At 40.9% G+C, this 44,483-nt stretch carries 37 protein-coding genes and 1 pseudogene; 23 read left to right on the top strand and 15 right to left on the bottom strand.

Translation table 11 applies throughout. The annotated features are described in order from the left end of the window. Positions 1–128: 128 nt before the first annotated feature. The 9 genes and pseudogenes from tcpF to DX933_RS07230 all read left to right on the top strand — a co-directional run. A pseudogene (gene tcpF, locus DX933_RS07270) lies at positions 129–2,189 on the top strand (conjugal transfer ATPase TcpF); the annotation flags it as partial. Between the two features lie 4 nt (positions 2,190–2,193). Then, positions 2,194–4,368 carry a CD3337/EF1877 family mobilome membrane protein gene (locus DX933_RS07265; protein WP_123315809.1) on the top strand — a complete coding sequence of 725 codons (2,175 nt, stop codon included), beginning with the start codon at positions 2,194–2,196 and terminating at the stop codon, positions 4,366–4,368. 8 nt (positions 4,369–4,376) lie between these two features. Continuing rightward, the gene (locus DX933_RS07260; RefSeq protein WP_190279444.1) at positions 4,377–5,387 is read left to right on the top strand and encodes a bifunctional lytic transglycosylase/C40 family peptidase; all 1,011 of its coding nucleotides are present in this window, start codon (positions 4,377–4,379) and stop codon (positions 5,385–5,387) included. 15 nt (positions 5,388–5,402) lie between these two features. Beyond that, entirely contained in the window at positions 5,403–6,320 is a 918-nt protein-coding gene (locus DX933_RS07255) for a conjugal transfer protein (protein WP_123315807.1), read from the top strand. Between the two features lie 127 nt (positions 6,321–6,447). Beyond that, entirely contained in the window at positions 6,448–7,056 is a 609-nt protein-coding gene (locus DX933_RS07250; RefSeq protein WP_123315806.1) for a TetR/AcrR family transcriptional regulator, read from the top strand. A gap of 36 nt (positions 7,057–7,092) precedes the next feature. After that, a complete protein-coding gene (locus DX933_RS07245) occupies positions 7,093–7,974 on the top strand; it encodes an ABC transporter ATP-binding protein (protein ID WP_123315805.1) in 882 nt (293 codons plus the stop codon). Between the two features lie 12 nt (positions 7,975–7,986). Beyond that, complete coding sequence (locus DX933_RS07240; protein WP_123315804.1) at positions 7,987–8,778, top strand: ABC transporter permease; 792 nt, start codon at positions 7,987–7,989, stop codon at positions 8,776–8,778. A 12-nt stretch (positions 8,779–8,790) separates the two neighbouring features. Continuing rightward, complete coding sequence (locus DX933_RS07235; RefSeq protein WP_123315803.1) at positions 8,791–9,588, top strand: ABC transporter permease subunit; 798 nt, start codon at positions 8,791–8,793, stop codon at positions 9,586–9,588. Between the two features lie 301 nt (positions 9,589–9,889). Continuing rightward, complete coding sequence (locus DX933_RS07230) at positions 9,890–10,045, top strand: cysteine-rich KTR domain-containing protein (protein WP_123315812.1); 156 nt, start codon at positions 9,890–9,892, stop codon at positions 10,043–10,045. A gap of 69 nt (positions 10,046–10,114) precedes the next feature. Here the strand turns inward: DX933_RS07230 and DX933_RS07225 are convergent, their stop codons facing one another. Beyond that, the gene (locus DX933_RS07225) at positions 10,115–10,471 is read right to left on the bottom strand and encodes a helix-turn-helix domain-containing protein (RefSeq protein WP_123315802.1); all 357 of its coding nucleotides are present in this window, start codon (positions 10,469–10,471) and stop codon (positions 10,115–10,117) included. A 591-nt stretch (positions 10,472–11,062) separates the two neighbouring features. Between DX933_RS07225 and DX933_RS07220 the strand changes: the two genes are divergently transcribed. The 4 genes from DX933_RS07220 (at position 11,063) to DX933_RS07200 (ending at position 13,680) form a co-directional block, all read left to right on the top strand. Next, positions 11,063–11,485, top strand: a complete 423-nt coding sequence (locus DX933_RS07220; protein ID WP_072741226.1) for an RNA polymerase sigma factor — start codon at positions 11,063–11,065, stop codon at positions 11,483–11,485. Next, the gene (locus tag DX933_RS07215) at positions 11,482–11,712 is read left to right on the top strand and encodes a helix-turn-helix domain-containing protein (RefSeq protein ID WP_072741227.1); all 231 of its coding nucleotides are present in this window, start codon (positions 11,482–11,484) and stop codon (positions 11,710–11,712) included. Before DX933_RS07220 ends, DX933_RS07215 begins: the two co-directional genes overlap by 4 nt. Positions 11,713–12,262: 550 nt before the next feature. After that, positions 12,263–12,463: a DUF3173 domain-containing protein gene (locus tag DX933_RS07205; RefSeq protein WP_123315801.1), complete on the top strand. Its 201-nt coding sequence runs from the start codon at positions 12,263–12,265 to the stop codon at positions 12,461–12,463. A 26-nt stretch (positions 12,464–12,489) separates the two neighbouring features. After that, on the top strand, positions 12,490–13,680 hold the full coding sequence (locus DX933_RS07200) for a site-specific integrase (RefSeq protein ID WP_123315800.1): 1,191 nt from the start codon (positions 12,490–12,492) through the stop codon (positions 13,678–13,680). A gap of 67 nt (positions 13,681–13,747) precedes the next feature. On the opposite strand, the gene guaA is transcribed toward DX933_RS07200, so the two are convergent. The 5 genes from guaA to DX933_RS07175 all read right to left on the bottom strand — a co-directional run bounded on the left by guaA (position 13,748) and on the right by DX933_RS07175 (position 22,005). Then, on the bottom strand, positions 13,748–15,283 hold the full coding sequence (gene guaA / locus DX933_RS07195; protein ID WP_123315799.1) for a glutamine-hydrolyzing GMP synthase: 1,536 nt from the start codon (positions 15,281–15,283) through the stop codon (positions 13,748–13,750). Positions 15,284–15,436: 153 nt separating this feature from the next. Continuing rightward, a complete protein-coding gene (locus DX933_RS07190) occupies positions 15,437–17,623 on the bottom strand; it encodes a transglutaminase-like domain-containing protein (RefSeq protein WP_223805905.1) in 2,187 nt (728 codons plus the stop codon). Further along, positions 17,620–18,888 (bottom strand): DUF58 domain-containing protein, encoded by a 1,269-nt coding sequence (locus DX933_RS07185; protein WP_123315798.1) that lies wholly within the window; start codon positions 18,886–18,888, stop codon positions 17,620–17,622. The genes DX933_RS07190 and DX933_RS07185 overlap by 4 nt, the downstream gene beginning before the upstream one ends. Next, entirely contained in the window at positions 18,888–19,850 is a 963-nt protein-coding gene (locus DX933_RS07180) for an AAA family ATPase (RefSeq protein ID WP_123315810.1), read from the bottom strand. The genes DX933_RS07185 and DX933_RS07180 overlap by 1 nt, the downstream gene beginning before the upstream one ends. Before the next feature lie 646 nt (positions 19,851–20,496). Beyond that, positions 20,497–22,005 (bottom strand): amidase, encoded by a 1,509-nt coding sequence (locus DX933_RS07175; RefSeq protein WP_123315797.1) that lies wholly within the window; start codon positions 22,003–22,005, stop codon positions 20,497–20,499. 214 nt (positions 22,006–22,219) lie between these two features. On the opposite strand from DX933_RS07175, the gene DX933_RS07170 reads away from it, so the two are divergent. The 5 genes from DX933_RS07170 (at position 22,220) to opp4C (ending at position 28,153) form a co-directional block, all read left to right on the top strand. Further along, positions 22,220–23,209 (top strand): ABC transporter ATP-binding protein, encoded by a 990-nt coding sequence (locus DX933_RS07170; protein WP_123315796.1) that lies wholly within the window; start codon positions 22,220–22,222, stop codon positions 23,207–23,209. Continuing rightward, entirely contained in the window at positions 23,206–24,234 is a 1,029-nt protein-coding gene (locus tag DX933_RS07165) for an ABC transporter ATP-binding protein (RefSeq protein WP_123315795.1), read from the top strand. Before DX933_RS07170 ends, DX933_RS07165 begins: the two co-directional genes overlap by 4 nt. Before the next feature lie 189 nt (positions 24,235–24,423). Then, positions 24,424–26,238, top strand: a complete 1,815-nt coding sequence (locus DX933_RS07160; RefSeq protein ID WP_123315794.1) for a peptide-binding protein — start codon at positions 24,424–24,426, stop codon at positions 26,236–26,238. A 62-nt stretch (positions 26,239–26,300) separates the two neighbouring features. Beyond that, a complete protein-coding gene (locus DX933_RS07155) occupies positions 26,301–27,266 on the top strand; it encodes an ABC transporter permease (protein ID WP_123315793.1) in 966 nt (321 codons plus the stop codon). A gap of 11 nt (positions 27,267–27,277) precedes the next feature. After that, complete coding sequence (gene opp4C / locus DX933_RS07150; protein WP_123315792.1) at positions 27,278–28,153, top strand: oligopeptide ABC transporter permease; 876 nt, start codon at positions 27,278–27,280, stop codon at positions 28,151–28,153. Positions 28,154–28,270: 117 nt separating this feature from the next. On the opposite strand, the gene DX933_RS07145 is transcribed toward opp4C, so the two are convergent. Beyond that, positions 28,271–28,639 carry a PepSY domain-containing protein gene (locus DX933_RS07145; RefSeq protein WP_123315791.1) on the bottom strand — a complete coding sequence of 123 codons (369 nt, stop codon included), beginning with the start codon at positions 28,637–28,639 and terminating at the stop codon, positions 28,271–28,273. A 160-nt stretch (positions 28,640–28,799) separates the two neighbouring features. Between DX933_RS07145 and DX933_RS07140 the strand changes: the two genes are divergently transcribed. Further along, complete coding sequence (locus DX933_RS07140; protein WP_190279442.1) at positions 28,800–29,279, top strand: DinB family protein; 480 nt, start codon at positions 28,800–28,802, stop codon at positions 29,277–29,279. A 20-nt stretch (positions 29,280–29,299) separates the two neighbouring features. Here DX933_RS07140 and DX933_RS07135 read toward each other — a convergent pair whose 3' ends face one another. Beyond that, entirely contained in the window at positions 29,300–30,076 is a 777-nt protein-coding gene (locus DX933_RS07135; protein WP_123315789.1) for an aspartate dehydrogenase, read from the bottom strand. Between the two features lie 112 nt (positions 30,077–30,188). Between DX933_RS07135 and DX933_RS07130 the strand changes: the two genes are divergently transcribed. After that, positions 30,189–30,371 (top strand): hypothetical protein, encoded by a 183-nt coding sequence (locus DX933_RS07130; RefSeq protein WP_123315788.1) that lies wholly within the window; start codon positions 30,189–30,191, stop codon positions 30,369–30,371. 985 nt (positions 30,372–31,356) lie between these two features. Here the strand turns inward: DX933_RS07130 and DX933_RS07120 are convergent. Next, entirely contained in the window at positions 31,357–32,907 is a 1,551-nt protein-coding gene (locus tag DX933_RS07120; protein ID WP_123315786.1) for a DHA2 family efflux MFS transporter permease subunit, read from the bottom strand. 177 nt (positions 32,908–33,084) lie between these two features. On the opposite strand from DX933_RS07120, the gene DX933_RS07115 reads away from it, so the two are divergent. Then, on the top strand, positions 33,085–33,984 hold the full coding sequence (locus DX933_RS07115; protein WP_123315785.1) for a TetR/AcrR family transcriptional regulator: 900 nt from the start codon (positions 33,085–33,087) through the stop codon (positions 33,982–33,984). Between the two features lie 56 nt (positions 33,985–34,040). Here DX933_RS07115 and DX933_RS07110 read toward each other — a convergent pair whose 3' ends face one another. Continuing rightward, positions 34,041–34,619 (bottom strand): hypothetical protein, encoded by a 579-nt coding sequence (locus DX933_RS07110; RefSeq protein ID WP_123315784.1) that lies wholly within the window; start codon positions 34,617–34,619, stop codon positions 34,041–34,043. Positions 34,620–34,723: 104 nt separating this feature from the next. Beyond that, on the bottom strand, positions 34,724–35,512 hold the full coding sequence (locus tag DX933_RS07105) for an MBL fold metallo-hydrolase (RefSeq protein ID WP_123315783.1): 789 nt from the start codon (positions 35,510–35,512) through the stop codon (positions 34,724–34,726). 111 nt (positions 35,513–35,623) lie between these two features. Here DX933_RS07105 and DX933_RS07100 point away from each other — a divergent pair, with 111 nt between their 5' ends. Continuing rightward, positions 35,624–36,289: an HAD family hydrolase gene (locus DX933_RS07100; protein WP_123315782.1), complete on the top strand. Its 666-nt coding sequence runs from the start codon at positions 35,624–35,626 to the stop codon at positions 36,287–36,289. A 332-nt stretch (positions 36,290–36,621) separates the two neighbouring features. On the opposite strand, the gene DX933_RS07095 is transcribed toward DX933_RS07100, so the two are convergent. The 4 genes from DX933_RS07095 to DX933_RS07080 form a co-directional block, all read right to left on the bottom strand. Next, the gene (locus DX933_RS07095) at positions 36,622–39,927 is read right to left on the bottom strand and encodes an ATP-binding protein (protein WP_123315781.1); all 3,306 of its coding nucleotides are present in this window, start codon (positions 39,925–39,927) and stop codon (positions 36,622–36,624) included. A 179-nt stretch (positions 39,928–40,106) separates the two neighbouring features. Further along, positions 40,107–42,002 (bottom strand): PTS fructose transporter subunit IIABC, encoded by a 1,896-nt coding sequence (locus DX933_RS07090; RefSeq protein ID WP_123315780.1) that lies wholly within the window; start codon positions 42,000–42,002, stop codon positions 40,107–40,109. Next, positions 41,999–42,925 (bottom strand): 1-phosphofructokinase, encoded by a 927-nt coding sequence (gene pfkB / locus DX933_RS07085; protein ID WP_123315779.1) that lies wholly within the window; start codon positions 42,923–42,925, stop codon positions 41,999–42,001. The genes DX933_RS07090 and pfkB overlap by 4 nt, the downstream gene beginning before the upstream one ends. Next, the gene (locus tag DX933_RS07080; protein ID WP_123315778.1) at positions 42,922–43,671 is read right to left on the bottom strand and encodes a DeoR/GlpR family DNA-binding transcription regulator; all 750 of its coding nucleotides are present in this window, start codon (positions 43,669–43,671) and stop codon (positions 42,922–42,924) included. Before DX933_RS07080 ends, pfkB begins: the two co-directional genes overlap by 4 nt. 224 nt (positions 43,672–43,895) lie before the next feature. Between DX933_RS07080 and DX933_RS07075 the strand changes: the two genes are divergently transcribed. Beyond that, positions 43,896–44,282 (top strand): SLAP domain-containing protein, encoded by a 387-nt coding sequence (locus tag DX933_RS07075; protein ID WP_190279441.1) that lies wholly within the window; start codon positions 43,896–43,898, stop codon positions 44,280–44,282. Positions 44,283–44,483 lie beyond the last annotated feature (201 nt).

Here is a 44,483-nt window from a genome sequence, read left to right as displayed (position 1 = left end):
TCTTGCTTCATCTTCAAAGTGATCACTCCAGCTTCCCCCTTAGCGACAGTTGTGCTAAGGATATTTTCTACTGAAGTGGTTCAGTTTTCAAGTGCGATGGTGGTTCAATTTTAGAGTACCATATACAAAGGTCAGTAACTACTTCTCTATCTTCTTTTATTCGTGATGCGAACCATCATCTTATGGGAGATTTTGTTTCTATGCCTCATGAAGAAATGAGACGGTTCTCTAAAATGGAATCTTTATTACAAAACAAAATAGCTAGACGTTTTAAGATCCGCCCTTTAAATAAAAATGATTTTGGCTATCTAATTGAACATCTTCATGGACAATCAGACATTGCTTATGAGGAATATGATTATGCCCTCCCTCTAAAGAAGTTAAAAAAGGAAACGTTAGTGAAGCGTTATGACTTGATTAAACCGACTCGTTGTTTGATTGAGGAAAACCAGCGTTATTTAAAAATTGAACAAGAAGAACAGACTACTTATGTTGCTTATTTTACGATTAATTCGATTGTCGGTGATCTTGAATTTCCATCGAATGAAATCTTTTATTACCAGCAACAACAATTCACCTTCCCGATTGATACGTCCATGAATGTGGAAATTGTAACGAATAAAAAAGCGTTATCGACTGTGCGGAATAAGAAAAAGGAACTCAAAGACTTAGATAATCATGCTTGGGAATCTGATAACGAAACAGGCAGTAACGTGATCGACGCATTGGAACAGGTGAACGAATTAGAAGACGTGCTCGACCAAACGAAAGAATCAATGTATAAATTAAGCTATGTCATTCGAGTATCCGCCCCTAATTTAGACGAACTTAAACAGCGTTGTAATGAAGTTAAAGATTTTTACGACGATTTGAACGTAAAACTTGTTCGTCCGTTTGGAGATATGATCGGATTACACAGTGAATTTATCCCAGCCAGTAAACGCTATATGAATGATTATATTCAGTATGTTACATCTGACTTTTTGGCAGGACTTGGGTTTGGCGCTACACAGATGCTCGGAGAAACGGAAGGGATTTATTTTGGTTACAACTTGGATACGGGAAGAAATGTCTATCTTAACCCGAGCTTAGCTAGTCAAGGGGTTAAAGGTTCGGTCACCAATGCGTTAGCTTCTGCTTTCTTAGGCTCACTGGGTGGTGGAAAATCGTTTAGTAATAACCTACTTGTCTATTATGCGGTTCTCTTCGGTGGACAAGCACTCATTGTTGATCCTAAGGCAGAACGAGGAAGATGGAAGGAAACGTTACCCGAAATCGCACATGAAATAAATATTGTCAATTTAACAAGTGATGATTCCAACAAAGGACTACTTGATCCTTTTGTCATTATGAAGAAGAAAAAGGATTCAGAAAGTCTTGCGATTGATATTTTGACTTTCCTTACGGGTATATCGAGTCGAGATGGAGATAAATTTCCTGTATTACGACGAGCGATTCGGGCAGTCGGTCAACAAGAAGAACGTGGCTTGCTTCTTGTGATTCATGAATTAAGAAGTGATCCCAACCCTATAGCAGGCCCTATTGCTGACCATATCGAAAGTTTTACCGATTATGACTTTGCCCACCTACTCTTTTCAGATGGAACGGTGAAAAATTCGATTAGTTTAGAAAAACAATTAAATATCATTCAAGTAGCCGATTTGGTCTTGCCTGATGCAGAAACAACTTTTGAAGAATATACAACAATGGAACTGCTTAGTGTCGCCATGCTGATTGTCATTTCCACCTTTGCATTAGACTTTATCCATTCTGATAGAAGTATTTTTAAAATCGTCGATTTGGATGAAGCCTGGTCCTTCCTGCAAGTCGCACAAGGAAAAACACTTTCCAATAAATTGGTTCGTGCAGGGCGTGCCATGAATGCCGGTGTCTACTTTGTTACCCAGAATGCGGCAGATTTAACGGATGAAAAATTAAAAAATAATATAGGTGTGAAATTTGCCTTTCGATCCAGAGATATCAATGAAATTAAAAAGACACTTGAATTCTTTGGAGTGGATAAAGAAGATGAAGAAAATCAAAGGCGACTACGGGAACTCGAAAATGGACAATGTTTGATGCAAGATTTATATGGGCGTGTCGGGATTATTCAAGTCCATCCTGTATTTGAAGATTTATTTGATGCTTTCGATACTCGACCACCTGTAAGGGAAAAGGAAACGAGGTGACAATATGAACAAACAAAAATTGATAAAAATAGTTCTGACGGTGGTACTTATTGGTGCCGCCGTTTTTCTATGTCTTCTTTTACTTGGTACATTAGCACAAGCTGCTGGATTAGTGGATGATACGATATCGGAAGACAATTTGTATTCTAAATATGCCCTTGACCATTATCAGCTTGATTTTTACGTTGATACAGATTGGGATTGGCTCCCGTGGAACTGGAATGATGGCATCGGAAAACAAGTGATGTATGGCTTATATACAATCACCAATTTTATTTGGATTATTAGCCTGTATTTATCAAATGCGACAGGCTACTTAATCCAACAAGCCTATTCACTGGATTTCATTTCACAAACAGCGGATGCCATCGGGAAGAATATGCAAACATTGGCTGGAATTACGGCAAGTGGTTTTAGCAGTTCGGGGTTTTATGTGGGCTTCCTGCTTATCTTTATTTTAGTCATCGGGATTTACGTGGCCTATACAGGATTAATGAAACGGGAAACAACAAAAGCAATACGGGCCATTTTAAACTTTTTAGTCGTGTTTATTTTGTCCGCATCCTTTATCGCCTATGCTCCAACATATATTACGAAAATTAATGACTTTTCAGCAGATATTAGTCAAGCAAGTTTAGATTTAGGAACCAAAATATTGATGCCGAACTCGACAAGTCAAGGCAAAGACAGCGTGGATATGATACGAAATAACCTCTTTTCCATTCAAGTGGAGCAGCCTTGGTTACTGTTGCAGTTCGATGATTCAGATAAAGAAACAATTGGCGAAGAACGTGTTGAAGCCTTAGTTTCCATTAGTCCAGATGCAAATAACGGAAAAGATCGGGAAGGTGCCGTCAAAACAGAAATTGAAGATCACGACAATAAAAATTTAACGATTACGAAGACTACTACACGTTTAGGAATGGTCTTCTTTTTATTTCTATTTAATATTGGCATTTCCATTTTCGTGTTTCTTCTATCGGGTATTATGATTTTCTCACAAATTCTGTTTATTATCTATGCCATGTTTCTACCTATCGGTTTTTTATTGTCGATGATACCGACTTTTGAAAATATGGGAAAACAAGCGATTATGAAATTGTTTAATGTGATCATGCTTCGTGCTGGGATTACATTAATCATTACCGTTGCTTTTAGTATTTCATCCATGCTTTACAGTTTAACAACAAGTTATCCTTTTTTCTTAATTGCCTTCTTACAGATTGTGACGTTTGCGGGCATTTACATGAAACTTGGTGACATTATGAGCATGTTTAAACTGCAAAGTAGTGACTCGCAACAAGTTGGACGTCAAGTCATGCGTCGTCCTTACCGCATGTTTAATCGGGGCAGTCGCCGATTACAGCGAACCATTGGACGCACCCTTGCGGGTGCAACAACTGGAGCAACTGTCGGAGCAATGGTCGGGAAATCAAAGCAAACAAAAGGTTCCTTCTCCCCTATTCGACCATTACAGCGGCTAACATCGACTACAAAAAATAACAAAGAACGCTCAAATGCCAATACAAAACCAACCTCTTTGAGCCAGAAAGTAGGACAAGTAACAGGGAAAGTGCTTGGTACAAAAAATCAATTCCGTGCGAATATCAAGCATCACAAAGAACAATTGCATGATTTGCCTACTACTGCTCAATATGCAGTCATGAAAGGAAAAGAACAACTGACAAAACCTGCCCGTGATTTTAAAGAAGGCATAAAACAGGCAAAAGAAAAAAGACAGCAAGTAAATAAAGCACGTGAAGCAAAACATCGTCAAACCATTGCAGATAGGCGGCAAGCATTGGACAAAAAGCGTACCCCTCTTCGGGAATTTGTCAATCCTAAACGGCCAGTAACACAAAATGTCAATGAATCTGTACATCAAGATCGATTAAAAAACTCAACTGTTCAACAAAAAGAAAAGACAAGACCTGTCACAAAAAGCGAGCATAGGAAGCAATTCAAGTTACAACGACAGTTATCGAGTCCAGACAGAAAAGAACATTTTATTGATTATCCAAACCAACCTGTAAAAAAAGAAAGCCGATCTCCCAATGAAGAACGTTCTCGACCAAAAAATAGTCGGACAATCATCAAGCGTCCTTCTAAACCGTTGAAAAGTACAAACCAGAAACAAATCACTAAGCGTCCAATCCATGCTGTTAGGAGGAAACGCTAATGAAAGTCATGAGATTAAAGATCATGTTAATTGCTGGCGGAATAGGATTTCTTGCCTTTTTAGGACTGTTAGCATTTGTAGCTATTTTTATATCGAATGAAGAACATTCATCAGATAACAGGGATTTCATTCATGATATCGGCGATGTATCGGTCTCCGAAGATGTGTTAAAACATCAGCCAATGGTAGAAAAATATGCACAAGTGTATGGAATAAGTGAGTATGTCCCAACTCTACTTGCCATTATTCAAGTAGAGAGTGGTGGAAAAGTTCCAGACGTGATGCAATCAAGTGAATCATTGGGACTTCCCCCCAATTCTTTAGATACCGAAGCTTCAATTAAACAAGGAACTAAATACTTTTCGGGTTTATTACATTCCGTAGAAAAAAATGGGGGCGATATTAATATAGTCATTCAAGCTTATAACTATGGCGGTGCATTTATTGATTATGTCGCAAAAAGAGGTTCCCAGTACAACTTTGAACTTGCAGAGAACTTTGCGAAGGAACGTTCAGGTGGGAGCAAAGTCACTTACTCGAACCCCATAGCCGTAAAGAAAAACGGCGGTTGGCGTTACCGTTACGGCAATATGTTTTATGTCGATTTAGTGGGTCAATATTTTATCTCGCCTCAATTTGATAATGAATTAGTTCAGACCGTAATGGATGAAGCTCTAAAGTATGAGGGATATCCTTATGTCTTTGGGGGAGACAATCCGAGCACTTCTTTTGATTGTAGTGGACTGACACAATGGAGTTACAAGAAAGCGGGGATTAATTTACCCAGAACAGCCCAACAACAATATGATGCAACCGAGTCGATTTCTTTATCAGAAGCTAAGCCAGGCGATTTAGTGTTCTTTCACTCCACGTATAATGCAGGAACTTATGTCACCCATGTTGGAATCTATCTTGGAAATAATCAGATGTACCAAGCAGGAGATCCGATTGGTTATGCTGACTTAACTACTGCTTACTGGAAGAAGCATCTTATTGGAGCCGGGCGTATCAAACAATAGAGAGGGTTGGAATAGATGAAAAACTTTTTTAAGAAAAAAGAAAAACAAACGCTGAAAACAAAACCTAAGAAAACGAAAGTACGGACTGTTGGTACACGTAAAAAAACAGTGGCTTTTTTATGGATACTACTCATTGGCAGTCTTGCCTTTGCCATTTATAAAAACTTTACAGCGATTGATCAGCATACCATTCATGTGAGAGAAATTGTGGAGAACCATATGAGAGATACAACTGCCATTGAGAGCTTTACAAAAATCTTTGTGAAAGACTATTATACTTGGGAAAATGAATCAGAAGCCTTGGAAGAACGAACAGAAAAGGTTACTGATTATCTGATTGAAGAACTGCAAGCTTTAAATGCGGATATGGTTCGAGAGGATATTCCTACCAGCTCGACTGTTCAAGGTATCAATATTTGGTCGTTAACAGAAGAAAAGGAAAATACCTTTTCGGTGGTTTATTCCGTACAGCAAAAAATTACAGAGGAAAAAGACAGTACGTTAATAAGTTCAACCTATCGTATTGTACTCTATCAAGATGAACAGGGAAATCTGGTCATTACCCAAAATCCTACAATCTGGAACAAACCTGAAAAATCTAGTTTCGCTCCAGAACAAGTGGAAAGCGATGGGACGGTGGAATCAGAAATTGCAGAAGAAGTCACTCTATTCCTAGAAACCTTCTTTGCCTCCTATCCCACCGCCACAGAACAAGAACTTGCCTATTATGTGAAGAATAATACTTTACCAGCCATTGAAAAGGACTATACATTTTCTGAACTTGTTAATCCTATATATCAAGAAAAGGATAATCAGATTAAAGCATGGGTCACGGTAAAATATTTGGATGAAACAACCAAAGCAACACAGCTTTCACAGTATGAATTGACCTTAGAAAAAGATACAAACTGGATGATTGTAGATCAAAATTAATGAATTAGTAAACTTGCTTTCTTAATTACAAATAATTTCCACATTAATTGACCGAATCGGTTTATGATGTTATTATAATACTCATAAACCGATTCGGTTTATATTGTTTGAGAAGGAGGTGAGTTATTTGGAAAAATTTTTAAGTTTGCCTGTGAAAAAACAAAATTTAATTATTGATGCTGCATTAAAATCCTTTGGAACGAACGGTTATAAAAAAACATCCATAAGTGATATTGCCAGTGCTGCAGGAATTTCGAAAGCAATGGTATTTCATTACTTTGGGACAAAGAAAGAGCTATATATATATTTGGTAAATACGTGTGTCGATAGTATTAGCACTGAAGTTGTCGAAAAATTTGATGATAGTATTACAGATTTATTTGATAGGATTTTATATACAAGTAAGCTGAAGATTGCTTTGATGGAAAAACATCCTAATGTTCCTTCGTTTATTCAGAGTGCATATTTTGAAAATGCTGATGAAGTTAAGGAAGAGATAAGAACTATTTTTAGCAAAGATGATGGCAAAACTATGGGGCAAGAAATAACCTTTGATGGTGCAGATTTTTCGAAATTTAAAGACGATATTGATCCAAACCTTGTCATGAACATGATTGACTGGATATCTGAGGGTTACATGAGTAAAATGGCAGACGCAGAAGAAACTGATTTTGATGAATTATATAGTGTGTTTGAAGAATGTATGCAACTCTTTAAAAGGAATTTTTATAAATGATCAGTAAAAAAAGAATATGGAAGGGGAAATATTATTATGAGAAAAAATGTAATTGAAATCCAGAATCTCACAAAGCAATATGGCAAGCACAGAGGGATTGATAATGTCAGCTTTTCTGTTAAGGAAGGAGAAATTTTTGGTTTCATTGGTCCGAACGGTGCAGGAAAATCTACTGCCATTCGTACTTTATTAGCCTTGATTCATCCAACATCAGGAAGTGCCACTATTTTCGGTAAGGACTGTATCAAGGAGGCACCTTCTATTGCAAAGGATGTAGGATATCTTCCATCCGAAACATTTTTTTACGAAGGAATGACAGTTAAGGGATTGCTTGATTATACTGCTAAACTGTATCAAAAAGATTGTTCGAAACGAATTGAGGAACTTACTGAACGGCTTAAATTAGATACCAGTAGAAAAATTCGTGATCTTTCCTTTGGAAATAAGAAAAAGGTAGGAATTGTTGCAGGGTTATTGCATTCTCCCAAACTGATTATTTTAGATGAACCGACTAGTGGCTTAGACCCTTTAATGCAAGATACTTTCTTTGAGATCCTTAAAGAAGAAAATGAAAAAGGGGCTACTATATTATTTTCTTCTCATATTCTTAGTGAGATACAGAAAATGTGTGATCGTGTTGCTTTTATTAAAGAGGGGAAAATTATTAGCCTTCAAAGTATTCATGAATTGCGTTCTAGCACATATAAAAGTATTCAATTAAGTACGAAAGAACCCGTTTCAAAACAGGTGTTCACTTTAGAAGGGATATCAGAATTTAAACAACAAGAAGAAGAGATTAGTTTTATGTATAACGGAAATGTTAATAACTTAATTAATAGTTTTTCAACCTTGAATATAACAGATATTTTTATAGAAGAACCTTCTCTGGAAGAAATTTTTATGCATTACTATCAATAAGGAGGGAAACAAATGAACATTTTTCGTTTTGAAATGAAACAATATAGAGGTTCTATTTTAGTTTGGTCTATAGGATTAGTAGCCACAATAATACTGTTGTTACCAATGTTTGTCTCACTTACAGGAGACCCATCTGCTACAGAGTCATTGGCTGATAATCCCATGTTAGATACAATGGGGATTAGCATCGATTTATTCATTACCACGACAGGGATTTTTAGCTATCTAAATAGTATTATTTTAGTAGCTGCAGCCATTCAAGCATGCAATTTAGGACTTTCTATTATCACTAAAGAACACATGCAAAACACTGCTGATTTTCTGATAACTAAACCATACTCAAGAACAAAGATTTTTTTGTCAAAACTGATGGCCTCGCTTTGTGTAATTGCCATAATTGGAATATGCTATTTTCTAGCATCCTTTGTAACAATTAGTATGATTTCTGAACAAGGGTTTTCATTTAGTCATTTTTTTCAAATCTATCTAACTTTCCCTTTGATTCAGTTGTTTTTCTTACTATTAGGAATAATGATAAGTACTATTGTATCCAGAGTTAGTGCACCTTTACCTTTAGCGTTAGGGATTTCTTTTGGGTTTTATGTAATAGGATTATTTTCTAATGTTGTACAGAGTACTATTGCTAGACTGTTTTCTCCATTTAGATATTTTGACTTTAATCTTGTTCTAGCATCAGAAAATTACGAAGCTGGTTATATTACTTTATTTTTTGCTTTGTTACTATTATTTTTTATCACAAGCTATATCACTTATATTAGAAAAGATATGAAAATGGTCTTATAAGGAGGTTAAAAAATGCAAGCTATGGTAAGAAAAGAATTGAAAGAAAACCGAAGAAGTTTATTAATTTGGATAGGAGTAATGCTTGGCATGATAGCCATTGGTGCAGCAGAATATTCTGTTGTAGTAGAGGCAGGAGATGCAATAATGGATTTGTTTGAGTCTCTGCCCTCCGTCCTAGCAATTGGTTTTGGAATTGACTCTATCCCTGTTAACACACCCATAGGATATTATGTGATGATGTACTTGTGGTATTGTATAATAGCATTTACACACGCAGCTGTGTTAGGAGCGACTATCATTAGTAAAGAAGAGCGAAACAGGACAGCTGAATTCATTTTTACGAAACCATTTACTCGTAAAGATATTATTACTAGCAAGATTATTGCTGCTATCGTTAATATAGTCATTATTACATTAACAGCATTGATAGGGAACCTGATCATGTTAGTTCCACAAATAGAAGGAGGAAGTATTTTAAGTGAAATTGCTACCACTTTACCGTCTATGTTTATTGTTCAAATACTCTTTTTATTTATAGGTCTTCTATTTTCCGCAATATTTTCAAGTTATGGAAAAGCTCTCTCTTTTTCAGCGTTATTTGTTGCCCTTTCATATTTCTTAATGATAATTATAAAGTTGATTGGGACGATTGATTTTCTAAGTGTTTTAACACCTTTTATGTATTTTACAGGTACGGGACTCGTTGAAAATGGTATCAGCGTGTTTTATATCTTACTCGCTGTTGTAATAACTGTAACGGCTGGCTACTTAACCTATTCTAGGTATAGAGGGCGAGATTTGCATAGTTAATAGTAGTTCTATGATATTTACTCATAACTCTGAACCCATTGAAAGATTTTAAACCTTTTCATACAAGATAAGTATTGGATAAAGTACTGGGTGTGTATGGATTTTGAGTGTTTAAAGAACATTATTTTCTGAAAACCGTTAGAATTGAAATACTAGTTTCATTCATTTTTTTACTACTAAGTTATATCTGCTCTGCATAGTGTTACTCTAATAAAGTATTCGATTAAGTAGAATCGGAAATTGAGTAAAGACTATGTAACACAAAATAAAGGAGGAATGATAATTTGGGGAAAAACATTGGATATACTGTCCTGTTTGTAGCAACAAAACAAGGATAAAAGTTCGTGATGATACTGTACTGGAAAAATTCCCTTTATTTTGCCCGAAATGCAAACATGAAACTCTAATCAATGTACAACAAATGAATATATCAGTTATCAAAGAGCCAGACACATAGATGCAGAGCCGATAATTTGAGATTTATACATCTATCTCATCTTATCGGCTCTTTTTGTTAAATATAAGTTTATTTTTCTTTTATAGCTTTTGCTTCTTTAATACCGTTTGCTAAAGCTTCCATAAGCATTAGTTCTTTGTCTGTGAAGCTGTCCATATGTTTTTCTACTTGTAGACGAATGGTACTTTTCGACAGATTGTTTGAGGGTAGGAAAAACTCATCAACAGATACATTTAGTAATGATACAAGATCATAAAGCACTTGTATGCTGGGATGCTGTCCTTTATTCTCAATGTTCGTTAAATAACGTGGGTCAATCTCTATCGATGCCCCGACCTGTTCTCGGGTTAAACCTTGTTTTGTACGGGCTTCTTTTATCGCAAGCCCAAACGCTCTAAAATCATATTTATCTTCTTTTTTACGCATCATAAACCACCTCTATACATTTTACTGTTCCTGTTAAATTAGGGACAGGTATAGAAAAACGTACTATGTGGTTATACAGTTCCTGTTGTTTTACTTTATACAATAAAAGATACTGCCAGACGGCAATAAAAAAAACCGTTATCTGGCAGTGCCCTTTTCATGCCTAAAATGATATTCCCTTTCCAGACGACGGTTTAAATAGCCGCCGTCTTTCTTTTTATACAAAATTTACAGATGGTTTACGAAGTTTAATCTTTTTTAAAAAGATGACGGCTCCTAGGAGGTAGTCGTCATGCAATATATTGTTATTCAACAATGTTTGTTTTCCGAACCCTTATTAAAAAAGATTATCCACCTACCCTAGATAAAAATGCTTATAAATGTGGTTTTCAGATCATATAAGACGAATTTCTGAAACACATAAACAGACTGAGCAATCTGATTATGTGTTTTTTTGTTTGCTAAAAACTTTTTTAAAAGTTTTTTTATCAAATATGCAACAAATAACTCTTTCGTGTCGGGACTTAGTGCGAAAGGAAATAATAGAGCAGGGCACACTTCCTTTCATGTCGAGAAAGGGGGTGAGAAATCATGAAGCGATCTTCTTTTCGGACTACCATAGAAAATCAGTTTGATTATATTTGTAAGCGTGCGATGGAAGATGAACGCAAAGATTATTTCAAACACTTGTCGAGAATTTCAAAACAAGAAATTTCTTTCTCTGATACAGGTGACTATCTCGTCAATCAGTTTTCTACCATCGATAGCTATTCAAGTGATTTACAGATTTTCACATTGAACGGCTTTAGTATTGGCGTGGAAAGTGATTTGTTAAGTGAAGCATTACGGAATCTGACAGATAAAAAGCGGAACATCATTTTACTTTATTACTTTATGGATATGAGCGATGCGGAAATTGCAGAGTTATTGAAATTAAGTCGTTCAACAGTCTATCGTCACCGAACTAGTGGACTAGCTTTTATAAAAAAATTCATGGAGGAGCATACAGAATGAAATCAAAATATCCTATGATCCCCTTCTCTCTTATTGTAAAAGCAACTGATGGTGATACAGAAACCATTCATTACATTGTAAAACACTATAGAGGTTATCTTTCAAAACGCTCCCTTCGACTAATGAAAGATGAATACGGAAATTCACACATGATAGTCGATGAAACGTTGCGTGGCAGAATGGAAACCAGATTAATTACCAAGATTTTAACTTTTGAAATTAAATAATCAATTCTCCATTCGCGGAAGCGTGTTGGAGCGTTCACGCTTCCTGATTAGTAGTTTGTCATTCTATTAAAATATGCTGTCTCGGTGTATTTTAATAGGCTGACAAGCCAATGTTCTTTGACAACTGAATAAAAAGTGATCGAATACATTTCGGTAGAGATTGAGCCTACGGACTGATACGCCATGACTTTGAAGATAATGCAAAACGAGCGATTTTTTCAGTGATCCGTAAGTGTCTTTTGGACAAGTCACTGCCATGACTTCTCTATCGTGATAATGATACTCCTGTACAGCCACAGCCCGAGCGTTTAAAGCGTCACAGGCAATGGGTATAGCTGCATGCGAACCATGCAGGGGTGAAATTCCCGTGAGCTTAACCAAAGCTGTTCGATTACTTATATATCATTTGATTTGGGAGAAGTTGTAGATCATACCACCATATAAAAGTATCAACCCTAAATGCAACTTAAAATTCAATTATTTTAAATAGTGCGTTATAATTATAGGCGAATATTGGAGTTTCCCTAGCCTATAATGGAAAGGAGTATCAATGATAACAATTACTAAAAAAGATTTAATTGAGCTAGGATACGGAACTTCTTTTTCAGCAGATATCATTAAAAAAGCAAAGGAATTAATGGTTACAAAGGGGCATACCTATTATGAGTCTAGAAAGCTAGATAGAGTCCCACGTGAAGCTGTAGAAGAAATTCTAGGAATCAATTTCTCAGATAAAAACAGGTCTGATTAGTTTTTGCACGGTAAGGAGTAAAAACTATGGCTAAAGATCCGATTAAAAAAGCGAAAAATGGTACTTACTATTTTCGTGTAAATCTAGGATACGATTCTAAAGGCAAAAAGATTCAAAAATATCGTAGTGGATTTACTACAAAAAAAGAAGCAAGAAAAGAATACTCGAAACTACTACTTATGAAACCAGAAGAATTAAGTGAAAACAAGAACAAAATGTTGTTTGAACATTATATCTTTGAAATTTTTCTTCCTTGGTATAAGACACAAGTAAAACTCAGAACATATGAAAATCGTCTACCAAGTATTAAAAAGCATTTTCCTTACTTTTACAAAATGGCTGTCTCTGATATTGAGCCTATTGATGTACAGAATTGGCAATTGAATCTATCGAAAAACCTAAAATCTTCATATGTAAGAGCCGTTCAAGGTTTATTTTCTGTTGCTATGGATAGAGCGATTGTATTAGGCATTACATCGACAAATCCTTCTAAGATTATTGGAAATGTAAAAAAACAAAAGACAAAGATTGACTTCTGGACAAAAGAAGAATTTGAAAAAGTAATTTCTTTCATTTATAAAAAGGATTACTACCAACATTTCCTTTTTGTTTCTTTATGGTTCTTGTTTATGACAGGAATGCGAATTGGTGAAGCTACCGCCATTCAATGGGAGGATGTTGATTTTGATTCGGGGATACTAACCATCAACAAAAATCTTTATTATAAGAACCAAAGTAATTATAGATTTGTTGAACCAAAAACAAAAGCGAGTGTTCGACACATTGTACTTGATGAATGTACATTAAATATTTTATCAGAATGGAAGAATGTCCAACAAGATCTTATCAAAACAGATTTTGTGATGAGTTACAATGGCATACCAACACAAAAACATACTCTCTCACATGCTATTGAGCGTTACGCAAAACTAGCTGGGATTCACCGAATCAGAATTCATGGATTGCGTCATTCTCATGCTTCATTGCTTATTAGTATGGGAGAAAATCCACTCATAATTAAAGACCGTCTAGGACATGAAGATATTGAAACGACTTTAGGAACATATGGCCACCTCTATCCAAATAGTAACTTTGAAGTAGCTAACAAACTAAACGGAATCATAACATTCAAGCAAGCAGAACAAAACTATGATTCCTCACCAAAAAATCAATTCACTGTTAACTATTTAAGAAAGCAAAAACAAAAAGTGCAATAAAAGTGCAATACAAAATTAAAAAGAGCCAAAAACCCTTGATACACAAAGGTTTCTAGCTCTACTACAACTACTCCCACTCAATCGTAGCAGGTGGTTTGCTTGTAATGTCATACACGACGCGGTTGATGTGTTCTACGTCGTTTACGATTCGTGTGGAGATTTTTTCTAATACATCCCATGGTATGCGTGCCCAGTCGGATGTCATTCCATCGATGGATGTGACTGCGCGAATTCCGATGGTGTAATCATATGTCCGGGTGTCGCCCATGACGCCGACACTGCGGATGTTCGGTAGTACGGTGAAGTATTGCCAAATGTCGCGGTCTAATCCTGCTGCGGCAATTTCCTCGCGTAGGATTGCGTCTGACTCACGAACAATTTCCAATTTTTCTTCCGTTACTTCCCCTAGAACGCGAATGGCGAGGCCTGGTCCTGGGAACGGCTGGCGCCATACGATGTGATCTGGGATACCGAGCTGGCTGCCAAGTTCGCGAACCTCATCCTTAAATAGGCTGTTCAATGGCTCGATGAGTTCAAATTGCATGTCCTCTGGCAATCCACCTACATTATGATGTGATTTAATCGTTTGTGCTGTTTCGGTTCCACTTTCAATAATATCTGTATAAAGTGTACCTTGTGCAAGGAATTCAATATCCTTCAGCTTGTCGGCTTCATCATCAAATACGTAAATAAATTCGTTGCCGATTATTTTACGTTTCTTCTCTGGATCGTCTACACCCTTCAGCTTACCAAGGAAGCGGTCTTTTGCATCGATTTTAATGATGTTCATATGAAAATCATCGGCAAATGTTTTCATGACATCATCTGCTTCATTCTTCCGTAGCAGGCCATGATCGACAAAAATACATGTGAGCTGGTCGCCAATTGCTTTGTGAATCAATGCTGCGACGACGGAAGAATCTACTCCGCCACTTAGTGCACAAAGTACTTTACGTTTGCCTACTCGATCCTGAATATTTTTTACTTCCATATCAATAAAGTTTTCGATGGTCCAATCGCCTTTGCATTGGCAACGGTCAAATACAAATTGCTTTAGCACGTCATTGCCGTATTCGGAGTGACGTACTTCCGGGTGAAATTGCACACCATACATTTGCTTGTCCGTATTACTCATGGCCGCAATTGGTGTTGAAGCACTTGTTGCATCAATTTGGAAGGATGCTGGCTCCTGAACAAGTTTATCCCCATGACTCATCCATGCGGTTTGTGATGCAGGGGTACCTGTAAATAGCACGGCATCTTCTTTTACTTGAATGGTTGCTTTACCATATTCACGTTTTTTAGACCGTTCTACCTTCCCGTCGAAATGAAGTGCCATCAGCTGCATGCCATAGCAAATACCGAGTACAGGAATGCCCATTTCAAAAATCTCCGGGTCACAGCGAAAGCTATTTTCATCATAAACACTGTGTGGACCACCTGATAAAATAATACCTTTCGGGTTCATCGCCTTTAATTCTGCTGCAGTCAATTTATGTGAATGCAGTTCACTGTATACACCGAATTCCCTGATTCTTCTTGTAATCAATTGGTTATATTGACTACCAAAATCTAGTACGACAATCATTTCGTTGCTCTCCATGTATGAACGCTCCTGTCTATGTCATTTAGGATGGCCGTCATAGCCATCCTAGGTTAAAACCTAATCAAAATTATCAACTTATGCTGGTGAAACCACCATCTCGCTGTTCCGAAATTTCTATCCTACTATTTTACAGAAAGGCTATCGATTCGGTCAACCAATTATTTTTTTAATTAAATCTTTCCATAATTGTGTGATCTCGCCGGAAGGTATTTGCTCCTGATTTCTGCTGTAAATCATTCTCTCATACACATTGGTTAGCATTCCCATCGAATTCGTCGCGTACATGCTATCAATTTTATTCGCGAACTCGCCTAATGTTTGTCCAGGATACTTTTTATTTCCGTTGTGGCCGAGTACTTTCAATGTAAAGTGGTACGCATCCTGATAGGCTTTGGCATCTCCCTTTCGTTCCAGTCGATTGCCAATCAAGTGTGCTTGCAAACGGAAGCGGAAGCGATATAGGACAAAGCCAACGAGCAATAGCACCGCAATTGGTATGATGACATGCCATTTCGTAAAGCTGCTTTCCTCAGGTGTATCTGCTGCAGCGGATTCTGCAGGCTCCTCGATATCCTCCGGTAATTCCGGCATTTCTCGTTCCGGTTCTTCCTCTTCTTGTACCGGCTCTTCCGGTTCCTCTGGTTCATTTACCTCAGGAGACACGTGAAATTCCCCAAGGTTAGCGAATCCTTGTGTTGGCTCAAATGGTACCCATCCAGAGCCCGGAAAATAGACTTCAACCCAGGAATGGGCATTGGCGTTCGTTACTTCATATAGATCAAATTCCCCAATATCTCCGCTTTCTATGACTTCACCAGAGGTAAAGCCTTTTGCCCAGCGTGCTGGTATTCCGAGCGTACGCAGCATGACGACCATTGAGGATGAAAAGTTGTCACAGTAGCCGGCCTTGGAATCAAATAAGAATTGATCCACATAGTCATCGCCGCCTTCTGGTATAGGGACATTGCTAATCTGGTACACAAATCCACCTTCTGCACTGCTAAAATATCCTTCCAGCACCCGGGTCATTTCATAACGATTCTTACTATCTGCTGTCAATTCTTCCGCTAGCTCTTTGACCCGTGGTGGCAAATTGCGCGGGAGTTGGGTGTACCGCTCCGCAATTTCCTCTGGGTCATCCTGTTCATCAGCGAGCCGCAGCTCACGGATATCAAAGGATGGATAGTCATAGGAAATCGTATATTTCTGTAATGGTACGTTCTTTCCGTCTTGCATCGTTTGAATCGATTGTGCGCCTTCATTTAAAACATATTCTGTTGTATCTGCTGCAGAAACAGTAGTCAATCCATATGGATAAAGCAGCTTGGATATACGTTTATTATCCACATATTCTACATGTGCTTCCAATGTTTCTGTTTCTACCGTATTGGGATAGTCGAAGCTATCGATTGCTTGTTCATCTGTAAATGTTTTTGTATCATTATTTTTAGAGGATTCCCAACCTTTACCTGTATATACATCCTTTGTTTCAACCCGCCAATAATGATCCTTCCTTGCTGATGCATAGAATACAGTCGTGTAATCCTGTAAAAAGGAACCACCTAATCTACTGTCATCCTCACCATAGCCTACCTTTTGAATCGAGCCACCAGACCCTTGCCCCGTTAAATTGGTAATAAACGGAACTGGATCTGCCCATTGTGGTTCAAACTTCGGCGATGCATAACCAACAAAGGTAGAAAATAACACAATAAGAATGAGTGGCAGCAGCCAGATGGGATTTTTTTTCGTCCAAGAAAAATGAATGTTCTCAGATTGAATTTCTTTAAAAAAGTTCGACATTCCCAATGCGACAAATGCGATCACGAATGTGCGTATAATTGCCATCGTGCCATCATAGGTCGTAAAGGTATCCAGCACCGCAATATATGAAAAGGTCAGTACGACAAACAGAAAAATGCGCTTGGCATATATGAACCAATAATGAATCAAATAACTCATCAGCCATATCAATAATAGAAATAATACGCTTTGAAACATCGGTGTGAATTGATACCAATGTTGAGATAACAAAGCTTCGATATTGTAAGCCGCTTCCGCATAAAGCTCTTGGAACCAGCCACTGCTAAAGAGGGGGTACATGATATACAAACCATGAATAATCAGCAGCATACCGCCTGCTTTGAGCAGCATGGAAAGCCAGCCCTTCACTTCCAGCATGGAAATAGCGAAACAAAATAAGGTGTAAATCAAAAACACGCGTAAATCAGTATTATCGGCAATTTCCGTTACGGGATAGAGCCATTCCATAAATAACAGCAAACCACAAATATACAAGATGGAGGTGTAAAGTATCGGTATTTTATTCTTTTTCACAGGACCTTCACCTCAACTGGATTTTTGATTAGCTGCTTTTCTGTTAATACGCTCACCGTAATTCCCTCTTGCTGCAGCTGTTTGATCCAGCCTATTCCATGCTGCTGCATAAACGAATCGGAATGAATGTATATAAGGTGGATGAACTTATTCCGAATGCGAAACTGTCGGATACATTCCAACAGCCCTTCATCGATATAAGCGGTAATCAAACGTACCGTATAGCTGCCGGAGAGCTTCAGCATTTCCTCCTTTAGTCTGGCTGAAAATGCTGGACCTTCCACTGGTTTAGCTGTTGTTAAATGCTTTCTAACCAATTCCTTTTTTATCGGATTATGCTGGACTGGCATATAAAAGCTTTCTGCACCAATGGACAGAAAACCAATTTGGGAAGACTGTCTTTCTGTCGCCTCCATGAATGAAAAGCTTATTTCCACCATGGCCTCAAATACAAGCGGATTATAAAAAGCATGCTTGCATTCATCCAGCACAATGAGTGTATCTGTGCTTTTTTCCTGTTCAAATTCCTTCGTCATGACTTCATTTTTTCGCGCTGTTTGCTTCCAATCAATCCAAGAAAATTTATCACCTGGCAAATATTCACGAATCCCGGTCGCGACATTCGTATTTTTCAAATGAAAGGAAGAAGTGGAAACAGAGCCCTGTTCCAGACTACTTGTCCGCTCCGCCAATTGTAATTGTCTTTCATTTGGATACGTGATGATTTGATCAGCTGTTTCAAATCGATATTCTTTTTTAATCAGACCAAAAACATCCCCCGTACGCACGCGAATGGCACGCAGCTGATGCTCTCCACGCGGGATTTGCATCATGGAGTAGGAATATTCCATGACACGACGAAACCAAGGAAAGATGATCACCTTACTGCTCCGTTTAATTTGCAGTCGATTTGGCTGGTCAAAGTCGACGTATTTTTGCTCTCGATTATCTACCCAATTTAAACTTTCCGGGAAAATCTCTTCGAAAATACAATAATATAGCGGAAATGGAATCGTTCGTTCAATTCGAACTTTCACCTGAAAATGGCCGCCAGCATGTAGTGTTTGCGGTTGTATTTCCCTTGTAACCTGCCAGTTTTTAATGGGGTAAAATAAGAGGCCAATATGATAAAGAAAGATGGGCAGAAACCCGAACAATAAAAACCAGCTCGTAAATCCGCCCTGAAACATAGCAAATGCAAATAAAATAAAAAACAACACAAAAATAAATAACAAATTACTAAAAAAACGAATCGACTCCTTCATTAGCCAAAATCCTTTCGAATAGGAACAAAGGTGTCTTTTACGATTGCTGCTACGATTTCCTCATTTGTTTTCCCATCATACCTTGCTTCCGAATGTAGGATAATTCGATGGGATAAAACAAATGGGGCCAAATATTTAATATCATCAGGCAGCACAAAATCACGCCCATGAATATAGGCATATGCTTTCGCAATCTTCATCAATGCAATGGAACCACGTGGGCTGACCCCGAGAAAGATTTCTTTGCGATTTCTCGTATTTGCGACGATATTGACAATATATTGCTGTACATTTCTTTCGACATAAACATCCATGACCTCTTGCTGAATCTGAACAAGCTCATCCCTTGTCATCACTGGGGCAATCTGTTCAATCGGATGATTTCTTGACGTCCTTTCCAGCATTTCAAGCTCCTGCTGCATCGATGGGTAACCCATATTTAATTTTAAAATAAATCGGTCGAGCTGTGCCTCTGGCAATGGATAGGTCCCCTCATACTCAATCGGATTCTGAGTGGCCATCACAAAGAAAGGCTGCTTCAGCGGAATCGTTTTGCCATCTACCGTGATGCTTTTTTCTTCCATTCCTTCTAACAAAGATGACTGTGTCTTCGGTGAGGTACGGTTAATTTCGTCTGCTAAAACAATATTGCCTAGGATTGGTCCCCCACGAAACTCGAATTCTAGTTCCTTCGGGTTATATATAGAAATGCCGGTAACGTCTGAGGGTAGTAGGTCTGGGGTGAACTGGATTCTTTTAAAATCACAATCTAATGATTTTGCCAATGTGCGAACGAGCATTGTTTTTCCAACTCCAGGTACATCCTCTAGTAAAACATGTCCTTGAGCCAGCAATGCAGATAGGCTCAATATGGCGACGTCCTCTTTACCTATCATTACTTTTTGAATATTTCCCAACACTTTTTCTATCTTTTCATTGTAAACTAGTGCCTTCTGCTTCACATACATCGACTCCCCACTTATAGAATCGTGCTCAATTCAAGTGTCAAAAATATCATCCTATATCAATAATAGTAGATTCATACTTGAAACAGATGTCATTTTCACTGACCCCTTTGAACAATCTCTATAACTATTTTATCTACCTTAACTATACTAGAAACCTCATCGCTTATAAAGAGGGATTATCCTTCAGTATTTTCATATTGCAGAAAATTTATACCTTATAAGATAAAGTGAAATGTCAACCCGTGACATTTTCCTTCATCCCTCACTGATTGTTAGTTGGTCATCCCACCTAGAATGACTAACATGCTCTGACTTTTTGCACGTTTTACAGACGAATTCGTCGAAAAAAACGCCCAAAAAAGTATGTGAATTGGTGAAAAAGCACGAAATAGATGGGGTAAACAGCATTTAAGTTACTCGAAATCATGTATTTTCGAAATTAGGAGTAAGTTAAACGTCATTTAAGTTATTCAAAGGCTGATTTTCCCAATCGGGAGTAAGTTAAACTACTTCTTCGGATGTAATGGTCGCTTCTGAAAAGCTTTACGCGTACAGCTTAGGTATCGGGTGAAGACTATCAGCAAGGAAAAAGGACAGAAACGCGAAACGTTTGCTGTCCCTATCATTGCAAATATATGTCTCATAGCTTTCCATTGTTTTCTAATAATTGCTTTCGTACATCTACCCATAGCGGAGATTGTTCGATTTGCCATGCTAGTTGTAATAAGACGTCCTCCGCTCCTTTGGTCGCCATAGCTTGCACACCTATTGGCAAACCATTTTCTGCTAAATGTACCGGTAAAGATACGGCTGGTTGACCGGTTAAGTTGGCTAATTGGGTAAATGGAGTATACGTTAAACTTGGCAAAAACATCTCATAGATGAGTTCTTGTTGTTTCATCGGATTGGCATCTGCCATTCTAGCAATCCAGTCTGCCTTTTGTTCCGGAGTTGGTGTCAATTCGCCAATCTTCGGTGCAGTAAAAGCAGTAGCTGGTGTGATATACAGATCATATTGTTGATGCAGGGCCGCCATTTGAGCAGCTGCTGTATCCCAGGAAGCAAGACTTGCAGAGAAAGCTGCTGCAGAAACGGACTTCCCAGCAATGTTCAATAACCAGGTTTCCATTTCAACATCATCAGCCGTCATTTCCCTGCCTAATGCAGCCTCCAGCTGGGCAATGACCATTGCCATTTCACCACTGTTCATCAGGAAATAATTTTGCATGAGTAGAACGCCATCTACACCATTTTCTTTTTCTTCCACATGATGTCCCTGTTGCTCCAGCCATGTGATTGTTTTTTCTACAGCCTTCACGGCATCCGCAGATACGGGTGTCCCAACTGGGGATTTTGTCGTATATGCAATCCGCAATGGCTTGTCAAAGTCCTGCTTCATCGTCTCCTGATAACTTCCTGGAAACAATGGGGTTTGGAAGGCAGCTTCCGGCTGAATCACCTGCGAAATATCTAGTAATGCAGCACTATCCCTTACCGTACGGCTCAAGACGAAATCTATCGAGGCCCCCTGCCACTGTCGACCGGCACCAGGGCCTACCGCGGTCCGACCTCTCGTTGGTTTTAGTCCAAATAAGCCGGAAAAAGAGGCCGGAATCCGTATCGACCCACCACCATCACTTGCTCCTGCAACCGGAACAACTCCAGCCGCAATCGCAGCAGCAGATCCACCACTTGAACCACCTGGTGAATAATCGGGATTCCATGGGTTCCTTGTCGGGCCATGAAGAATGGGTTCTGTAATATTTTTTAAACCAAATTCAGGTGTATTGGTATGACCTACAAATAAAAAACCAGCTTTTCGAAGTCTGCTGACAAAGTTGGAATCCTGCACTGCAATATTGTCACGCATTAAACCCGCACCTGAGGTTAGTGGCTCGCCTGCTACTGCCTGTGAAATATTTTTCAGTAGTATTGGCACACCGGCGAACAAGCCATCAGGTTGCTTCCATTTTGCAGCTTCGGCAATAACTTGTTCCTTTCGATCAGCTGTCATGATATTGAACTGTGGATTAACCTTTTCCAGTTGTTCCAAGCAAAGGGCAACCAGTTCCTGCGGAGAGGTTTCCTTATTACGAATTCGTTCTGCCATTTCTAGCGCATCCATTGATAAATATGTATGTAAATCCATGCCTGCACCTCTTTATCTTTTTCCTTAAGTGTACCATGTTTGCCGATGACGTAAATCCATTGTGTAAAAATAACAACCTTCTACCTAGTTCAATAAAATGGCTATGAACAGCTATTCCACTTTCTGGAAGCATATAATTGGACTGCTTATCATACGATTTAGGAACCATGACTTCCAGACGATACATCAAAATACGTGGAAAAGGAGCAGGACATTGAAACAGAAAACCATATTGGATGTAAAGCAATTACAAACCTATTTTTATTTGGAAGCTGATCGCGTTGCCAAAGCGGTAGATGATATTACCTTTTCCATCCATCCTGGGGAAACGGTCGCATTGGTCGGCGAATCAGGAAGCGGTAAAAGTATGGCGGCCCTTTCCATTATGCAGCTCATTCGAAAACCAGGACGTATTAAACAAGGGTCCATCCGGCTGGAGGGAAAAGAATTACTGCAGCTAACCAACCGTCAAATGGCACAGATTCGTGGAAAAGACATCGCGATGATTTTCCAGGAGCCGATGACGGCGTTAAACCCAGTGTATACAATCGGTAATCAAATCGGGGAGATTTTACGGAAGCATCAAGGTTTAAATCGACAGCAAGCGAAGCAGGAAGCAATCAACCTGCTGCAAACGGTAGGCATTCCCCGGGCAACGGAAATTATTCATGAGCACCCCCACCAATTATCTGGTGGGATGCGGCAGCGTGTGATGATTGCGATGGCAATTGCCTGTAAGCCAAAGCTATTAATTGCCGATGAGCCGACAACTGCATTGGATGTCACGATTCAAGCACAAATTCTTGATTTATTAATGCAGCTAAAGGAGCAATTCCACATGTCTTTGCTACTGATTACCCATGATTTAGGCGTTGTTTCTGAATATGCGGATAGGGTCATTGTCATGTATGGTGGTCAAATGGTGGAGGAAGCGGCAGTGAAAGAATTGCTTCAAAACCCTAAACATCCTTATACAGACGGCCTACTTGCGAGTCTTCCCAATATGGAAGAACATGCCGAGCGACTTGGCACCATTCGAGGTACTGTTCCACCAGCCTATGCCTACCCAGCTGGCTGCCGGTTCTCAACTAGATGTCCTGCTGTGATGGACATTTGTCATGTGAAAGCACCTTCTCTAAAACAGCTAACACCAGAGCATCAAGTACGCTGTCATTTATATGCAAATGGCGGTGATTTATCATGAGAAATCCAGCAATCGCTCATCAGGAAAAGCTTGTCGAGGTCCAGCAGTTAAAAAAATATTTTCCAGTCAAAGGAGGGATTTTACGACGACAAATTGGCCATGTGAAAGCTGTCGATGATGTCTCTTTTCATATCTATAAGGGGGAAACACTGGGGATCGTCGGTGAATCTGGTTCAGGAAAATCTACGCTCGGTCGAGTCATGCTTCGATTGTTGGAGCCTACTGAAGGAAACGTTATTTTTGAAGGTCAAAACATCTCTACCCTAACGCAAAGAGAGCTGCGTCCTGTTCGTCGCAGCATGCAGATTGTATTTCAGGACCCATTTGCTTCCTTGAACTCAAAAATGAGTGTTGGTGAATTAATTGAAGAACCATTAATCGTCCAAACCAATCTCTCGAAACGAAAAAGAAAGGAACAAGCTGCAGCATTATTGGAAAAGGTTGGCCTGCAAGCGGATGATCGTCATAAGTATCCACATGAATTTTCTGGTGGTCAACGACAGCGCATTAGTATCGCACGCGCATTGGTCTTAAATCCTGCCTTTGTGATTTGTGATGAACCAGTATCTGCATTAGATGTGTCTATTCAAGCACAGGTGCTCAACCTCATGAAGGATCTACAGGATGATTATAGGCTCACCTATTTATTCATTTCACATGATTTAAGTGTTGTAAAGCATATTAGTGACCGTGTCGCTGTCATGTATTTGGGAAAAATTGCCGAAATAGCTCCCAAGCATGCGCTATACACAAATCCACATCATCCCTATACGAAAAAGCTACTGTCCTCTATCCCTACCATTCATACAAATAGCGATAAAAACACGGTACCAAAGCAGCCTGTTATGCATCAAGATATTCCAAATCCGGCAAACCCACCATCAGGCTGTGTGTTTCGTACCCGTTGTCCACTAGCCCATGACCGCTGCAGCATCGAGCAACCGACATACACTGAGATAGGTCCTGATCATTATGTGGCATGTCATTTATATGATAAAGGAGGCGATACTTCCCATACATCGTGAATAAGGCGGAGTAAACAGCAGTAAGCGTGGTTTAGCATGGAATATCCTGGGATTCGCCAGATGCGGGACCAATCAAAGGGATCTGCAAACTGCCGGATGGTGAATCTGGACCATGTTACTACTGGCAAATGTGAAAAAGAGGCTTATTAATTTCATCCATTCTTTTTATGTAAAAAAGGGGGAATTTTAATGTTGATACGGGAAAAAAAGCTGTGGATTTTATTAGTGTTATTGCTCGCGTTCGGTTTACTACTCGGTGCCTGTGGCAAAGACAAAGAAGAACCGGATAAGTCAGAAGATCAAACAGAAAAAGCAGAGAAAGAGACGGATGAACAAGAGGAAGCAGTTGAAGAGCAAACTGGCCCAACTGCTGGGGGTACCATTGTCGGAGCGATGTATTCAGCACCTGCTGGCATGTTCAACCCCATTTTTTATGAAGAAGCTTATGAAGCAAATATTTTAAGCTTCACACATGAAGGGCTTGTTGCACAAAATGAAAGTCTGGAATTCATACCAAGTCTAGCAAAAAGCTGGGAAACCAATGATGATCAAACATCCATCACTTTCACACTGGAAGAAGGGGTGACCTGGCATGACGGGGAGCCTTTTACCGCGGAGGATGTCGTGTTTACGTATCAAGCGATGTCAGACCCTGATTATGTAAAAGCAGGAGGCATTCGGACCGCATACGTTCATCCATTAAAGGGATACGAGGCTTACAATGCAGGGGAAACAGAGGATTTTGAAGGTGTCGTTGCCGATGATGATCATACCGTAACCTTCCATTTTGAGGAACCAAATATTAATCCATTATATTATGCGAGCTTCCCTATCATTCCGAAGCATATTTTCGGAGATATGACGGTTGTTGAAATGGCAGAAGCACCGGAATCTTTAGACGCTGGAAAGGTGATTGGAACTGGTCCATTTCAGTATACAGAAGCAATTGAGCGTGAGCAGTATGTACTAACTAAACATGAAGCATATTGGCAAGGTACGCCATACCTCGATAAAATCGTTTGGCGTGTCATTGCACAATCGGTGATGACTGGTCTACTGGAATCCGGTGAAATTGATTTCATTGCCGATCCAAATGGAATTGCGCCAGCTGACTTTGAATCGGTGCAAGCTCTAGATCATATTACAATCATCGAGCAGGCTGACTTTGGTTATCAGCTCCTCGGCTTTAAACATCATCACCGAACAACAGAAGATGTGGAAAGCGGTGAGCTGAATCCAGATAATTGGGTACCAAATGAAAAAGTAAGTAATCCAAAAGTGCGGCAGGCATTGGCATATGCTATTAACCGGGAAGGACTTGTCGATGGATTATTATATGGACGTGGGCAACCAATTGACTCCCCAATCGCAGTCCAATTTTGGGCATATGATGATGAAGCAGCTATCCATTACGACTTCGACCAGGAAAAAGCGAAGGATATGCTGGATGAGCTAGGCTATGTCGATCAGGATGACGATGGATTCCGTGAAGATCCTGATGGAGAGGAATGGGTATTGAATATGCATTATCCCACAGGAAATGAACTACGGGAAAAATCCGCTCCACTTATTCAGCAAATGTTGGAGGAGGTTGGTGTGAAGGTTAATCTGCATCAGCCAAAAGAAATGACTGCCTATGTCGAAGGTCTAACCGATGATAATTCGGACTGGGATTTATATTTACTTGGCTGGAGTCTGGGTAGCTCTGATCCGGATCCGACAGGGCTTTGGGGAGTAGATGCACCGTATAATTTCTCACGTTGGAATAATCCAGAATCAACGGAATTGCTGAAGAAAGCATTGAAGGCACCGGAAGCATTTGAGCAAGATTTCCGTAAAGAGGTATACGCCGAGTGGCAGCATGTCTTCTCTGAGGATTTACCAGCATTACTCTTATACGCACAAAATAGTTTGTGGGCCTATCATAATAAGCTGCAAAACGTTGACCCATTACCATTTACAATGTATGAAAACTCCCATTTATGGTGGGTAAAAGAAGAATAATCATTTGATTTCATGGAGGGTATGGCTTCCATACTCTCCTCCTTAATAAGGAGGAGCTGGACATGTATGCTTACACCATTCGTCGTGTACTTATTTTCATCCCCATGCTGATCATGCTTTCTATCATCGTATTTGGACTAGCCAAAGCTGCTCCAGGAGATCCGTTTACTGGCAAAATTCTGGATCCGACCGTTGACCCGGAGGTATTTGAACAACAAAGAGAGGCGTTGGGCTTAAATGACCCTATCCCTGTACAATACGCACGCTGGGCAAGCGCAATGGCTACGGGGGATTTTGGTACTTCCATGTATTACAAAGGCAAATCAGTACAAAGTTTAATTCAGGAACGGGCGTTGAACACCATCTATCTCGGTTTATTTTCACTTGCCATTACGATTCTCGTTGCTATCCCAATTGGCATGTACTCTGCCAGAAATCCATATTCATTACTCGATTATAGCGCTACTACGTTCGGGTTTATGGGATTAGCTATTCCAAACTTCTTTTTTGGACTTGTCGCCATCTACCTTCTGTCCATCAAGCTAGGTTGGTTTCCTGCGCAAGGTACCATTTCCGGTACAGAAATTGGTGGATGGGAAGAATGGAAAAGTCGCTTGCATCATATGGTGCTCCCAGGAATTACCCTCGGATTAGCAGGGACTGCAAGTTATATGCGCTACATGCGTTCGGAAATGCTTGATGTGCTTAAAAGTGATTATATTCGCACTGCAAGGGCAAAAGGAATGGGCGAAAGAAACATTCTGTATAAGCAGGCACTTCGCAATGCCATCATTCCAATTATTACGTTAATGGGCTTTGAATTCGGTGCGCTTCTGAGTGGCGCCATTATTACCGAACAGGTATTCAATTATCCTGGGATTGGAACCTTATTTATCAATTCTATTATGAACCGCGATTATCCTGTTATCATGGCCATTACCCTGTTGCTGGGCGTAGCCATATTAATTGGAAATTTGCTGGCGGATATTTTTTACAGTCTTGTTGATCCGCGGATTCGCTATGATTGAGGTGATTATATTTGCCTAAAAATATTAACAAAGCTTATAAAAGTCCATTTCAGCTAGCCAAGGAACGATTTTTAAAAAATAAATTGGCCATTGCCAGCATTTTTTTCCTATTATTCATCATTGGTGCGGCTATTTTTGCCCCTTTCTTAACAGATCACGATCCCAAAAAAGGAGATCTGCTGCTAATTGAACATGCACCATCTGAGGAGCATATACTAGGTACGGACGGCTCCGGCCGGGACAATTTTTCCAGGTTATTATACGGTGCAAGGATAAGCTTAACGGTAGGCTTTAGTGCGATGATTTTTACTCTTATTATCGGTGTCGTCACAGGGGCTATTGCGGGATACTACGGAGGAATAATCGATAATTTACTCATGCGGCTCACTGACTTAGTCCTAGCTCTCCCCTTCCTCGTTCTAGCATTAACAATCATTGCCCTGTTGGAAAAAGTAACTATCGGCATCTTTGTAACCATCATCGCCATTACCTCATGGCCAACGTTAACCCGTATTGTTAGGGGATCATTTTTATCCTTGCGGGAACAAGAATTTGTGCTTGGTGCAAGGGCAATTGGTGCCACAGATCGGCGTATTATATTCAAGCATGTCATTCCCAACGCTATTGGGCCAATTATTGTCAATGCAACATTGATGATGGCAACCATGATTATTGCCGAATCGGCACTTAGTTTTATAGGGATGGGTATCCCTCAGCCGAATCCTACCTGGGGTAATATGCTTTCGGAAGCACAAAACATTCGCATTCTGCGTAACCATCCTGAAGCATGGATTCCACCTGGACTCGGGATTTTATTAACCGTGTTGGCCATCAATTTTATCGGTGATGGTTTGCGAGATGCTTTTGATCCCAAAAGCAATCCGTAAAGCATAGATAAGCAGCGAATCCCATCCAATTGTGGTGGGATTCATTGCTTACAAAGCAAAAGCATCATGGGAACAGCTCATACCTGTATTTTACCGGTGTATGTCTCTATTTTTATATCAATCCGGTTTTAACCCGACAATAGTACCCGAATTTGCATCTACATCTATCTCATACTTCACGCCATTTGCGGTCATGATTTCTACTTCATAAACGAGTCGCCCTTGCTCGGTTTCGAGTTCTACTTTCACGACCTCCCCCGGCACCCGCTGTAAGGCAATTTGCATCGCTTCCTCGATGGTAATTTTCCGATACGGTCCTTGAAAGTTTTGCTGCTGATAATAACCATGCTGCTGTTGAGGATGGTTTACTTGGTGGGGATACCCCTGATGTTGGGCTGGATGAAACGAATTGGCATGGTTGGGATGATTAGCATGATTAGCATGATTGGGATTTACTTGCCGTGCGTTTGGATGATACCGATACATCTACATCTCTCCTTCATTAGTAAAGTCCCAATTATTTTATTCCCATGCCCATGATATGTGCATTTATCACGGGTAAATGGTTATTAGCCTAAACAATTCGCATGAAGCTTTTGATGAACTCATGTACAATGGAGGTGATTATGATAAGGGAGTGTATTTGATGGAGTCATTAAAGATGTTCGCGTATTCACGTACTGCTACTTTAATTGCCCTTTCAAATATGGATCATGCACTATGGGATGTTCAACCACCTGGGTATCCAAATACGATTCGTTGGAATGCAGGTCATGTCTATATAACTGCGGAGGACTTTTTGCATAAAGCTGACCATCAATATGTCATCAAACATCCGGAGTGGATTGATTTATTCATTGATGGCACGAGACCTTCAGCATGGGAAGGTTCCGTTCCGACCATTGATGCCATCACCGAAGCATTACAGGAACAGGAAGAACGCATTCAGCATAAGCTGGGAAACAAGCTCCAACAGCCTGCATCAGAGGAGCATCGTATTCGCACATTGGATTTAGATACTGTCGATGCTGCGTTACAGTTTGTTACCTGGCATGAGGGAATACATTTAGGGATTATTAAATCGTTATCCATCGCAATGGATGAAATGCAAAACGCTCCGGTCTAAGCAAAAGCCGGAGTGTTTTTTTATCCTATCTGAATGGACCCGCGGAACTTTTGTAAGGTCGCAATGATGCTTGCTGCTGCAAGATAGCTTGTTTTTGGATTGGATTCCAAAGCATCATTAATTAGCTTTGTCTCCGCACTGCCAAATGCCCCATTCAATTGGATTTGATGGACGTTCTGCTGAAAGTCTGGATCTGCAATCAGTTTTACTTTCGTTTGATCCAGGCCAATCCCTGCTAAGGATAGTACAATTGCGACATTCATATTTTTAGGGAACCGAGCTATGGCCTCCCGCGCAGATCCTTCAAATATGATTTCCGCCTGTGTCAAGCTCCGGTCTACTAATGAATGCGCCGGTTTGGTCGTAGTGAGGAAAACCTCCTTCAAGCCACCTAATGCATTAGCACTTTGAACCATATCCAAGCCACCAATTGCCCCTGCTGGCAAAAGTAGCTGACAATTCCCCTTATCCACAATCCCGCTTACCTTTTCATAAAATGAATCGTCTGCAAAAGCACCAACACTTATTACAACAGTATCTTTTGCTTGGATGACCGCAGGCAGATGATCATAAACTGCTTGAATCGTTGCCGCCTCCACAATGACATCCACATCGGAATGGATAAACTCATGTAAATCCGTATACAAATCGACCTGATATTGCTCCGCCATAGCAAGATACTTCTTTCGATCACGTACAAGTAAACCCGTTACCTGCATCCCCTCGTTTGGCTGAGCTTCAATCTCCGACAATAAAAATTGTGCAATCGCGCCAGCCCCAATTATCCCAATCCTCATGAGAATCCCCCTTCCACATATATCCTACTCCCATTATAGCAAAGAATAGCACCCTATCCTTTGCCCGATGGTTATAGAATGATTCGGTCGGAATCGGCAGGCCGATTCCTTCATGATGAGGGGAGGAGTTGGTGCGCGAGTTGGGGTGGCTGATGCGCGAGTTAGGGGGAAGGTGCGACTTCATGATGCTAGCGCTCGACCTTTCCTGGTTGAGGCGCGACTTTATCCGATTGGTGCGCGAGTTTGCGTGATCGGTGCGCGAGTTGGGTTGGGTTTTACGGTTTGGACTTTTTAAGTGATGTTGAAATCGGCTGGAGCCGATTTCTTTCCGATTGATGCATGCGACTTTGAGGCCGGGGCATGCGACTTTCATGCTGAGGCATGCGACTTCGGGGCCGGGGCATGCGACTTTCATGCTGAAGCATGCGACTTCGGGGCCGGGGCATGCGACTTTCATGCTGAAGCATGCGACTTCGAGGTCGGGGCATGCGACTTTCATGCTGGGGCATGCGACTTCAGGGCTGGGGCATGCGACTCTCATGCTGAGGCATGCGACTTCGAGGTCGGGGCATGCGACTTTCATGCTGAGGCATGCGACTTCGGGGCCGGGGTATGCGACTTTCATGCTGAGGCATGCGACTTTGAAGCAAAGGTATGCGACTTCGAGGCAAAGGCATGCGACTTTGGGGCCGGGGCATGCGACTTTCATGCTGGGGTATGCGACTTTCATGCTGAGGCATGCGACTTCAGGGCTGGGGCATGCGACTTTGAGGCTGGGGCATGCGACTTTCATGCTGGGGCATGCGACTTCGGGGCCGGGGCATGCGACTTTCATGCTGAGGCATGCGACTTCGGGGCTGAGGCATGCGACTTTCATGCTGAAGCATGCGACTTCGGGGCTGGGGCATGCGACTTTCATGCTGAGGCATGCGACTTCGGGGCTGGGCATGCGACTTTCATGCTGAGGCATGCGACTTCGGGGCTGGGGCATGCGACTTTCACGCTAAGGCATGTGACTTCGGGGCTGGGGCATGCGACTTTCATGCTGAGGCATGCGACTTTCATGCTGAGGCATGCGACTTCGGGGCCGGGGCATGCGACTTTCATGCTGAGGCATGCGACTTCTCCCCAAACCCATGCGACTTCCTGGCCAAATCTGTTGAACAGATTTCTCAAGTGTTATGGGGTTGGAAGCTGCAGGCTGATTCCAACCTTACCATCATCTGTCGATAAACAAAGAAATCGGCCGTAGCCGATTTCGTCGTCTTTACATGATTAAATTAAACGCCTGCTGGAGTTGGGCCGTCTCCTTTTTCTTGGGTATCTGTTTTTTGTACATATTCTACATCCATTTTAGGTGGTGTTACCCGTTTGATGAAGAAGGAGAGTATCAAGGCGACTAATGCGATTAAGGTTGCGACTAGGAATGCAAAATTAATTCCGTTTAACATAGCTTGATTCCCTATCTCCTGCTGGAACTCAGCCAAGCCAGCTTCCGTAGTTGGCAGATTGCCAGATGCCGCAGCTTCTGCAGCTAGGTCTGCGCCTGCTGATTCCATTCGCTTCGTCATTACTGTTAATAGCAAGGCAGATCCGATAGCTCCGGATATTTGCTGTAACGTACTGTTCATTGCGGTACCGTGCGGATTTGATTCCATTGGAAGCTGGTTTAAACCATTTGTCATGACTGGCATCATGACGAGTGACATACCAATCATTCTGACCGTATAGAGCATCATGATATAGTAATATCCTGATTCAAGACCGAGCTTACTTAAATAAAATGTAGTTAAAATGGTAATAGACAGGCCAATAATTGCCATGATTCGTGCACCATATTTATCAAATAAACGCCCTGTTACTGGTGACATCAGCCCCATCACGATTGCACCTGGCAGCATCAATATGCCCGAATGAAATGGCGAAATGCCGCGAACGGTTTGGACATACAATGGTGTTAATATCATTCCGGAAAACATCGCCATCGAAATGACGATACTAATCGCAGATGATAGTGCAAACATGGGATGCTTATAAATTCTAAAATCAAGCATTGGCTCTATCATGCTATTTTGACGGAGAATAAAGATCACTAATGCAATGGCCCCAACTGCAATCGTGCCATAAACAAATGGTGAATCCCAGCCGAGATCTCCTGCAGAACTGAATCCGTACAACAATCCTCCAAAAGCTAAGCTCGAAAGTACCAATGAAAATAAATCAAGGCTTACATTTCGGTTAGGGGTAATATTTTTCAATTTAAAAATCGCATAAATAATGGTAATTAAACCAAAAGGAATGACGATTGCAAATAGGACTCGCCAAGAATAAGTCTCGACAATCCAACCGGATAACGTTGGTCCAATGGCTGGTGCAGTAAACATAACCAACCCGAAGTACCCCATTGCAGAACCCCTGCGTTCTACTGGAAAAGCTGTCAGCATCACGTTCATTAATAATGGCATCATTACTGCTGAACCAGATGCCTGGATCATTCTGGCCAATACCAATATCCAAAAGCTCGGTGCAAATAATGCAACAGTTGTACCAAGCGTAAATAAGCTCATGGCAATTAAGAATAGACTTCTATTCGTAAACTTTTGAATTAAAAAAGCACTGGCCGGAATTAAAATTCCATTTACAAGCATATAACCAGTTGTAATCCATTGCACACTGGATGGCTTTACATCAAATTCATCCATAATGGCAGGTAGTGCAACGTTTAATAATGTATTGTTTAACAGTGCGACAAAAGCTCCAAAGAAAAGAATGGCAATCATGCCGTACGGTGGATTTTCATGCATTTTTTTAATATCAAGATTATTTTCCATTTTATTGCTCCAATCTACTTACAGGTATAAAAATATACGTCCGTTTATCTACTCAACACATTTTATACTCACGGTCTAAAAAAATCAACAATTTTATATCTATTTTTAAAAAAGATTGATATGAAGGCGTTTTACTATTATAATCTGAATAGACTATGAGTCCAAAAGGTGATATAAATGAACAATCGTAAACAACAAGTTACTGCTGTAGCCCAACGGCTTTTCATTGAAAAAGGTTTCTCTTCAACCTCGATACAGGATATTATCCAGGAATCAGGAATATCGAAAGGAACATTTTATAATTACTTTTCTTCCAAAAATGAATGTCTAATAGAAATTTTGGAAGAAGCACAGCACCACACAGCTATACGCAGGAATGAATTATTAATCGGTAAGGATCCTGCTAGTAAGGAGATTTTTATTGAACAAGTGTCCATTCGAATCCTGTTAAACCGTGAATTAAATTTATTCCCGCTCTTTCAAGATATTTTCCATTCCAAGGATCCTTATTTAAAGGATTTTGTCATTAAGCATCATCGTGAGGAAATATTGTGGGTGACACAACGGTTAATTGAAATCTATGGTGCAACATCTAAACCATATGCAGCAGATTGTGCAATCCTCATGCTTGGCATGATTCAACATATGAATCAGGTATATGCAATGGAATTTAACCGTCAGATGGATGTGTTGCCACTTATTCAATTTATTATGCGCAGAGTCGATACGATTATGTCAGGAATGATCAAATCGAAGGATGTCATGATTGGTGAAAAACTGACGCTCCAAGCAAAAATACACCCAAACAAATTATCTATAAGTAAATCCCTGGATAACCAGCTTCAACAACTGTCAGATCGTCTACAAGGGAAAGAATGGCAGGATGCATTGCAGTTTATAGACTTTTTAATGGAAGAAGTTCAATTAACCAATCCACGAATTTCTCTCATTAAAACCATAAGTCAATCTTTAAAAGCAACGATGAAGGATTCGGATTATGAATCAGCTACACGCAGTGTTTTGGTCGATGTATGGAGATATATTGATCTATTGGAATCGGAATTGAACGCACAATGAAAAAAGGAAGGCTGTTTGCGTTATCAAACAGCCTTCCTTTTTCGTCTGCCCTATGTTCAATAATAATATGGATAGCCACCATATGGATACCAGCCATACCCATAGCCATAAGGATAACCGTATGGATTTGGCGTATCAAATCCTCCAACAAGGGATCCCAGTATAAGTCCACCTAGAAGTCCGCCTGTAAAAGGAACAATCCCAAAGCCTCCAACTGGTGGTCTTCCACCATGATGACCATAAGGTTCTGGTCTTGTTTGTCTATAATCCGTCGGGCTGATGGTAGGATAAGGTATCCACATCGGATACTGCGGCGTGACCAGTGGATACGCATTCATCTCATGATTCATTACATCGGTATCCATCATTTCCGAGTCCCGATCTTCGTCAACAGATTCTGCATTTGTCACTTCATGCATCAGTTCCGATTTTTCGTCATCCGCAGATCTGGCATCTGTTGCATTTTGTCCTTCTTGTTCCTCTGCCTGGCTCGCTTGAGAAAAATGTGATTCATGCTCGGTTTGATAGATTACCTCCACGTTGTCATCTGTCGTTTCGCGTGCAGGTTGCTCCTTTCCATGTGTAACTTCTTTCCCCTTCCAGTCATTTTCCGTTCCAGCTTGCCAATTTACCATGCTTTTCCCCCATTTCATATTCCATGCTCCATATAGACATATGTCATGGGACGTATTCTTGTTTGGGTACTTACCTATTTCAAGGAAAAATGAAAAGCTGCTTGCTATTGCGCCTTTAAGATAGAATGAATCATATGCATGGGAGAGCTTTCACCAAAGGATAGCCGCTCCATTGGATGATGATTAGGAAACAAGACCTGTCTGATTTCTTCACTTGACCAACCCTTTTGATGTGCTGCAACAATTTGCCCTGCCATTTCTTCCAGATAAGCTAATTTCTTTGCGAGCAATTGCCTACCATTTGGCAGTGGGCCAGCATGTGAACAGATATAAAGATCAAAATCATACGCCAATACCTTGCGCAGAGATTGCATCATTTCTGGAATGTCTTCAAAGGCGAAAGCACTTTTGGGATATGGCTGGACAAATAAGTCTCCACCAAATAACCAGCCCTTCTCCTTAACCAATAAAGAAACATGATCTGGCGCATGACCTGGTGTATGAATTGGTTCAAAGCTATACAAATTGGTTTGGATAGCATGTTTGAGCAAAATCGTCTCAAAAGGCTTACGTTGTCCCCAGAAAACACGGCGGTAGAAAGGTAGCGAGATAGACTGCCTGCCAATATCTCTACCGTTTTCATGCATATAAATAGGGAGCTTCCGTTGATAAAGCCAATTCGCCATGCCAGTGTGGTCCTCATGATGATGTGTCAAAACGATTTGTTCAATCGGCTTCGATTCAAAAAAAGCACGAAGCTCCTTTGCTTTTCGTGACGGACCTGTATCGATAAGCAAGCCATCTAAATAATAGACAGATACCTTTAACTCCTGCCCGAACATTGCCAGTCGGACTTCTGCCTGTTCTAAATCTTCATGTATGATTCGTTTCATTCCGCATCCCCCGTTTTTCGAAAAAATATGTATCGGTTATTTCTATCTTCATTTCATATTCTATCAAAAATTGATATGATGGATGGAATAAGTCAACGAAAGGAGCTCCAAATGAAGGTTGCTATTTTTGATTTCGATGGGACAATTTATGCTGGGGAAACGTTTCCACTATTAATGAAGCATCTGAAAACCCACCCCAATCATCGTCAATATTATGGACGTTTTTTCCGTCGCATATTGCCGCGTTATATAAGCTATAAGCTGAAGCTACTTCCCGAGGGGAAAATGAGGGAACGTTCGATGCAAATTTACGCAAGTAACCTTGCCCCATTATCAACCAATCAGCTTGCAGCATTTTTTTCCGAGGCGGCCAATAAAATGGTGTCTCATTTCAATCCGCAAGTGGTGGAAAGGATTCATCAGCATCATCAGGACGGTATTCATATCATGCTCGTCTCAGGTGCCTTTACTACTTTATTAAAGGATGCATTGCAAGCCTATCCATTCGACTGCATTATTGGTACGGACATCCCATTAGATGACCAAGGGATTGATGTTTCCAAACCGATCTATCATATTCAAGGCATTCGAAAAAATAAACAAATAGAAGCCGCCTTACAAGGGATGGAGATAGATTGGGAAAATAGCTTTGCATATGCAGACAGCTTGTCCGATTTGTCCGTACTAGAATTGGTTGGTAATCCTGTAGCAGTGCAGCCTGATCAAAAGTTGGAGGAAATAGCCATTCAACGCTCCTGGGACATTATCAGTGCATAATATCCCAGGGAGCTTGTCATGTTTATCACAGATTAACTGGCTGTAAGACCCCCTCACTTCAACCATTTTTTCTAATAACTAGAATTGTAAGCGGGGGCAACAGCCAGTAAAGGCCTGATTGGTTCAACTAACAATCCGTGGGGGAAGGGCGAAAACACCCACGGATTGAAGTTTCACTTTATCACAGATTAACTGGCTGTAAGACCCCCCACTTCAACCATTTTTTCTAATAACTAGAATTGTAAGCGGGGGCAACAGCCAGTAAGGCCTGATTGGTTCAACTAACAATCCGTGGGGGAAGGGCGAAAACACCCACGGATTGAAGTTTCATTCTATGAAAATAAAGGTAATTCTATATAAAAACTGGTACCGATATGTGGTTTGCTTTCTACCTTGATACTGCCATTATGTGCTTGGACGATCTCCTTTACGATGGCTAAACCTAAACCAGTCCCTTTTACCGTCTCCTCCTGTACGTCATCTACTTTATAATATCGCTCAAATAAGTGTGGTATCGCTTCTGCTTTGATGCCTCTGCCATTGTCACATATACCAATGACAATTCCCGGGTGGTCTGGATCTCTAGCCGTCTGCAATGTATAGTTCATCTTCAATTCAATCGTTCCAGTCGCTTCCGACGTATGCTTCATGGCATTCCAAATTAAATTAAGCATCAGCTGATTCATCCGGTCTCCATCAATCGATAGCTGCCAATCATGCGTATCTAAAGGTTCTGGTAGTTTCTCCGGGTAGACAAACGTCCTGCCAGACTGCTCAATATCTGCCCTGGCGACATCCACCGCTTGCTGCCACCACGCTGCCAAGGGCACCAACTGAAAGCTAAAACCCATTTTTCCAGTCTTTAATACAGCCAAATCAAATAGATCGGATGTCAACCGCTCCAGCACAACCAATTTATTATTAATCATGTGCAGGTAATGGGGATTGTTTTTTTGAATTAATCCTTCATTTACCGCCTGAAAATAGCTTTGAATCAATGTAATTGGAGTGCCAATTTCATGTGTGATACTGGAAAATAATTGGGTCCTGCTTTCCTCCATCTCCCGTAAACTTTCATTGGCATTGGATAGTTTTTCATTAGAAATCACGAGCTCTTTCGTTCGTAATTTTACTTTTTGCTCCAAGGATTCATTCAACCGCTGCAATTCCTCGTTTAACGTCGCCATTTCACTCGTTAGCCTTCGTAAACTAATTAACGTTTCCACCCGGGAGAGCAGCTCGCCTTTATCACATGGCTTCGTCAAATAATCATTCGCTCCCGCCTCAAAGGAAGTGAGCTTATCTTTGATTTGGTTTTTTGCCGTCAGCATTAAAATTGGAAGCTCAGTCAGGGTATATGTTTCACGGAGCTTGGAACAAACCTCAAAGCCTGACATATGCGGCATCATGATATCTAAAATAACCAAGTCGATTGATGTTGTGTCCACAAGCTTCAATACGTCCGCGCCATTGGTAGCTGAAAATACCTCATATCCTTCCATAGACAGTTGATTCAATAGTACTTGCAGGTTCACAAACTCATCATCAGCAACCAATATTCGACCACGTTTTTTCTTCGGCTGATCCTTTGGTGTAGACACCTCAAGGTCTAGCCCTTCTACCTGTTCCAGCATGGTCGGTAAGGTTGCAGTACCTTGCTCCATCCCTACTGCATCACGCAATGTCTTTGGAAAGGTTAATGTAAAGATGGATCCCTTTCCTGGCACCGATTGAACTTCTAATTTGCCACCATGCAGCTCAATTAATTGCTTGGTAATATTAATTCCGATGCCTGTACCACCGAAATCACGCGATACGGAATTAGAAACTTGGCGAAAAGGTTCAAAAATAATCGCCATCTCTTCATCGGTTAACCCTTTTCCCGTATCAGATACATGAATTTTATGGGCGTGTTCTGTTTGTGTTGCTGATATGGTAACTTCTCCAGCATCGGTGTATTTGATAGCATTCCCAATTAGATTGTAGAGCATCTGAATGAACCGGTTTTGATCGGCAATAATCGGTGGAAAATGTTCATCAATTTGATTGTGTATTGATATTTGCTTGCCATGTAACAGCTGCTTGCACATCGGTAGGAGAACATCCACCAATTCCTTTAACCGAATCGGCTGTAGCTTAATATCCATCGCTCCATGCTTTAGCTTGGAAAAATCAAGTAAGTCATTGACCAAGCCTGTCAGCCTGCGACCACTGGCAACAATTAACTCTAAATTTTTTTTCATCACTGGTGTGACCGTCCCAGCTACCCCATCTGTAAGAGATTGTGCGAGACCAATGATCCCGTATAAAGGCGTTCGCAATTCATGGGAAGTAATCGCTAAAAATTCATCCTTTAATTCATCTGACCGTTTCAAATTCTCGACGGCTAGCAATTGATTTTCTTGCGCGCGCATCACGGCTTCCTTTTTTTCCGCACGCAATATATTAATCCGATCGGCAAGTGCCAAAGATAATAGGACCACTTCAAAAACTGCCGATACCTGCCAAATATTTCTCGTAATAAAAGTAAGTGGCAATAATCCCGAATCAGCAAGCAGTGACATCAATACGCCCACTAAAAACACAAACCAAGCCAAAATGAAAAACCTTGCTTGTCTTGCCCCCCTCGTCCAGCAAATCGCTCCGGACACCAATACAAATAACACCATGCTCGACAGGCCAATAACCATCAATTGGAGCGCCAGCTGATAAGAAATAAAACAAAGCAGCAAATTAAAGCCATTAAAGCCTAAAATTGGCCAAAGCAGCTTCTTCCCAGTGGGCAAATTTTTATCAAATTCTAAAAAGCTATTCGCAAAAAACAAAGCAAAAATACAGCCCAGACACATAAAGAAAACGATTGACCTCGTATTCCACCACGGTGCATCCGGCCAAAAGAATTGGTAAGCAAGTCCATTCAACGTTAAATTCGTGAAGCTGGTCGTACAAATGACAAGCACATAATATAAATAACTTCGATGCCGTAAAGAAAAATATAAAAATAAATTATACACTGCCATGACACCCATGATTCCATAAAATAGTCCCATCGATAGAAAGCTTAGCTGTTTATTTAATGTATAACCAGATTTTTCCCATATATGGATAGGCATTTGCATGGAGCCATCTGTGCGAAAGCGAATGTAGAAGGTCAATTCCTCCTGTTGATGAATCACAAACGAAAAGGCAAACTCCGGATTGGCGAATTCACGTGTATGGAAGGGATATTTGGCGCCCATATAATGGACTTCATCCACCTGTCCCCCACGTAGAACATATACATCAAACTCATGAAGCGGTGCATAGGCGACTTCTAATATTCTTGAAGTAATATCTGTATCATTTTTTATCGTGAAATGGGCCCAATACGACGATGACGTGTATCCGAAGTTTGGCGTACCTGCATGATTACGTTCAAATTGATCTGCCAAGGGCTCCTTCATCACATCATCCAGTTCCCATTCACCATGCTTATCCTCCAATATAAATAAATCATCACGAATATGTACTTTTTTCGTATCGGAAGGCAGATGAATCAGGTCTGCAGTTTCAGCACCTTTTGCGAGAAAAGAGGCTGGAAGCAGAAGGACAATCAAATGAATGACAAATATCATAGCCAATAAGCGCATGTACTTCATGACTCACATCCTCTCGCATTAAAGTGAGAATTTTCCGAAACCCATTTTTTCTATTATACGTCACTTCGTTGGAATGAACAATACATGCATGATTCGTGCGTAATCGGGAACTTCATCACATTAAAAAACCTCCAGGCACCGTGACTGGCACGGGATGGAGGTTTCCATTGGATCAAAGCTTAACTGACTGTTTTGTCCTTTTTTAATACGCCAAGCATGATTGCGGTTACTGCTGAACCAATGGCAATTGCTAACAAATATAAGAATGGATTTCCTTCAATGATAGGAATGACAAATACGCCGCCATGTGGTGCGGGTAATCCAATATGGAAGAACATGGACAGCCCGCCTGCTACGGCAGATCCAACGACTGCTGCCGGAATCACTCGACCAGGGTCAGCCGCCGCAAAGGGAATCGCTCCCTCTGTAATAAACGATGCTCCCATAATATAATTGGTTTTACCAGCATCTCTTTCCTGTTTCGTAAATTTTTTGCTGAAAAAGGTTGTTGCCAGTGCGATTCCCAATGGCGGCACCATACCGCCTGCCATGATCGCTGCATGCGGTAGTAAAATACCATCCGCAATCATGGCAATCCCAAAGGTGTAAGCAGCTTTGTTAATCGGGCCCCCCATATCTACTGCCATCATTCCACCTAGAATGAGCCCGAGCAAAATAGCATTAGACGTCCCCATTCCCTCCAGCCAGCTGCCAAGTGCTGTATTAAATGCACCGACTGGCTTCTCGACAACGAAGAACATGATCATCCCAGTTAGAAAAATACTTAGCAACGGATAAAGCAGAATCGTTTTGATGCCTTCAATGGATTGTGGTAAATTTTGCATGACCTTTTTTAATCCAATTACAATGTATCCAGCTAAAAAGCCAGCAATAATTCCACCGATGAAACCTGAGTCACCCTGGGCTGCCATGAATCCACCGACCATACCTGGTGCAAGACCTGGTCTATCAGCAATACTCATGGCAATAAAGCCCGCCAACACCGGGATCATCAGACCAAATGCATTGCCACCACCAATCGTATTCAGCGCCTCGGCAAATCGATTATATGCTGCATTGCCAGGTACATGTGATTCAATACCGAATAAGAAACCGATTGCAATTAAAATTCCGCCTCCAACGACAAATGGAAGCATATGGGAAACACCATTCATCAGATGACGATAAAAAGCATTCTGCTGCGGTTTTCCTTCCGCATTTCTTTGCCCCGTGTTCCCCTGGCTGCTAGGCTGATAGATTGATGCTTCCTCCGTCACGATCTTGTTCAGTAATTCTGCAGGTTTACGAATACCATCGGCCACACCAGTTTCTAGTAGACGTTTCCCAGCAAATCGCTCCATATCCACCTTTGTATCTGCGGCAACAATTACGCCGTCTGCACGCTCGATATCTGCTGCAGTTAGAACATTTTTTGCACCACCGGAGCCCCTTGTTTCCACTTTTATCTCATAGCCAAGTTCTGCGGCTTTTGCCTTCAAAGAATCAGCGGCCATATACGTATGGGCAATCCCTGTCGGGCAGGCCGTAACAGCTAAGATAAACTTTTTACCCGTCTCATCTTCAACTGGTGATACAGCTGGTGCTTCATCCTGTATTTTTTCCTTTTCAGCCGTATCCAGCAGTGCAAGAATAGCAGCTTCATCCTTTGCTTCCAGCAATTTCTTACGGAAGTCTGGATCCATCAGCATGGAAGATAGTCTAGCTAATGTATCCAGATGTTCATTGTTGGCACCCTCTGTCGCCGCAATCATGAAGAACAAATGACTGGGCTGCTGATCCAGTGCTTCATAGTCTATCCCTTGCTTCGACCGTCCAAAAACGATAGCAGGTACTTTTACCGCATTTGTTTTTGCATGGGGAATGGCAACCCCTTCTCCTATCCCGGTAGAGCCTTGTTGCTCCCGTTTCCAAATTTCCTGTTGAAATAAGTCCACATCCGTCAGCTTGCCAGCTTCATCCAGTCTTTGAGCCAGCTCGCCAATTACTGCCTCTTTCGTGTCTGATTCCAATGCCAAAATAATCGTATCCCGACCAAGTAATTCCGTTATTTTCATGATTCCTTCCCCCCATTCATTATTTGAACCAGTGGATATAAACGATCTGCTTCCTGTTTGGTACATAGATCATCTGAAAAGGCTGTCGCTGAACCGGAAGCCACGCCATACTGAAAGGCTTCACTTATATCATCACAACGAATATAGGTGCTTAAAAAACCTGCTACTAATGAGTCTCCTGCACCAACCGAGCTCTTTAATTCCCCTTTTGGTGTGGCAGCCTGCCAGACGCCGTTCTGATTGACTAGAATGGCACCCGCGGCACCCATCGATACTATTACATGGACAGCTCCTTGTTTCACAAGCTGTTTTGCACCTGAGATGGCTTCAGCTGTTGTCGTGATGTCCTTCCCAAGCATATCTCCTAACTCCTCGATATTTGGCTTGATTAGGAAAGGTCGATATACTAATAAATCAACCAAGGAACGGCTGGGAATATCTAATACTTGTTTGACGCCATTCGCACTACATTGCTTCACCATATCTTCATAGAGTTGAAATGGAACCGATGCTGGCAAACTACCAGAAATAACGAGGTAATCCCGTTCATCTAATGCTTTTATTTTCTGGACAAGCTGCTGCTGTTCTGCTTCAGTAATGAATGCACCACTTCCATTAATCTCGGTTTCTGACTCATCTGTCTTCAATTTCACATTAATCCGTGTCGGGCCCGCATGTTGAACGAAGTCTGTTAAAATCCCCGCTTGATGCAGGCTTTCTTGAATAAAGTTTCCGGTAAATCCACCCGTAAATCCCAGTGCGATGGATTTCATCCCAAGATGCTGTAACACCCGCGAAACATTGATTCCCTTCCCACCCGGGTAAAAAGCGGTGTCTTGTACCCGATTTAGTGTGCCGAGCTGAATGGATGCGGATGCCACCTGATAATCTACAGACGGGTTCATTGTGCATGTATAAATCATTTGATAGTCACCACCTTCGTATGTTCCTGAAAGTCTTCCAACCCCTCGACGACTTCCCCATCTGTTAAAATGACTGCTGTCGATAAATCAGCGATCAAGGAAAATGCAGTTTCATAGAATTTAGTATGGTCTGCCAATACATAGGTTTCCTGCCCCTGCTCTAATGCCAAAGCTTTAACGGCTGCCTCTTCCGGGTCAGGAGTCGTATACCCATAGGCTGGATGAAGACCATTGACACCGATAAACGTCTTATCAAATCGATAGTGTCGCAGGCTATTCATTGCTCCCTGTCCAATAAATGCTTCCGTTCGCGGCTTCACATATCCACCAATGACATAGGTTTCAATCCCTTTGTCCAAAAGTGCTTTCACATGATTCAGTCCATTCGTTACGACGATAATATCTGCTGCATCTAAATGTGCAATCATTTGATGGGCAGTTGTTCCAGCATCGAGATAGATGCAGTCACCACGCTCCACCAAACTTGCCGCATACGCTGCAATGGTATTCTTTTCCGATAGTTTTCTAGAGGCCTTTTCCACGAGACTAGGCTCTTCTCTTTTCCGTTGAAATAATGTTGCCCCGCCATGCAATCGTTTTAACTTTCCCTCCTTCTCCAATTGACTCAAATCTCTTCGTATCGTTGACTCCGAGGCCTGTAACATTTCCACCAATTCATGAATTTTGACCGTTTTCGCTTCTTGTAATAGCTGTAAAATCCGCTGATGCCGCTCCACCGTTAACATGACACTTCTCCCTCCATCCAACTGGTTCCGTTTTTCTAACCCCATTATAAGTGAAACGCTTTCAAAATTCAATCATAAACAATCATTATTAATCAAAATCAATCATAATCATTCAATTCTATCTTTCAATTTGCTTTTGTGTCTACCAAATAAGTGGTGCCAAACATTGCAAGTCCAGCGCCATTTCGTTACGATAAAAGAAATAATTAATGGAGGGGATCATCATGCAACAGTTGCAATTCCACCCGGTATGGGACAGGAAGCTACATCCAAAAGAGCGTGATTTTTATCAGCAATGTTTTAACCAATTACCGGATACGGACGAGCAACTATCCCTTGTCCCCTGTCGTGTCAATTACAAGAAAAATGGCGGATTATCTCTGACTGTTTTCATTCAAAATGGATCAGGAGAAGCGTTTTTTCTACGTGAGCTTTCGTTGACGGTCTACCATGAGGAGGATACATGCTTGGCAAGCGGTACTTTCTCTCCAGCGTTTTCCATCGACGGTCACACATCGACACCTTGGTCATTTGTTTTCAGTCCGGAGCAAACAAATCCATGCATTGAAAGATTAGATGTAAGTAAGCTTCGCGTTCTTTTACAAACATAAAAAATCAGTCAAGTCCATAATCCTGTGTAAATTACATTTACAATATTTACCAGATTAGACAGAAATATATAATCAAAATTATAAAGCACTAAGTCGATTCCCTGCTGATATACAATTTGATATGGAGGGGCGGGTGTGATAGCCTGTTACGGCATAGCCAGGTAGTTGTTGTTTACCTGGCTTCTGGCTGGTGAAATCATA

This window comes from Ornithinibacillus gellani, from assembly GCF_003730295.1.
GTDB lineage: Bacteria > Bacillota > Bacilli > Bacillales > Amphibacillaceae > Ornithinibacillus_A > Ornithinibacillus_A gellani.
This window is presented reverse-complemented; position numbering and strand designations above follow the sequence as displayed.

Coding starts and splice junctions, on each gene's coding strand:
- DX933_RS07165 (WP_123315795.1), top strand. CDS start 23,206: ATGAGAAATCCAGCAATCGCTCATCAGGAAAAGCTTGTCGAGGTCCAG.
- pfkB (WP_123315779.1), bottom strand. CDS start 42,925: ATGATTTATACATGCACAATGAACCCGTCTGTAGATTATCAGGTGGCA.
- DX933_RS07105 (WP_123315783.1), bottom strand. CDS start 35,512: ATGAAACGAATCATACATGAAGATTTAGAACAGGCAGAAGTCCGACTG.
- DX933_RS07205 (WP_123315801.1), top strand. CDS start 12,263: ATGATAACAATTACTAAAAAAGATTTAATTGAGCTAGGATACGGAACT.
- DX933_RS07140 (WP_190279442.1), top strand. CDS start 28,800: ATGGAGTCATTAAAGATGTTCGCGTATTCACGTACTGCTACTTTAATT.
- DX933_RS07100 (WP_123315782.1), top strand. CDS start 35,624: ATGAAGGTTGCTATTTTTGATTTCGATGGGACAATTTATGCTGGGGAA.
- DX933_RS07220 (WP_072741226.1), top strand. CDS start 11,063: ATGAAGCGATCTTCTTTTCGGACTACCATAGAAAATCAGTTTGATTAT.
- DX933_RS07255 (WP_123315807.1), top strand. CDS start 5,403: ATGAAAAACTTTTTTAAGAAAAAAGAAAAACAAACGCTGAAAACAAAA.
- DX933_RS07120 (WP_123315786.1), bottom strand. CDS start 32,907: ATGGAAAATAATCTTGATATTAAAAAAATGCATGAAAATCCACCGTAC.
- DX933_RS07075 (WP_190279441.1), top strand. CDS start 43,896: ATGCAACAGTTGCAATTCCACCCGGTATGGGACAGGAAGCTACATCCA.
- DX933_RS07265 (WP_123315809.1), top strand. CDS start 2,194: ATGAACAAACAAAAATTGATAAAAATAGTTCTGACGGTGGTACTTATT.
- DX933_RS07175 (WP_123315797.1), bottom strand. CDS start 22,005: ATGGATTTACATACATATTTATCAATGGATGCGCTAGAAATGGCAGAA.
- DX933_RS07135 (WP_123315789.1), bottom strand. CDS start 30,076: ATGAGGATTGGGATAATTGGGGCTGGCGCGATTGCACAATTTTTATTG.
- DX933_RS07240 (WP_123315804.1), top strand. CDS start 7,987: ATGAACATTTTTCGTTTTGAAATGAAACAATATAGAGGTTCTATTTTA.
- DX933_RS07160 (WP_123315794.1), top strand. CDS start 24,424: ATGTTGATACGGGAAAAAAAGCTGTGGATTTTATTAGTGTTATTGCTC.
- DX933_RS07155 (WP_123315793.1), top strand. CDS start 26,301: ATGTATGCTTACACCATTCGTCGTGTACTTATTTTCATCCCCATGCTG.
- DX933_RS07080 (WP_123315778.1), bottom strand. CDS start 43,671: ATGTTAACGGTGGAGCGGCATCAGCGGATTTTACAGCTATTACAAGAA.
- DX933_RS07185 (WP_123315798.1), bottom strand. CDS start 18,888: ATGAAGGAGTCGATTCGTTTTTTTAGTAATTTGTTATTTATTTTTGTG.
- DX933_RS07225 (WP_123315802.1), bottom strand. CDS start 10,471: ATGCGTAAAAAAGAAGATAAATATGATTTTAGAGCGTTTGGGCTTGCG.
- DX933_RS07115 (WP_123315785.1), top strand. CDS start 33,085: ATGAACAATCGTAAACAACAAGTTACTGCTGTAGCCCAACGGCTTTTC.
- DX933_RS07200 (WP_123315800.1), top strand. CDS start 12,490: ATGGCTAAAGATCCGATTAAAAAAGCGAAAAATGGTACTTACTATTTT.
- DX933_RS07215 (WP_072741227.1), top strand. CDS start 11,482: ATGAAATCAAAATATCCTATGATCCCCTTCTCTCTTATTGTAAAAGCA.
- DX933_RS07110 (WP_123315784.1), bottom strand. CDS start 34,619: ATGGTAAATTGGCAAGCTGGAACGGAAAATGACTGGAAGGGGAAAGAA.
- guaA (WP_123315799.1), bottom strand. CDS start 15,283: ATGGAGAGCAACGAAATGATTGTCGTACTAGATTTTGGTAGTCAATAT.
- DX933_RS07245 (WP_123315805.1), top strand. CDS start 7,093: ATGAGAAAAAATGTAATTGAAATCCAGAATCTCACAAAGCAATATGGC.
- DX933_RS07095 (WP_123315781.1), bottom strand. CDS start 39,927: ATGAAGTACATGCGCTTATTGGCTATGATATTTGTCATTCATTTGATT.
- DX933_RS07130 (WP_123315788.1), top strand. CDS start 30,189: ATGATGAGGGGAGGAGTTGGTGCGCGAGTTGGGGTGGCTGATGCGCGA.
- DX933_RS07090 (WP_123315780.1), bottom strand. CDS start 42,002: ATGAAAATAACGGAATTACTTGGTCGGGATACGATTATTTTGGCATTG.
- DX933_RS07145 (WP_123315791.1), bottom strand. CDS start 28,639: ATGTATCGGTATCATCCAAACGCACGGCAAGTAAATCCCAATCATGCT.
- DX933_RS07260 (WP_190279444.1), top strand. CDS start 4,377: ATGAGATTAAAGATCATGTTAATTGCTGGCGGAATAGGATTTCTTGCC.
- DX933_RS07235 (WP_123315803.1), top strand. CDS start 8,791: ATGCAAGCTATGGTAAGAAAAGAATTGAAAGAAAACCGAAGAAGTTTA.